General features: G+C 39.4%; 47 protein-coding genes, 1 tRNA gene and 1 pseudogene (1 of these 49 running past the window's edge). 21 read left to right on the top strand and 28 right to left on the bottom strand.

Going from position 1 to position 57,671, the window contains the following annotated elements:
• Positions 1-534, bottom strand: the 5' end (the start) of a protein-coding gene (gene bchB, locus H6G59_RS23540) for a ferredoxin:protochlorophyllide reductase (ATP-dependent) subunit B (protein ID WP_190719240.1). The gene continues 993 nt to the left of window position 1, outside the view; the window shows 534 of its 1,527 coding nt (coding positions 1-534); its start codon is at positions 532-534; the stop codon falls past the left edge of the window.
• A gap of 338 nt (positions 535-872) precedes the next feature.
• Between bchB and H6G59_RS23535 the strand changes: the two genes are divergently transcribed.
• The gene (locus H6G59_RS23535; protein WP_190719237.1) at positions 873-1,562 is read left to right on the top strand and encodes a Uma2 family endonuclease; all 690 of its coding nucleotides are present in this window, start codon (positions 873-875) and stop codon (positions 1,560-1,562) included.
• Between the two features lie 187 nt (positions 1,563-1,749).
• On the opposite strand, the gene H6G59_RS23530 is transcribed toward H6G59_RS23535, so the two are convergent.
• The 9 genes from H6G59_RS23530 to H6G59_RS23490 form a co-directional block, all read right to left on the bottom strand.
• Complete coding sequence (locus tag H6G59_RS23530) at positions 1,750-3,729, bottom strand: primary-amine oxidase (RefSeq protein WP_190719234.1); 1,980 nt, start codon at positions 3,727-3,729, stop codon at positions 1,750-1,752.
• A gap of 102 nt (positions 3,730-3,831) precedes the next feature.
• The gene (locus tag H6G59_RS23525; protein ID WP_190719230.1) at positions 3,832-4,356 is read right to left on the bottom strand and encodes a tetratricopeptide repeat protein; all 525 of its coding nucleotides are present in this window, start codon (positions 4,354-4,356) and stop codon (positions 3,832-3,834) included.
• A gap of 169 nt (positions 4,357-4,525) precedes the next feature.
• Positions 4,526-5,332 carry a transporter substrate-binding domain-containing protein gene (locus tag H6G59_RS23520; RefSeq protein ID WP_190719226.1) on the bottom strand — a complete coding sequence of 269 codons (807 nt, stop codon included), beginning with the start codon at positions 5,330-5,332 and terminating at the stop codon, positions 4,526-4,528.
• 12 nt (positions 5,333-5,344) lie between these two features.
• Entirely contained in the window at positions 5,345-5,701 is a 357-nt protein-coding gene (gene rplT / locus H6G59_RS23515; RefSeq protein WP_071188073.1) for a 50S ribosomal protein L20, read from the bottom strand.
• 21 nt (positions 5,702-5,722) lie between these two features.
• The gene (rpmI, locus tag H6G59_RS23510) at positions 5,723-5,920 is read right to left on the bottom strand and encodes a 50S ribosomal protein L35 (RefSeq protein ID WP_016951337.1); all 198 of its coding nucleotides are present in this window, start codon (positions 5,918-5,920) and stop codon (positions 5,723-5,725) included.
• A 188-nt stretch (positions 5,921-6,108) separates the two neighbouring features.
• Entirely contained in the window at positions 6,109-6,810 is a 702-nt protein-coding gene (locus H6G59_RS23505) for a hypothetical protein (RefSeq protein ID WP_190719224.1), read from the bottom strand.
• A gap of 350 nt (positions 6,811-7,160) precedes the next feature.
• On the bottom strand, positions 7,161-8,552 hold the full coding sequence (locus tag H6G59_RS23500) for an ATP-binding protein (RefSeq protein WP_190719221.1): 1,392 nt from the start codon (positions 8,550-8,552) through the stop codon (positions 7,161-7,163).
• A 94-nt stretch (positions 8,553-8,646) separates the two neighbouring features.
• Positions 8,647-9,180: a methanogen output domain 1-containing protein gene (locus H6G59_RS23495; RefSeq protein WP_190719218.1), complete on the bottom strand. Its 534-nt coding sequence runs from the start codon at positions 9,178-9,180 to the stop codon at positions 8,647-8,649.
• Positions 9,181-9,542: 362 nt separating this feature from the next.
• Entirely contained in the window at positions 9,543-10,124 is a 582-nt protein-coding gene (locus tag H6G59_RS23490; protein ID WP_190719215.1) for a response regulator, read from the bottom strand.
• A gap of 428 nt (positions 10,125-10,552) precedes the next feature.
• Here H6G59_RS23490 and lipA point away from each other — a divergent pair, with 428 nt between their 5' ends.
• Both lipA and psaX read left to right on the top strand, forming a co-directional pair.
• Positions 10,553-11,455 carry a lipoyl synthase gene (gene lipA / locus H6G59_RS23485; protein ID WP_190719212.1) on the top strand — a complete coding sequence of 301 codons (903 nt, stop codon included), beginning with the start codon at positions 10,553-10,555 and terminating at the stop codon, positions 11,453-11,455.
• A 192-nt stretch (positions 11,456-11,647) separates the two neighbouring features.
• Positions 11,648-11,767, top strand: coding sequence for a photosystem I protein PsaX (gene psaX, locus H6G59_RS23480; RefSeq protein WP_127054883.1), 120 nt, complete (start codon positions 11,648-11,650; stop codon positions 11,765-11,767).
• A gap of 102 nt (positions 11,768-11,869) precedes the next feature.
• On the opposite strand, the gene H6G59_RS23475 is transcribed toward psaX, so the two are convergent.
• Positions 11,870-12,736 (bottom strand): branched-chain amino acid ABC transporter permease, encoded by an 867-nt coding sequence (locus H6G59_RS23475; protein ID WP_190719208.1) that lies wholly within the window; start codon positions 12,734-12,736, stop codon positions 11,870-11,872.
• Positions 12,737-12,919: 183 nt separating this feature from the next.
• On the opposite strand from H6G59_RS23475, the gene hrmK reads away from it, so the two are divergent.
• Positions 12,920-14,752 (top strand): hybrid histidine kinase/response regulator HrmK, encoded by a 1,833-nt coding sequence (gene hrmK / locus H6G59_RS23470; protein ID WP_190719205.1) that lies wholly within the window; start codon positions 12,920-12,922, stop codon positions 14,750-14,752.
• A 439-nt stretch (positions 14,753-15,191) separates the two neighbouring features.
• Positions 15,192-16,034 carry an ATP-dependent sacrificial sulfur transferase LarE gene (gene larE, locus H6G59_RS23465; RefSeq protein ID WP_190719202.1) on the top strand — a complete coding sequence of 281 codons (843 nt, stop codon included), beginning with the start codon at positions 15,192-15,194 and terminating at the stop codon, positions 16,032-16,034.
• A gap of 117 nt (positions 16,035-16,151) precedes the next feature.
• Here the strand turns inward: larE and H6G59_RS23460 are convergent, their stop codons facing one another.
• On the bottom strand, positions 16,152-17,216 hold the full coding sequence (locus H6G59_RS23460; protein WP_190719199.1) for an SGNH/GDSL hydrolase family protein: 1,065 nt from the start codon (positions 17,214-17,216) through the stop codon (positions 16,152-16,154).
• 221 nt (positions 17,217-17,437) lie between these two features.
• On the opposite strand from H6G59_RS23460, the gene H6G59_RS23455 reads away from it, so the two are divergent.
• Positions 17,438-17,650 carry a hypothetical protein gene (locus H6G59_RS23455; RefSeq protein ID WP_071188057.1) on the top strand — a complete coding sequence of 71 codons (213 nt, stop codon included), beginning with the start codon at positions 17,438-17,440 and terminating at the stop codon, positions 17,648-17,650.
• A gap of 953 nt (positions 17,651-18,603) precedes the next feature.
• Here the strand turns inward: H6G59_RS23455 and H6G59_RS23450 are convergent.
• The gene (locus H6G59_RS23450) at positions 18,604-18,858 is read right to left on the bottom strand and encodes a hypothetical protein (RefSeq protein ID WP_190719196.1); all 255 of its coding nucleotides are present in this window, start codon (positions 18,856-18,858) and stop codon (positions 18,604-18,606) included.
• Positions 18,859-19,434: 576 nt separating this feature from the next.
• On the opposite strand from H6G59_RS23450, the gene H6G59_RS23445 reads away from it, so the two are divergent.
• Together H6G59_RS23445 and H6G59_RS23440 are read left to right on the top strand one after the other, a co-directional pair.
• Positions 19,435-21,414, top strand: a complete 1,980-nt coding sequence (locus H6G59_RS23445; protein WP_190719194.1) for an AMP-dependent synthetase/ligase — start codon at positions 19,435-19,437, stop codon at positions 21,412-21,414.
• A 39-nt stretch (positions 21,415-21,453) separates the two neighbouring features.
• Positions 21,454-21,903, top strand: coding sequence for a YlqD family protein (locus H6G59_RS23440; RefSeq protein WP_127054890.1), 450 nt, complete (start codon positions 21,454-21,456; stop codon positions 21,901-21,903).
• Positions 21,904-22,033: 130 nt separating this feature from the next.
• Here H6G59_RS23440 and H6G59_RS23435 read toward each other — a convergent pair whose 3' ends face one another.
• A complete protein-coding gene (locus tag H6G59_RS23435; protein WP_190719192.1) occupies positions 22,034-22,558 on the bottom strand; it encodes a hypothetical protein in 525 nt (174 codons plus the stop codon).
• A gap of 530 nt (positions 22,559-23,088) precedes the next feature.
• On the opposite strand from H6G59_RS23435, the gene H6G59_RS23430 reads away from it, so the two are divergent.
• Positions 23,089-24,372 (top strand): dihydrolipoamide acetyltransferase family protein, encoded by a 1,284-nt coding sequence (locus H6G59_RS23430; RefSeq protein ID WP_190719189.1) that lies wholly within the window; start codon positions 23,089-23,091, stop codon positions 24,370-24,372.
• Positions 24,373-24,642: 270 nt separating this feature from the next.
• A complete protein-coding gene (locus tag H6G59_RS23425) occupies positions 24,643-26,367 on the top strand; it encodes a cation:proton antiporter (protein WP_190719186.1) in 1,725 nt (574 codons plus the stop codon).
• 127 nt (positions 26,368-26,494) lie between these two features.
• Here the strand turns inward: H6G59_RS23425 and H6G59_RS23420 are convergent, their stop codons facing one another.
• The gene (locus H6G59_RS23420; RefSeq protein WP_190719183.1) at positions 26,495-28,642 is read right to left on the bottom strand and encodes an intein-containing RctB family protein; all 2,148 of its coding nucleotides are present in this window, start codon (positions 28,640-28,642) and stop codon (positions 26,495-26,497) included.
• 248 nt (positions 28,643-28,890) lie between these two features.
• On the opposite strand from H6G59_RS23420, the gene H6G59_RS23415 reads away from it, so the two are divergent.
• Positions 28,891-29,619 (top strand): HAD family hydrolase, encoded by a 729-nt coding sequence (locus tag H6G59_RS23415; RefSeq protein WP_190719181.1) that lies wholly within the window; start codon positions 28,891-28,893, stop codon positions 29,617-29,619.
• A gap of 42 nt (positions 29,620-29,661) precedes the next feature.
• A tRNA-Ala gene (locus H6G59_RS23410) sits at positions 29,662-29,734 on the top strand.
• A 219-nt stretch (positions 29,735-29,953) separates the two neighbouring features.
• Here H6G59_RS23410 and H6G59_RS23405 read toward each other — a convergent pair.
• Positions 29,954-31,032, bottom strand: a protein-coding gene (locus H6G59_RS23405) for an IS630 family transposase (protein WP_190719178.1) whose coding sequence is annotated in 2 segments (ribosomal slippage) — positions 29,954-30,564 and positions 30,564-31,032 — 1,080 coding nt in all. Because the reading frame shifts where the segments join, the coding sequence is not laid out codon by codon here.
• 15 nt (positions 31,033-31,047) lie between these two features.
• On the opposite strand from H6G59_RS23405, the gene H6G59_RS23400 reads away from it, so the two are divergent.
• From H6G59_RS23400 to folP, 3 genes are all read left to right on the top strand, one after another.
• The gene (locus H6G59_RS23400) at positions 31,048-31,557 is read left to right on the top strand and encodes a hypothetical protein (protein ID WP_190719175.1); all 510 of its coding nucleotides are present in this window, start codon (positions 31,048-31,050) and stop codon (positions 31,555-31,557) included.
• A 626-nt stretch (positions 31,558-32,183) separates the two neighbouring features.
• Complete coding sequence (gene tpiA / locus H6G59_RS23395) at positions 32,184-32,909, top strand: triose-phosphate isomerase (RefSeq protein WP_190719263.1); 726 nt, start codon at positions 32,184-32,186, stop codon at positions 32,907-32,909.
• A 96-nt stretch (positions 32,910-33,005) separates the two neighbouring features.
• Positions 33,006-33,845 carry a dihydropteroate synthase gene (gene folP, locus H6G59_RS23390; RefSeq protein WP_190719172.1) on the top strand — a complete coding sequence of 280 codons (840 nt, stop codon included), beginning with the start codon at positions 33,006-33,008 and terminating at the stop codon, positions 33,843-33,845.
• A 135-nt stretch (positions 33,846-33,980) separates the two neighbouring features.
• Here the strand turns inward: folP and H6G59_RS23385 are convergent, their stop codons facing one another.
• From H6G59_RS23385 to fabI, 5 genes are all read right to left on the bottom strand, one after another.
• A complete protein-coding gene (locus H6G59_RS23385; RefSeq protein WP_127054907.1) occupies positions 33,981-34,829 on the bottom strand; it encodes an SPFH domain-containing protein in 849 nt (282 codons plus the stop codon).
• Positions 34,830-35,440: 611 nt separating this feature from the next.
• Positions 35,441-36,856, bottom strand: coding sequence for an SLBB domain-containing protein (locus H6G59_RS23380; RefSeq protein ID WP_190719170.1), 1,416 nt, complete (start codon positions 36,854-36,856; stop codon positions 35,441-35,443).
• A gap of 504 nt (positions 36,857-37,360) precedes the next feature.
• Positions 37,361-38,344, bottom strand: coding sequence for an ABC transporter ATP-binding protein (locus tag H6G59_RS23375; RefSeq protein WP_127053379.1), 984 nt, complete (start codon positions 38,342-38,344; stop codon positions 37,361-37,363).
• Positions 38,345-38,475: 131 nt separating this feature from the next.
• Complete coding sequence (hisB, locus tag H6G59_RS23370; protein WP_190719167.1) at positions 38,476-39,072, bottom strand: imidazoleglycerol-phosphate dehydratase HisB; 597 nt, start codon at positions 39,070-39,072, stop codon at positions 38,476-38,478.
• 95 nt (positions 39,073-39,167) lie between these two features.
• Positions 39,168-39,944, bottom strand: coding sequence for an enoyl-ACP reductase FabI (gene fabI / locus H6G59_RS23365; protein ID WP_127053381.1), 777 nt, complete (start codon positions 39,942-39,944; stop codon positions 39,168-39,170).
• Between the two features lie 803 nt (positions 39,945-40,747).
• Here fabI and ntcA point away from each other — a divergent pair.
• The 4 genes from ntcA (at position 40,748) to H6G59_RS23345 (ending at position 43,903) form a co-directional block, all read left to right on the top strand.
• Complete coding sequence (gene ntcA / locus H6G59_RS23360) at positions 40,748-41,419, top strand: global nitrogen regulator NtcA (RefSeq protein WP_016950792.1); 672 nt, start codon at positions 40,748-40,750, stop codon at positions 41,417-41,419.
• A 189-nt stretch (positions 41,420-41,608) separates the two neighbouring features.
• Positions 41,609-43,057: a DUF3084 domain-containing protein gene (locus H6G59_RS23355; protein WP_190719164.1), complete on the top strand. Its 1,449-nt coding sequence runs from the start codon at positions 41,609-41,611 to the stop codon at positions 43,055-43,057.
• Positions 43,058-43,062: 5 nt separating this feature from the next.
• Positions 43,063-43,434: a hypothetical protein gene (locus tag H6G59_RS27490; RefSeq protein ID WP_190719163.1), complete on the top strand. Its 372-nt coding sequence runs from the start codon at positions 43,063-43,065 to the stop codon at positions 43,432-43,434.
• A 31-nt stretch (positions 43,435-43,465) separates the two neighbouring features.
• Positions 43,466-43,903 carry a pre-16S rRNA-processing nuclease YqgF gene (locus H6G59_RS23345; protein ID WP_190719160.1) on the top strand — a complete coding sequence of 146 codons (438 nt, stop codon included), beginning with the start codon at positions 43,466-43,468 and terminating at the stop codon, positions 43,901-43,903.
• A gap of 18 nt (positions 43,904-43,921) precedes the next feature.
• Here the strand turns inward: H6G59_RS23345 and H6G59_RS23340 are convergent, their stop codons facing one another.
• The 3 genes from H6G59_RS23340 to H6G59_RS23330 all read right to left on the bottom strand — a co-directional run bounded on the left by H6G59_RS23340 (position 43,922) and on the right by H6G59_RS23330 (position 49,152).
• Positions 43,922-44,185, bottom strand: coding sequence for a DUF3146 family protein (locus H6G59_RS23340; protein WP_127053384.1), 264 nt, complete (start codon positions 44,183-44,185; stop codon positions 43,922-43,924).
• A 141-nt stretch (positions 44,186-44,326) separates the two neighbouring features.
• Positions 44,327-46,774 (bottom strand): hypothetical protein, encoded by a 2,448-nt coding sequence (locus tag H6G59_RS23335; protein ID WP_190719157.1) that lies wholly within the window; start codon positions 46,772-46,774, stop codon positions 44,327-44,329.
• A 221-nt stretch (positions 46,775-46,995) separates the two neighbouring features.
• Complete coding sequence (locus H6G59_RS23330) at positions 46,996-49,152, bottom strand: polyribonucleotide nucleotidyltransferase (RefSeq protein ID WP_190719154.1); 2,157 nt, start codon at positions 49,150-49,152, stop codon at positions 46,996-46,998.
• Positions 49,153-49,735: 583 nt separating this feature from the next.
• On the opposite strand from H6G59_RS23330, the gene H6G59_RS23325 reads away from it, so the two are divergent.
• Both H6G59_RS23325 and H6G59_RS23320 read left to right on the top strand, forming a co-directional pair.
• Entirely contained in the window at positions 49,736-54,361 is a 4,626-nt protein-coding gene (locus H6G59_RS23325) for an SNF2-related protein (protein WP_190719151.1), read from the top strand.
• A gap of 125 nt (positions 54,362-54,486) precedes the next feature.
• Entirely contained in the window at positions 54,487-55,320 is an 834-nt protein-coding gene (locus tag H6G59_RS23320) for an SWIM zinc finger family protein (RefSeq protein WP_190719148.1), read from the top strand.
• Between the two features lie 13 nt (positions 55,321-55,333).
• Here H6G59_RS23320 and H6G59_RS27760 read toward each other — a convergent pair whose 3' ends face one another.
• From H6G59_RS27760 to H6G59_RS23305, 4 genes and pseudogenes are all read right to left on the bottom strand, one after another.
• The gene (locus tag H6G59_RS27760) at positions 55,334-55,702 is read right to left on the bottom strand and encodes a Uma2 family endonuclease (protein WP_339328000.1); all 369 of its coding nucleotides are present in this window, start codon (positions 55,700-55,702) and stop codon (positions 55,334-55,336) included.
• Between the two features lie 82 nt (positions 55,703-55,784).
• The gene (locus tag H6G59_RS27755) at positions 55,785-55,964 is read right to left on the bottom strand and encodes a hypothetical protein (RefSeq protein WP_339327999.1); all 180 of its coding nucleotides are present in this window, start codon (positions 55,962-55,964) and stop codon (positions 55,785-55,787) included.
• Positions 55,965-56,152: 188 nt separating this feature from the next.
• Positions 56,153-57,541: a photosystem II reaction center protein CP43 gene (gene psbC / locus H6G59_RS23310; RefSeq protein WP_190719144.1), complete on the bottom strand. Its 1,389-nt coding sequence runs from the start codon at positions 57,539-57,541 to the stop codon at positions 56,153-56,155.
• Positions 57,525-57,671, bottom strand: a pseudogene (locus H6G59_RS23305) (photosystem II D2 protein (photosystem q(a) protein)); the annotation flags it as partial. The pseudogene H6G59_RS23305 and the gene psbC, both read right to left, overlap by 17 nt.

The raw sequence follows: 57,671 nt of genomic DNA, 5'->3' as shown, positions 1-57,671 counted from the left end.
ATTGTGGAAACCAAGAGTAGAAACCCCGATAATGTTAACTGAGGGTTTCGCCGTTTTCCCTGCTGGTAATTCACCTTTTTTGCGGGCTTTCTCGATGTAATATTGAACGATTTGTTGTAGAGTCCGGTCTGCTGCTTGTAGTTCGTTATAGCGGTAATGGTTCACGTCCGCCAGCATTACGTCCCCTTTCGCTTCCAACTGCGCCCTTTCCACAAAGTTGTGTAAGTCTTCTTGCAAAATGCTGGAGGTGCAGGTGGGGGTTAAAACAATTAAATCCGGGTGTTCTTCAGCATCTTTACGGGTGATGTTATCTACCACCTTTTCTTGAGAACCACGGGCTAAAACGTTTCTGTCCACCACGCTGGTTGTGACTGGGGTGAAGTTCCTTTCCCGCGATAGCATGGAACGCATGACGTTAAAGTAGTCATCACCTAGTGGGGCGTGCATGATTGCATGAACATTTTTAAAAGAACTAGCAATCCGCAAAGTACCAATGTGAGCGGGACCAGAATACATCCAGTAAGCCAATTTCATCCTGTGTTCTCCCTTGACAAGTTCAATAACTATAAGTGCTTGATTATTAAATCGTTTCTGATTTTCTCAAACCTAACCGCTATGAACAAATAAGGTTTGTTGCGAGGTTATTTGATGAAGGAGGCGATAAGACCTAGTTACTGACTGGGTTATGGCTGTTGATTTAAACAATATTCATGTTGTTTAAGTAAATAAATCTTAATGATTTGACCAATACTTTTATCAATCAATTTTTAGCGCTCACCTAAATAGCGCTTTACATGACTTCCTTGATCAGTTATTCGCTAAAATATACACCATAGGGTTAATTATCGGCTTCATTACCCATTACAAAAATCATGGTAAAAATACCCTTTCTGGCTTCGACAATTCCTCCTTTGACAAACGGCGACAAACTCACTCGTTATGAATTTGAGCGTCGATATAATGCCATCCCTAAACCTAAAAAAGCTGAATTAATCGAAGGAATTGTTTATATTATGCCTGCTGCTCTGCGTTTTAGAAGTCATGGACAACCTCACGCTCGAATCTTAACATGGCTTGGTAATTATGAAGTTTTAACTCCCGGTGTGGCATTAGGAGTTGAACCCACAGTGCGTTTAGACTTAGATAACGAACCTCAACCTGATGCAATTCTGATTATTATACCAGAAGCAGGAGGCCAAACTAGACTTAGTGAGGACGATTATATTGAAGGTGCGCCAGAGTTAGTTGTGGAAATTGCTGCTAGTAGTGCAGCTATAGACCTACATGGCAAAAAACAAGCTTATCGCCGTAATGGTGTCAAAGAATATATTGTTTGGCAAGTTTTAGACCAAAAATTGACTTGGTTTTCTCTAGAACAAGGTGAATATTTAGAACTAGCACCTGATCAAGATGGAATTTTAAAAAGTCGGGTATTTCCAGGTTTATGGTTAGCAGTAAATGAATTATTAACAGGTAATATGCAAGGCGTGTTGAATGTTTTACAAGCTGGTTTACAGTCTGTTGAACACAGGGATTTTATACATAAATTAGGTAGTGATTAACTCTATTATGCAGTGATTTACAATTTAATTTATTAGTCCTAATGCCGTAAATGTCAGTTTTTTTATAGATAATCAAAATAGTGTTTAATAAGGCTCTGCTTGATCAGCGTAGCACAGGAGGCGGAGCCTCGTATATTTCATTACCTGCCAGAGACAGGTAACGAGAAAAAGTCTCTAAAAAACTAATTTACTCACCCAAATTAATCGCCGGATTCCTACTAAAAAACCCCCTGGGCATCAACTTAAACCCAACTTGGTGTCGTGGCATTACAGGCCAATCTTCTGGACGGGGAACATGAGTCATTCCCATTGTGTACCACACAACAATATCTTCATTTTGCAAAGATTCATTATCAGCAATATATTTTGGTAAACCTTCTCCCATTTTTGTTTGATTCGGATAATCTCCACCTGCATACATTTCACCGGGTTTATATTTTGTCACCCAAAGATGATGAGTTGCAAAAGCAGCTTTTTCTCGGATCTTCGCACCTTCTCCAGCATACATAATTGTATTTCCTCCCGCCATCAACATATATGCAGGAGCAACACCTAAACTATTATGTTTATCTGCACTAGTAATCATCCATTCTCGACTGTGTTTGATATCTAAATCACGGACAGCATCTTTTTCTGTCTTTAAGGATGTATCTTCTACGGTAATAGCATTTCCTAAAGGATTTTTATCACCCATTGGCAAAGATTGAACATTCATTTCCATTACGGAATTAGACTGTCCGTCAACATCTAAATCTAGACGATAATTAAAGAAATGCTGATGATTGACTCCAAATATATTCTTAGAAATCAATCGTCCAAAGTGATTATTTTCCTGTTTTGTTGCTGCTGTTCCCTGTGCCAATACAATCCCAGTTAACTCATTTTGTACTTCTAAAGTACCGTCTTGGTGAAATATCCAATTGATGCTGTAGTCATAATTATCAACTGCCGTCGTCATCTTCATTACTAATTCACGACTGCGACGCAGATAATTTTTCTGGGTACTGTAATCAAAATGTTTCCACAATACTCCGTTATCTTGTTCGTAAATACCAATTACTCCTGGCATGGTGTAAGCCTCTCCTTCACCATTAGCAAACACCGCATCAAGTAAAATCCCATTTTCAGGAATTTCTTGACCTAATTCCATTTGGTTCGCTAATAAACCAATGTTGTATTCACCAACATCAAAGGCATTACGAAATGACCAATTAGGATTTGTATCACCATAAGGTACTGCCATTTCTGATAAACTGGCACGATACAATACAGGACGATTTTTTTCACCATCGTTATAACTGGCCTGGTACAAAACCAAGCCTTCACGGGGATGCATTAAATAACGAAATTTCCAACCTTGCCAAGTAATTTCGTTGCCTTGAATTTGGAAAGTATGACCATCAGACTGGATAATTTTTAATGGTTTAGGTGGTGGACTTACTTTGCTAAATGACTTAATGTCATAATCCCAGTTCTCTTGGGAAATAGGAACTATACCGTTATCCACAAAACTAGCAATTTCTGCTTTATTTAAATTGACGGTAACTAAAAGCCCTTCAATGGGACGGGCGTAATAATTCCATGATTTACCTCGATAATAAGATAATACTCGACAAATACGATTACCTGCGGTTGTTTCTTCTTTGGTTAGTATTCCTGATGACCAACAACTGATTTGCACTTGGTCAAAATCTTTAATTCCTCTTTTCTTTATGGCTTTTTGCCAGCGAATATCAGAGGTAACTATTTCTCTAACTAGTTCATAATCTGGAGGGAGAATTGCAGGCTGAACACCCGTTTTTTCTTGCCAGGATGTTACGCTGTTTGTAGCGAGGTTAATTATGCCTTCAAAGGTTTTATTGAGTTCGCGCTCATAAACTACCAAAAAAACCTGGCGCTGAAACGGTTTACCAGGTGTAAAATTCAAGACTTCTTTTTTATCAGGTTCTTGCAAAGCTATTATTGGGAAAAATGCTGTTTCACTCAATTGTTTTTTATGTTTGAGTATATCTACAGCTGCGTTGATTTCTACTTCAGTTAATGGATTTAGAGGATGAGAAATTACTGATTCCTGAGCAGATAATATTTCTGGAAATCCCAGGGAGATTGTAAAAAAAAGAAAAATGGTAATAACTACCTTAAAAAAATGATTCAGCCTCTTAATCATTATGGTTGATTTTCTTTGATAAAAACATAGTTATTAATTCCTACGTTCTGAGCAAAAAACCGCCAAATTAAGAGGCATATATCAATTTGAGATTGAGCAATTTTAAGCTGAAACTAAGCGACGCAAAGATTCTGCACGGCGTTTTGCAGTAGCATTGTTGGGTGAAACTTTTAGTGTGGTTTCATACATTTCTAATGCCTGGGCGGGTAATTTTTTCTTCTCGTAGGCGTGTCCAAGATTATTTAGGGCTGATACATAATCTGGTTTCAATTTAATGGCTTCTTTATATTGACGAATTGCTAAGTCATATTGCTCTTGGGCAAAGTAAACATAACCCAAGCCATTATAAACTGGGGCAATACTCTCTTCCCCCTCTTCCTCAGCAGCTTTTAAAGCTTTTTGAAAAAGCGGTATTGCTTGGGTAAAAACTTTTTTTTCAGAATAAATACTGGCTAATTCGTAATATTCTTGTGCTGTTCCCTTTTCTTTACTTAACTTGGTTTTCAACTTAGAAAGAGAACTTTCTAGTTTGCGAGTTTTGAAAAGCTGGCGAAAAACACTCACACCGGCAAATGCCAGCAACGTGACGAAAATTGAGAGATAAACAAGGACTAGATTGTTATCCATTACCTACAATTACAAATATTAAAAGTGCTTTCTCTATCTATTATTCAGCTTTCTGGGACAATGGAGAAATAAAAAAATAATTCGTAATTCGTAATTGTTAATAATGCCTACGGCAGGCTACCGCCAACGTAATTATGCCTTCTGCCTACTGTTAAATATTCATGTCTACCTATGATAATCCCCAAAATTGTGCGCGTTCTTTGAGCCAACCTGTTACTGTATAACGAGCGATCGCTTCATTCACCTTTCTTCTTAACTCATCGTACTGCAATCCCTTGGGTGTAACCACCGACAAAGGCTCGGCTGATAGCTTGGTTGGTAGTAGCCGATATTGGGAATCTTCTTGTACCCAACCACTCAGAACGCTGGTATCAGCAGCAAAAGCATCAGCAGTGTTGCTTTCTATTTGCTCTCGTCCTTGAATATAGGAGTTCACGCCTATTAATTCGGCACTTGGTATAAAATATTTTACATAACTAATCGTGCTGGAGTTGTTGAGTACAGCTATTTTGCGTTTTTCCAAATCTTTTAGCTGATTAATTGCCGTATCTTTTGTGACTATTGCTGCACCATCAAAATAGTAAGGAACACTGAAGCTGACTATGCGGGAGCGCGATTCAGTTGCTGTGACTCTGGCAATGGTGAGGTCAACTTTATTTTCTAAGACCACGGACAAGCGATCGCTATTAGCCACTGGTTGCAACTTCACAGCATCGATTTTACCTAACAAATCACCTGCCAAACGCTTGGCTAAATCAATTTCTAAACCTTGTAAATCGCCTTTACTATCCCTAAATCCCAACGGACGCAAGTTATCTTTAACAGCAATATTTACATAGCCTCTTTGCTGAATTTCCGGCAACGTAGCGGCTGATGCAGTTCCTCCAAAGGAGAGACAAAAAATCAGAAACAAGGTAGCGGATAATACCAGATGTAACTGATTAATTTTTGACCATTTGTTACATCCGTTATTCATCCGTTGCCACCTTTATCCTTTAACTGAGCTTGCCAATTCAGCAACTTTGGCGAAACTTGTAGGGTCAAGAACTGCCAATTGTGCCAACATTTTGCGATTTAGTTCCACGTTGGCTTTTTTCAGATTACCGATTAACTGGCTGTAGCTTAAGCCATGTTGTCTGGAAGCCGCGTTAATACGAGTGATCCACAGACGACGAAAATCGCGCTTTTTATTTTTGCGATCGCGGTAAGCACTGCGAAGTGCCTTCATTACCTGTTGGTTAGCGGTTCTAAACAGAGTTGAGTGAGAACCACGAAAACCTTTAGCTAGTTTGAGAATTTTATTGCGGCGTTTACGAGCTACATTACCGCGTTTTACCCGGGTCATATCTTAACTACCTGTGATGTTTTACAAATAAGGAAGCATCAAGCGCACATTGTCTTCGTCGCGCTCATGTACAAGTGCAGACTGGCGCAAACCGCGCTTTTTGTTAGAAGACTTGTGTTCAAGAAGGTGGCTTTTGAAAGCTTTGCGACGGACGATTTTACCGGTGCCAGTAGCACGAAATCGCTTGGCGGCTGCTTTACGAGTCTTGAGTTTAGGCATGGGATGGCTTTGATTCGACACAATCTAATAGTATACACTAAAAAAATTGAAATGAACTAACCGCAGCAGCCTAGAGACCGCAGAGGAAAGAAATTTAAATTTTCAAAGTGGCGTTGATATTTAGACATCTCCAACAAAGTAGAGACATTCCATGGAACGTCTCTACAAGGGTTCCAGATAACGCATCTTTAATTTTTGGGTCTATTGGGATCTAAGACAACGCTTGAGCCAGATTTGTCAACATGGTAAGTCCAAGATTGGTTTTTCACTTTCACGCTGACTGCCCAGCCTTCTACAGGATCATACTGTTGAGTACAGATTTCCCCAAAGTTGAACACACAGGCATTACTAAAGGTTTTCTGGGTGCTTTGAGTGATTTTTATCGCATTAATCGGTAAGCCAGAACGTTGAGCAGCATCTCTCAAAACTTTATCAGCAATACTTTTCGGTAGTTGATTAGTGCTGACTTTGGGATCTAAGATAATTTGTGAGCCAGATTTATTGACATGATAAGTCCATGATTGATTTTTTACCTTAACAACCACTTCCCAACCTTGAATAGGTCTATATTCCCTAGTGCAAATTTCTCCAAATTGAAAAGCGCAAGGATTACTAAAGGTTTTGGTTGTAACTTGAGTAATTTTCAAATCACGTGTTTTTACTCCAGAACGTTTGGATGCATCCAGTAGTAATTTTCTAGAAATACTTTTAGGTAAATTGTTTTGAGACGTTTGTCTCTGTTCTGTATTAGGAACAGCTAACGATGGATTATTGTTAGTAATTCCCATCCCACAAGCTAGTAAACTTGTTAAGACCAGGGTGAGAATAATCCCTTGAGGTAATTTGCGGGTGCTGTTGATTTGAGTTAACAGTTTGATGATAGATTTCATGGCGATGTCAATAGACAATTAAATTAAACTTTAGGCTGTATGAACTAAGACGTTAGTTCACAATAAAGGTTTCTTCCTATGAAATAAATCTAATACCTATCAGAAGATGAAGTTGCATAGAATTCAAAAATAACAATAATTAATCCTATGTAAACACATATAAGCAAAGATAACCAATGGATTTCATTATTCTGTGACACCTCACATAAAATTGGTATAAAAAGATGTTTGTATGGTATTGTTATTAACATTAAAAGCCCTCCAACCTAAACCCTCTTGCCCCTTCTCAGATAATGTTTATAACCTTTCTCTATAAATTGAAAAACATTCACTAACCGACAACTATTGAATTAACTCTTATTGATTGGAATCTTAATCACAAATTTAGTTTCTTTCATAGGTATGGAATCATAGCTAAGATATCCCCCATGTTCTTCAACTATAATTTGATAACTAATCGATAAACCCAGACCTGCACCTTTGCCTACAGGTTTTGTTGTAAAAAAGGGATTAAATATCTTGCTGTGTAATGCGGCTTCGATTCCCGAACCGTTATCTGCAACAGTTATTGTTATCCATTTAGCATCTAGTATTTCGGTAGTGATACAAATTGTGGGTTTCTTTATTTTTCCTATTTCTTCTTCAGCTATTTTTGAGTTTAACATTGAGCAATTATCACTAAAAAAAGAATCTTCTATGGCATCGATGGCATTAGTTAGAAGATTCAGAAACACTTGATTAAGTTTACAAGGATAGCAAGTGATATTTGGCAATTTACCGTATTGTTTGATAACTTTAATTTCTGGATATCTATAGTCTTTTCCTTCCAATCTGTGCGCCAAAACCATTAAAGTGCTGTCAATTCCCTCGTGTATATCGACTGCCTTGAGTTCAGCTTCGTCCAGCCTAGAAAAGTTACGTAACGATTTAACAATTGCCTCAATCCGTTTTGTTCCCAATCTCATAGAATTGATAACTTGAATTATATCTTCTACTATAAAATCCACATCTATGGCTGCTCTAATATCTTGTATCTCTTGAGGAGGATTTGGATAATATGCTTGATATTTTTCTAATAATTTTAACAAATTTTCAATATACTGTTCGGTATGGGTAAGATTACCCTGAATAAAGTTTATCGGGTTATTAATTTCGTGAGCCACACCAGCAACCATCTGACCTAAACTAGACATTTTCTCAGATTGAATCAGGTGGGTTTGGGTAAGTTGTAACTCTTTCAATGTTTGCTTTAAGGTAGTTGTCCGTTCCTCAACTCTAAGTTCTAGTTCTTGATTTGCTTTTAAAAGAGCTTCTTCTGCTTGTTTACGTCCTTGGATTTCTTTTGCTAATTCATCTATTTTTTTAGTCAGCAAAACAAAGTTAATATTGGCTGCTTTTCTCTCTTCCAACCTGAGAAGAATTAGAGCTAAAGATTCTTCAGACCAAGGTTGAATAACGGCTCCTTGACAACGACACACTAATGTTTTTCCATGACTATTGTATAAAGTCAATGAACCCAAAACCATTGCACGGCTACGAGAACAAGCTTTGAGGTAAGCAGAAATTTTATGGTGAGGCTCAATTGCCAGATCAAAAATCTTTTTTTCTTGCAATTCCTGACGGCGTAATCCCAGCATATCTGTTACTGGTCGATTAGTAGCTAGTATCTGACCATCACTATTCACTAAAAGTAAAGGTTCTGGCAAAACTCTGGCAAATTCAAGAAAATGTTCAGGAGTCATGCAGTTTCTATTTTTAATCTTTAAGCATTCCGACAAAAATGCAATAATAATCTAAGAATCAAGCATGGGCTGAATAAAAATAAATTGATACAGCTTATAACCCTTTAAAATACTCTCGACCTGGTGCATCTTCTGACTCTAGTGTAGTTTTTAGGTAGACTACGATTTTACATCTATCTGCACCCTCTGCTATTGTCTCTTGCAACTCTACTTTGGCGTATCCCAAATTATCAGATGTAATAGCTCCAAAGACGTTTGATGTCATCATACACATAGCAGGACGATCAATTACTTTTTCTGCAAATGGACAGATGTGGTTTCCAAAGACGATTTTTTCATCATTCTCCTCAATGACATAAAAACCGCCCTGGATTCTTTTTTTCAAATCAATCAAGACTTCAACAACTTGCTGACGATCAAGATTTGATACTTTCAGGGCAGACTTATAATCCTGGTTAATCTGCCTACCCATGCTTTCACCCACTACGCTAATAAATCCAGCGGCTTCTTCCAACCCTACTACGTCCTGTAATGTCCCTGATAATTCTCTAATTAATGTACGCAAAAAAACATCCCGTTCTAAAGGGACATTGATATTATCTAATGATTGCTGAGGGTATTGGTTCATAAATTTTGAAACCATTTTTTTTGAACTATACTTCTATTCCAAAAATGGGTTGTAAGCGAATATTTCATTGATCATTAACGCAACCTTAATCTCCACAACACCGAACCCGCACTAGGGAGGTTGTGTCTGTGTCGCTGCGATTTTCTCCCCAACCAAAAAAACCTGCCATTCTGTTATTTTATATATAAACAGGCAGGTTTAGTCAGTCCATAACTGCTGTTATCGACCGAAGTATTTTGTGAGGCAAGGATAATAGAAAGAGCCAATCAGCCAATGTGCCTTTAATTTGCTTCAATCAGTAGCGTTGGCAAGATGTTTTGACGTTCTGACGCTCTGATACAGTTGAAATGATAATCAGCTTACTACTTAATTTTCTGTTTAATAAATGTTACTACCTGAGTTAGCTGCTTTTTCAAGTTATCAATTTCTGCTTGCATCTTGACAATTTTGGCATTTAGTGCCTCAATATCGGCAGAAGAACTACTGCCCTCCACAGTAGGTTTCACCGCTACTAGTTCTTTTTTAGGCACTGTTACCACTGGGGAAACAGTGTCTGTAGTACCTTTTTTCGCAGCTATAGCCATAGCTGATTTAATAGCATTAATCAGCTGTCTCTGGTCAAAAGGCTTGTTGAGAAATTCAAAATATTCAAACGGTTCAGGAATTTTTTCCGTTACCTCTTCCTTGCGACCAGACATGATCACCAAAGGAATTTTCTTTAATTCTGAGTTGGCTTGAATTTTCTGGAAAACTTCCCAGCCACTCATTTTTGGTAGTATGAAATCTAACATGATCAAGCTGACTTTTTCCTGAAGGATGAGATTATATCCTTCGAGACCGTCTTTTGCTTCCAAGACTTCAAAATTGCCCTGCTGAGGCAACATTTGTCGTACTTTTACCCTAACAACTGTGGTGTCATCAATAACTAGAATTTTGTTTGCCACGACTGATTACTCTACCAGAAAGTTTAAGTGTAGATGGCTGGTTGCCGATTGAAATGAAGAATTCTCCCACTATATACAAAATTTATGTAAATTGGGGGAGAGTATATTTCTGTATAAGTGTCAAAAACGCAAGTAGTTTATTAAACAGCCGTCTGTGCTGTGATCAATTTGTATCATAGTAATTTAATCAAGTGGAAAACTCGTACTAATGTTCAGTGATCAATTATCAGTAGCTTTAAAAGTCTGATGCGACCGAAGAGGACGCTCCAGATGGGGAAACGCGGTGACGCGGAGAGATTATCCCCGTGTCTCCGTGTCCCCGTATCTTCTTCAAAGGTTTTCTATCTGATTTAAGCTAATCCATTATTTCTGCCAACCTGCATTAGTATATCTTTTATCTTTATTTTTGGCTCTCATTCCTGATATCTATGATTTATTCACGACAAGCCGAACTCAAATCAGAAATTACAGCAATGCCTAGCTGGTTACGTCGTCCTCTGGGCAAAGCCAGTGATATCTCTACTGTACAACGTATCATTAAGCAGCGGCAAATTCACACAATTTGTGAAGAAGGACGCTGCCCCAATCGAGGGGAATGCTACGCCCAAAAAACCGCTACTTTTTTACTGATGGGACCAACTTGCACGCGCTCTTGTGCTTTTTGTCAAGTAGATAAAGGTCATGCACCAATGCCTCTAGATATGGAAGAACCGCAAAAAGTAGCAGAGGCAGTACAAATTTTGGGGTTGCAATATGTGGTGCTGACTTCTGTAGCCCGTGATGATTTGTCAGATGGGGGCGCGGGTCATTTTGTGACGACGATGGAGGCTATCCGCCAAATCAACCCAGCAACTGAAATTGAAGTTCTGACACCTGATTTTTGGAGTGGTGCGGGTGTAGCAGGACAACGCCAGCGGATAGGGATGATTGTTGCCGCTCAACCAGCTTGTTTTAACCATAATGTGGAAACAGTACGCTCTCTAACTGGGCCTGTGCGCCGGGGGGCTAAGTACGATCGCTCTTTAGAAGTGCTGGCGACAGTCAAAGAAATCGATGCCTCTATTCCCACTAAATCAGGTTTGATGCTGGGACATGGAGAAACGATTGAGGAAGTAATCGAAACAATGGCGGATCTGAGGGCTGTAAAGTGCGATCGCTTAACTATAGGTCAATATATGCGCCCTTCTTTAGAACATCTACCAGTGCAAAAATACTGGACACCAGAGGAATTCGAGGAACTTGGCAGCATCGCCAGAGATATGGGATTTAGCCACGTCCGTTCTGCCCCTTTAGTTCGTAGTTCCTACCATGCGGGATCAGCTAACAGTTAAAGCAGGTGACAGAGCTAAAAGTCTTTTTGTGTCTAAGTTTTAGCATTGCTTGATGTCCTAACAGCCTTGTCTGTTGCTATAACCGTAAACGGACGATTCCCTGTTCTTACAAAAATATTTTTAAAGAATTTGGGCAATTGGCGCTGCTGTTTGGTATTTCTTAAAAAGTCACCAAATTTAGGAGAACTGCTAATGACAGCTAAAGGCAAAACTGCTGCTAAACCTACCTACGTCTTTCGTACAGGTTGGGCTTTGCTACTGTTGGCTATCAATTTTTTGGTAGCAGCTTATTATTTCCACATCATTGAGTAGTTAGAAGTGGACTGGTGCTGCTCAAATCAGTGAACAGTTATCAGGGACATGGCGTAGTGTTTCACACCCGCTATGTCACTGGTAACGGAAAACTGCTCACTGTTAAATCGTGCCTTTAAATAAACCTTTGGGACGAATGAGCAGCACCAAAATCATCATAAACAAAGCTACACCTTGTTTATATTGAGAACCCAGCCAAAGAGTACTCACTTCTTGTACGATGCCAATGATGAAAGCCGCTGCGATCGCACCATAAGGATTGCCAATTCCCCCTAAAATCACAGAAGCAAATAAAGGCAAAATCAAAAACCAGCCCATATTCGGTCGTACAGCAGTAATCAAACCATACATACTGCCGCCTAAAGAAGTGAAAGTTCCCGCAATTACCCAAGTCCAAAGAATTACTCTATCAACGTTGATGCCAGATACTCTCGCTAAGTCTAAATCGTCAGCAACAGCCCGCATTGCTTTGCCAATTTTGGTGTTTTGCAGGAGGTAGTGTAGGAACACAATCGCCAGCACGGCTAACCCCAGTACCCATAATTGATTTTGCGGTACTTTTAATTGCCCAAATTCTAAAGCCGGAATTACAGGCAGATTATAGTCGAGGTTTTTACCGCCCCAAATGAAAATAATGCCATTGCGGAGAAATAAAGCCAGTCCAATGGAAATAATTATTAGTGTTGTCGAAGTAGCACGGATAGACCGCATTCTTGACCAGAGCAATTTTTCTGCCACTAACATCGCTGCTACTGTTCCCCCAGCCGCTAAAATCATTGATAGCCAAATATTTAGACCGAGGTTATTTACCAGTAGAGTGAGATAAGCTCCCAAGGTGAGAAAGTCACCGTGAGCAAAGTTAGATAATCGTAAAATTCCATAAGTAAGCGTGAGTCCAACTGCTGCTAGAGCAATAATGCTGCCCACAGCAATACCGTTGATCATTAATTGAGCTAGTTGTGTATCCATAGTTTTAAGTCTCTATTAAGAAAATTTTCGGTGTGTAATTTCCTTCAATAATGGTGCGATTAGCAGTTAAAATTGACACTATCAGTTATATTTGACAAATAGAAAAATTTTGTACGTTAATATACATAAAATCAGGTTCATATTTTCTTGCAAAGATCACTTTTTTCAGTGGTCTAGTTGACCATGCAGCAGTCTTCAAGCTTACCAGAACAGAACTCACAGATAGATAAAACTCCAGCACTTTTGACAACAATCCAGCACCTGCGGGAGCAATTGTGGTTAGAAAGCAGCTTGAACCAATTGCAGTGTCGTCTCAACGATTGTCTGCTTTCTGCTTCTACCCAAATGTCACAGACAAGACCTCCAGAAGCAGAAATTTTCCAAATCGTGGTCAACTTACTTCACAAGGCTTTAAGTGGCAGTCGAGTGCAGTGTGCCGTTGGTATTGCTCTGTTTCAACCACAAGAAACAGTTGGTCAGGTCTGTTATGTTTCGGCTTCTCCCAGTTCACAAACTTTGACCTTGGAAGTAAGATCCACAAAAGGAACAAAGCTGCGATTGCGATTACACGCTGCCATTAGATTTGAAGATGTGCAGCAGATGGAGAGACAAAAACCTGCCAGCGCTTGGCCTTTGGTTGAGGATTCTAGCGGTGTCAAGGGATGGCTGATTATTGCCACAGCTAACTCCAACTCTAATTGCGAACCACTCAACCCATCCCTAAATGAACTGCGATCGCAACTAATCAACAAAACAGTCGAGTATTGCGATCGCACCTTAGCACAACTTAAGCAAATACAATCTTGGCAACAACATAGTGAACAGTTAGCAAGCTTCAATCAGGAACTAGAACGCACCAATCAACTCAAAAACCAGTTTCTGGCTAATACCAGTCACGAAATTCGTACCCCGCTTAGTTCGATTATTGGATTCACCCATCTGCTGCTGGCACAAGGCTACGAACCAGAAAAACAGCGTCACCAAGAGTATCTACACATCATCCAATCTAGTGGTAAGCATTTGCTAGGTCTGATTAATGATATTTTGGATCTCTCCAAAATTGAAGCTAATCAAATGGAAGTGCAATGGGATGTAGTTGATGTACCGATACTATGCCGCAATGTTTTAGCTTTGGTCAAAGAAAAAGCCGCTAATAAAGGTTTGAAACTACGACTAGAAATAGACCCTGATATCAAAAATTTAGTAGCTGACCCTTTGCGACTTAAACAAATGCTATTAAATTTACTTTTCAATGCCGTCAAATTTACAAATTTAGGCAGCGTCGGTTTACGAGTAACTACGCAAGATTTATATTTACGTTTTACCATTTGGGATACTGGGATTGGCATCTCTCCTGAAAATCAAGCTTTACTATTTCGTCCTTATAGCCAAATTGCTAACTCTGCATCTAGTAGCAATGAAGGTACTGGTTTGGGGTTAGTAGTGACTAAGCAACTGGCAGAAATTCATGGTGGTTCTTTAGAATTGGAATCGGAAGTAAATCGCGGTTCCTGTTTTACCATCCTCCTTCCCCTAAAGCCAACGGGAAAGGTATTAGAAGCTATAGAAGTAAAGGCCGCAAAGGATTTAGAAATTAGTCAAGATTTAAATAATTATTCTGCATCCCTAGCTGAATCTGGTGATGTTATTAGTTCTTCAAAACAAGTTTTATTGGTAGAAGATGATTTAGCCAATGCTGAATTAATGCGAATTTATCTGGGTAGATTGGGTTATCAGGTAACTTGTGTGAAGAATGCTTTTGAAATGTGGACGATACTTTCACAGATGCAACCAGCAATCATTTTAATCGATGTCAGCCTCCCAGATGCCAATGGTTTGAACTTGGTACAACAACTGCGAGAAAATTCTCAATACCAAAATATACCCATAATTGCTCAAACAGCGATGGCTATGAAAGGGGATAGAGAAACTTGTCTAGCCGCCGGTGTCAATGACTATATTTCTAAACCACTAGATTTACAACTTTTAGGTAGTATGGTAGCCAAGTATAGCTAATTATCAGAATCAGGATTTAAGGAGGTATAGGATGATGATATTTGATTATTTGTCAGAATCAGGATTTATAGGATTTAAGGATTTACAGAATCATGATTTTTGATTATTTGTCAGAATCAGGATTTACAGGATTTAAGGATTTACAGAATCATGATTTTTGATGATGTGTTGTGATATATCCATAATTAGGGATTAATTATCAAGTACAAATCCTAAAAATCCTCTAATCCTGATAGCGCAGCTTGGCGTATGACTTATACGTCGTCACGCCAGCTAAAGCCATGCATCCTGATTCTGACAAAAAATTAGGCTAAAACCCTATTCCCTCCAGCAAGATCGCTTTACACCAACCTACTTACCAGTTTTTTAGAGAAGATAACGGTCTGCTCTTCTAAAATAGAAGTTGTCGGGTGCTATAAAGTTTTGGCAGGATTGGGAAATGAAACTAACAGAAAAACTAGAACAATTAAAAGCATTATTTGCAGAAATGGAGCAGGCTTTGATTGCCTACTCAGGAGGAGTTGACAGTACATTAGTGGCTAAAATTGCCTATGATGTGTTGGGCGATCGCGCTTTGGCTGTAACTGCTGTCTCTCCTTCCCTATTACCAGAAGAGTTGGAAGACGCGAAAATTCAAGCCGCAACTATCGGGATTCACCATCAAATCGTCCAGACTCACGAGATGGAAAATCCCAATTACACCTCTAACCCTGTTAACCGCTGCTATTTTTGCAAAAGTGAACTGCATGATACACTCAGGCCTTTAGCTTTAGAGTTAGGCTATCCCTATGTGGTAGATGGCGTAAACGCCGATGATCTGCACGATTATCGCCCCGGAATTAAGGCTGCAAAAGAAAGAGGTGCGCGATCGCCCTTAGCCGAAATTAGTGTCACCAAAGCCGAAGTCCGTCAACTTTCTCAACAACTCGGTTTACCTTGGTGGGATAAACCCGCTCAACCTTGTCTGAGTTCTCGCTTTCCCTATGGTGAAGAAATTACTATCGCCAAGTTACAGCGAGTTGGTAGAGCAGAAATTTATCTACGAAAATTAGGTTGGGAGAATTTACGAGTGCGTTCAGCAGATGATACAGCACGCATTGAACTACCACCAGAAAAAATTAAAGATTTTGTCTTGACTACAGATTTACCCACTTTAGTTAGTGCATTTCAGAATTTGGGCTTTATCTACGTCACCCTAGATTTAGAAGGTTATCGCAGTGGCAAGTTAAATCAGGTTTTAAACTACCAGATACCCAGCATCTTGGCAAAGTCGGGTATCTGAACCTTTCCATGAGAGCAAATCAAATAAGAATGCTACCTATAACCTGATCATCATTTAAACTGCATCAAAACCTTTCCTTCCGCGTCTTGATCATACTAAAAACACATTAGCTGAAACTCAATTCGCCCGTTGAGCAACTCTGTATTCTATTTGCTGGAGGGCTGATCGCCATACATCATATCCCTCTGGTGACAAATGCACCCCATCTGTTGTCAACTCTGAAAGTAAGTTGCCCTGAACATCTGTAAACCAATTGTGGATATTTAAATAATTAGCACCTTCTTGTTTAGCAATCACACCAATTTGGGCATTGAGGTGACGAATACGGCTGTTAGGAATTTTCGTCCGGCGAATCGGCAAAATTGATTGGACAATGATCCGACTTTTGGGGTGAGTCTGGCGTAAGCGGCGAATAATCAGGCGTTGATTATGCAAAATTGACAAGTCACTAGCACCCTTGAGTAAATCATTGATACCCACCATCAGATAAATCACTTCCGGCTTTGTGGCTGAAAATGCCGCTAATCTTTTGAAAACTCCTATGGAACTATCTCCAGATATGCCTTGATTTAACCACAATTTACCAGCAGGCAGTTTTTCTTTAGGAAACCACAGACTCAAAGAATCACCCACCAAGATACTCAAACGATTTGTACCTTGTCCTTGGGAAATAGCTCTGGCTTCCATAGCTAATAAGTCTTTCCAATCCTCATAGCTGAGTTTCTGTTTTTTAGTGGACTTCCAAGAAGACTGTAAATCCTCATCATCCACACGAGTGTAAATTTGACCAGTTCTTAGAGACGCTAATCTCAGATAGTAAAGTTGATTCCCAGATACGGGAATTTGGTTAGTTGGTTGGGAACTGAAGTTCAGTGATGATTTTATGGGTGTTGGCAAAACGTAGTTCTTGACTTGTGCTAACAAGATGTCAACACTAGGTATTATTTGTTTACCTGAGGTGGGCTGTAAATTCCTAGCGGAAACAGATTGACTACTGAATTCTGGTAAAGAAATATCAACACTGGGGATAAATTTTTTACCTACTTGTAACTGTGAATCCTGTGGGAAATTCCACAGGAATTCAGTATTTTCTGGCGGGATACTCGACATCTTTGGGAGAGCCGATGCTGGTACTGCCAATCCTGTTAACAAGCTCGCTGCCAACAGATAAGGTTCCGTCATCGTTTTTTCTTTCCTCGTAAGTACTCACTGCTTTTCCTTATGACAGCCTTATCGGACTGAATTCAGGAAAATTTTACTTTCCTTACGCTTGTATCAAGATCCCCCGTCAGAATAGTTTTTTCGCAAAATTAGTATAAATTGTAACTATAAGCATTTTTATGAAAATTTTCGCTATATACAATAACTGCCTTTAACGTGCTAGGATTTATCCGCAGTCGTTAATGTTTCCCTGTTCTTCCGTGGCTAGAGCTAGTACAGCAATCGGTGTAAGTCCAATTATCAAAGAGATTGTGCAAAAACAGGCACATTCTACGCGTTTAACCCTGAAAGAAGTGATTCTTATGGGGATGTTAGCAATTGATAAACTTGATGACCAAGGTCGTCAAGAGTTAGCGGATCAAGTCCATCAAATGCAGGTCAATGGTGACATCTGAATTTGCCGCACCCAAGTTATTCCCAACGCTAGTTCGGGAATAGCGGCACACTCCTTTGTGCCTGTGATGGTTGATTCGTCATCAATATCAATGCATTTTTTTACAAATGCCCTGTTTTAGGTAAATGTTGGTAGGTTGGTGTCAGAAAGTCTGGTAGTGTTCCTTGTCGGCTTTATCTCCGTCAAACTCTAAGCATAAATTAAATGTCTATGCTTTTTGGAACTATCTACCTTGACTAAATCGATAGCCACTTCCTATTAAATAAACCTCGTTCCATTCAAAAGACATCCATCGGCGTTGTTGCATCTTGGCAACAAATTCCTTTGTCTAATGAACCTGTAAAGGGATCTGAAACCAGATCCCCTTCACGACTCAGAAACTGAGTAAAAAACTCAGTTAGCCCCTAAGGATAACGTGCTGAATAAAATTTAATTCCCGCTAATTTATAGCGGTGTAAATAAAGAAAGAAAATCAGTGTGGGCAATTTTTAGCAAATTCGGCGGAATTGCTCTCTTGTTATCCTTTGGAAATTTATCCTAGATATCATGTCCTCTAGGACATATTTTGGCTTTATAGTCATTGTTCTGTACTTTTTGTATACTCTGGCTATAAAGCTGTAAAATTTTTTGTTATCTGCCTTGGGATATGATGTTTTAAATTATCACCAAATTATATTTTTTATAATTATTTAGGTTGAGAGTTAGAGAGGTACAAATCTCTATCTTTTTTGATTAAAAATTGTTATTTTAACGCAGAGGAATACAGAGAAAACCACAGAGGCACGCGGAGATTTTATTTTTATCTTTAGTATTACCCATTTCTACCAAAGCAGGTAGATGTCAACATAATTCGTAATTGATAATAATGCTAGCCTGCCGTAGGCATTATTACGAATTACGAATTAGTAATTATTTAGTCAAATTTATGTTTCCAGCTAAAATCCCCAAATGTCACTATTCCCTTCCATGAGGAGAACACTGGGAACAGAAATGAGGGCTGAATTTACAGAACTGTCTACGAGTCAACGCATAAGTTGTACAATAGGGGAAACTTGCTACTTCTATGTAAGTGGCTTGTAAATTAGAAGCCATTGATGATGGCTCAGATAATTTAGTTTTAGGAGCTAAAAACATAGATAGAAGCTTAGGGAAAGCTAAACAAGCTGCCACATTGATGGCTGTAATTAATAATGCATCAATAAAACCCATAGGTAATCACCCCTCGATAATTAAGTGGTAACAATTCATAACTCATAACTCGTAATTAATGGCGGTAAAGAAAGTTACAGCACATTTCAGGTATTTAGTAGAGAATATAGGACAAAAGCCAATATCAAACCTGTGTTACTGCTGACTCAGAAGAAATTCGGCTGGAATTGATTTCTAGAAGTCATGAACGCCAAGCAATGTGATTTTCTCTCTTCTGCATTCATGAATAGGAGAATTGCGAATTAGCAATTATTGGGACATTGATTGGCTCTGACAGTAAAATGCATGGAACTGCCTAGAAATGAAACTATTACATTTAATCTATATAAATCCAGTTTAGCATAAATTTTTGTAAATATAATCGTTGAAATTGCAGCACTATCATCCACACAAGATGTGCAACTTTCTAAAATAGAACAAGGTTTTCAGCCTCTTTTGTATAAAATCCTGATCCTCAAAGCTTCTATGATGGTGAGCTTGAAAAAAGTTGCACATGAGGTTATACAGGGTAGACACTGTAAATATTAAATACTGTTAATACAAAGAACAACCAAATTACTTTTCAAACAACCTATTATGACAAACACCCAACCTGCGTATTCTTCGTTATCTAATCTACCTGAGCGTGAACGTCAGGCATTAAAAAGTTTGGTAGATTATACAAATGTGGAGTCGGTGGCAGAAATTTGGCCTTTAGCTGGCAAGCAATTTGGTAGCACTGTTGCCCTTCATAACCCCCACAGTAAACCAGAAATTAAGATTACCTATAGCCAGTTAGCAAGCCAAATTCAACGATTTGCAGCGGGGTTGCAGTCCTTAGGAGTAAATGTAGGTGAATGCATTTCCCTAATTGCGGACAATAGTCACCGCTGGTTTATTGCCGATCAAGGTATCATGACAGCAGGGGCAGTGAACGCGGTGCGTAGCGCCCAAGCAGAACAAGAAGAATTACTTTTTATCATTGCTAATAGTGGTAGCACTGCGGTTGTACTCGAGGATATCAAGACATTCCAGAAACTAGAGGCACGTCTGAAAGACTTACCCATTAAACTGGTAATCTTACTTTCCGACGAAGCCGCACCTGCGGCAGAAAATTTTCCAGTGCTGAACTTTTCCCAATTGCTGGAAATTGGTAGCAACCACACTTTAGTCGTCATCAAACAAAGCAGCGACACATTAGCAACGCTAATTTATACTTCTGGTACTACAGGAAAACCCAAGGGTGTAATGCTGTCTCAGAAAAACTTACTACACCAAGTAAAAAACTTGGGAGTGTTGGTGCAACCACAAGCAGGAGATATAGTCCTCAGCATTCTCCCCACATGGCACAGCTACGAACGGAGTGGTGAATATTTTTTACTTTCTCAAGGTTGCACACAAATTTACACCAATTTACGTGCTGTTAAAGATGATTTAAAAAAATTTAAACCCAATTACATGATTGGTGTACCCCGGCTATGGGAATCAATTTATGAAGGCGTGCAGAAGCAATTCCGCTCACAACCAGCCAAAAAACAGCAATTAATTAAATTCTTACTGGAAATGAGCCAGAAATACATCCAAGCGCGGCGAACTGCTCAGGGATTGAGTTTAGATCACATCAATGCCTCAGTCATTGAGCGTTCAGAAGCGAAGATAGCAGAATTGGCTTTGTTACCTTTTCATGCCCTGGGAGAAAAATTAGTTTATGCTAAGGTGCGAGAAGCGACAGGCGATCGCATTAAGCAGGTAATTAGCGGTGGAGGTGCGCTTCCCAGACATATAGATAACTTTTTTGAAATTATTGGGGTAGAGATTTTACAAGGCTATGGCTTGACAGAAACTTCACCAGTAACTCATGCGCGTCGTCCTTGGCGAAATTTGCGGGGTTCATGTGGACAACCAATTCCGGCTACAGAAGTAAAAATTGTGAATCCTGAAACTCGTCAGCCTCTAGCAGTAGGAGAACGGGGTTTAGTGTTGCTCAAAGGGCCACAAGTTATGCAGGGCTATTACCAAAATCCCGAAGCGACAAAGAAAGTAATAGATGCTGAAGGTTGGTTTGATAGCGGTGACTTGGGTTGGGTGACTCCCGAAAATGACTTAGTGCTGACTGGTAGAGCCAAGGATACGATTGTATTAACCAATGGCGAAAATATCGAACCACAGCCAATTGAAAATGCTTGCTTGCGATCGCCCTACATTGATCAAATCATGCTGGTGGGACAAGACCAGCGCAGTATTGGTGCTTTGATTGTTCCCAATATCGAAGCCTTGGAAAAATGGGCAGAAAGTCAAAATCTGAATTTCAGTACCAAGGATGATAATCTTACTACCTCAGACAGTCAAAAAGTTAACATAGAGAGTAAAATAATCCAGGATTTATTTAGGCAAGAGTTGAATCGGGAAGTGCAGAATCGTCCAGGCTATCGAGCCGATGATCGGATTGGCCCCTTCAAACTAATTCTAGAACCGTTTTCGATGGAAAATGGTCTGATGACACAAACCCTCAAAATTCGACGACACGTTGTCACCGAACGGTATCACGATATTATTGACGGAATGTTTGCCAAATAATTCCACTTGCAAACTAGTAATAGTGAACGTGAAATTTTTATGGATGTCTCCAACCCGCAATTGCTTTTAAAACGTGGCGTTAATGTGAAAGTTATCGTCACTCCCCTCTGGAAAGAGGAAGTGCAACAGCAGCTACAGGCTCAGATCAATCAACTAGATCAACAACTGCAACAACTAGACGTTGAAGGACAAAGAGCAGTTGCCGCAATTCAAAAGCAGAGTTTACAACCACCAGGCCCCCAAACCCTCCAACAAATTGACAATATCCAACTCCAAGTCAATCAAAAGAAAAGTGAACTGCTAGAACAGAAAAATCAGTTACTACAAAATCTTCAGCAAGTACAGTTTTTGGAGTTAGATCAGGAAGTCAACCAATTTCAAATGGAAGGCTTTTTCCGGGTAGAACCAGGTGATAACTTAATTAGCAAAATGCAGGTTGAAGTTGTGCTGCGTGATGGCATTGTTGAAGAAATTCGCGGTGATATCTAAGATTTAGTCATTAGACATAGGAGTGAAAAAGATTGTAGAGACGAGAATTCCTACCCAGTCACGTCTCTACAAGGGTTCTGGATAACGCATATTTAAAGAAAGGCCGATGTCTATTAGTCATGAACAATGACTAACGACAGGAGTTACTCAATTTATTATGGGCTGGACTTCTAGAAAAACATTGTACCTGGGAGCCAGCCCAGATAATTTCCCAGATGGGGGGTGAACTCACTAAAAGCGATCGCCCAAAGCGGCTCATTTCTATGCGATATCTAATGGAACTTCCAGAATTATCTTTAGCCTGCTTGACTTGTGTAATCGTCACTAAGGCTTGATTAGGTTGAGGATAAGCCACCTCTACTTGATGTATCCTCACCCCTGATGCCACCTCATCAAGAGCATTCAGAGCTAGAGTTGCAGGATCACTGCCTTGAAGTGCAGAATTGATACTTTCTAAAGGTATGGTTTGATAATGAGAACGCTCAGGGTAAGCGAGGAATTCGGAAGATTGCTTTTCTACAGACAATTTTTGCTGTTGCCCATTGGCAGTTCCAGTAATTAATGCTGGTGGCTGATGCTGGATTAAATACACTCCGGCAGCAGTGGCAAAGACGCTGAGTATCAAAATTAAAAACAATTTGAACTTTGCCGACATAATACTATTAAAGGGGAATTTCAAACAGGTTAACGACCAATTTTGAATTCTAGATTTCGCTCCCACCCCTAGCCACTGCTAATAAGCAGCTTTTATATCTTCCAAGTGGTGAATAACATAGCTATTACCGCTTTGCGGAATTCGTAATAATGCCTCCGGTCCCGCTAGGGATACGTAATAGTACCTCTGGTTCCGCTAGGGATATGTAATTCGTAATTACCATTCCGTCAGGGTTTTAGACTTTTCTAATGGGTGGGTTATTTCCACCGTACTGTACTATATAGCAATAATTTTAGTTGCTATTGACTAACTATCAATAATTGCTATGTATATAGACATCACCCGACGCTTTAGGTTCCAATTGGAGTCGGTGAAGCTGGAATCCCTGGGGTTCTGGCCGTGGGTAGTGTCAATTGATTTGTCACCAATCCCCAGACCCGTTTATAACCTAAAATTCTCGTGCCAAGATACAATTCGATCTGGCAACAGCTGTTAAAGTCCATAAAATTATTGATTCTGAAACCACCATTATGAGCATTCATGAAGTATTTATGCCGGCGCTGAGTTCCACCATGACAGAGGGGAAGATTGTCTCTTGGGTAAAATCGCCAGGGGATAAAGTGGAAAAAGGCGAAACAGTGGTGGTTGTGGAGTCCGATAAGGCAGATATGGATGTGGAATCCTTCTATGAGGGATTTCTAGCCCATATTATAGTCCCCGCTGGTGAAAGCGCCCCAGTTGGAGCAGCGATCGCTTACGTAGTAGAAACAGAAGCTGAAATTGAAACAGCAATATCTCAAGCTAATCCAGGAAGCACTGCTGCTGCTCCTGCTACACCCGCTCCCGTACCCGTCGCCGCTGCAACCGTCGCCACACCCGCCGCAGTCTCTCAAAATGGTTCTAACCACCGGGAAGGAAGGCTAGTAGCTTCACCCCGCGCCCGCAAATTGGCAAAAGAACTGAAAGTAGATTTAAATACCCTTAAAGGTAGTGGTCCCTACGGTCGGATTGTCGCTGAAGATGTGGAAACATCCGTTGGTAAAGTTAAGCAAATTCCTACTCCGGCTCCTGCTATTACCCCAGCGACACCTGTAGCAGATACAAAACCATCTCCTGCACCTGTGGTCAACAGTGCTGTTCCTGGTCAGACAGTACCATTAACTACTCTGCAAAATGCAGTGGTACGGAACATGATGACCAGCCTATCTGTACCTACATTCCATGTCGGTTACACAATTACCACTGATGGATTAGACAAACTTTACAAGCAAATTAAATCTAAAGGGGTGACGATGACAGCGCTATTAGCGAAAGCTGTAGCAGTGACATTACAAAAACACCCTTTATTGAATGCCAGTTATTCAGACCAAGGAATTGTGTATCATTCTAGTATCAATATTGCCGTTGCAGTGGCGATGGATGATGGCGGTTTGATTACACCAGTATTACAAAAAGCAGATGCAGTAGATATCTATTCTCTATCTCGCAATTGGAAAACTTTGGTTGACAAGGCTAGAGCTAAACAACTACAACCAGAAGAATACAACAGTGGAACTTTTACCCTGTCTAACCTGGGAATGTTTGGTGTAGATACATTTGACGCAATTTTACCACCTGGACAAGGTTCAATTTTAGCGATCGCTGCCTCTCGTCCACAAGTAGTAGCCACTGCTGATGGTTTATTTGGTGTGCGTCAACAAATGAAAGTTAATATTACCTGTGATCACCGGATTATTTACGGTGCTAATGCAGCAGCATTCCTGAAAGATTTGGCTAATTTGATTGAAACCAATCCTCAATCTTTGACACTTTAAGGAAAAACTTTAGAAACCAATAAATCTTACTTAATTTCAGACTTGGAGTTTTTAAATTCCAAGTTTTTTTTATAGCAACGGACAGGGCGGTTAGGACACCAACTGATTATAAAACCTAGACACCAAAATACTCTTCAGACTGTCAAGAGTCACCTGTCCTCTGTCACCTGCTATATCAGCTATCGCACTGTAGATGTTGACTATTGTCAACTCAAGTTACTCTGAAAAGTAAGTGACAAAAGTTGACAACAAAATAAAACCAAAGACAACATGGTGACAGAGCATAGTTTAATTCTAGATTTAACAATTGTTTTAGTAAGTACAGCACTCGGAGGATTTGTAGCACATCGGCTGCATCAACCTGTAATACTTGGTTATTTAGTCAGTGGATTTGCTATAGGCCCTTTTGGCTTCAAGTTATTAGGCAATGTTTCTGACATTAAATCTTTAGCAGAAATTGGTGTCGCTTTCCTGCTGTTTGCACTGGGTGTAGAATTCTCTCTAGCAGAATTAAAACGAGTTAAAGAAATTGCTCTTAAAGGTAGTTTACTGCAAATTGGATTGACAATTGCTTTAGTAACACTAGTAACATCAATTACGGGTTGGGCCGCGGGAATCACACAAGGAATCTTCTTAGGAGCAGTTTTATCTCTTTCTTCCACAGCAATTGTTTTAAAAACACTCACAGAAAGGGGTGAAACTAATACAGTGCATGGGCAAATTATGCTGGCAATTTTAATTACCCAAGATTTAGCATTGGGTGTAATGTTAGCAATACTTCCTGCTTTTAAACAACCAGAAAATATTGCTGTAGCGCTAGGATTTGCTCTTCTTAAAATTGCACTTTTTGTAATAGTCGCAATTATATTTAGTCGGTGGATAGTACCTCATGTTTTAAGTAATATTGCCGCTACCGAAAGTAATGAGTTATTTCTGTTAGTTGTAATTGCCTTATGTTTAGGAGTTGCTTTAACAACTGCATATTTAGGTCTTTCAATTGCAATGGGGGCATTTGTAGCTGGTTTAATGATTTCCGAAATTGATTATGCAGATCAGGCATTAGCAAAAATTTTACCTTTGCGAGATACATTTGCGAGTCTGTTTTTTGCATCAATTGGAATGCTGATTGATCCTGCTATCCTTATCAACAATTTTGGACTAATATTAGAACTTGTAACTTTAGTCATGCTGGGTAAAGCAGCAATTATTTTAGTCATTGTTCTCAAGTTTGGCTACTCTCTAAAAAATGCCATTATAGTCAGTTTTGGTATCAACCAAATTGGAGAATTTTCTTTTGTATTATCCTTAGTAGGTTTAAAATTAGGACTGATATCTCAACAAACCTATTCTTTATTATTAGGAACAACAGCAATTACACTCCTACTCACTCCTTTATCGCTCAATGTTGCACCTTTTATTGCAGATACTTTGAATAAAAACCCCTTTCTAGCAAAGTTATTACAACGCTTTTCTACACCAAAAACAATATCTATGCCAGAAATAATTACTGGTCACGTAGTAGTAGCAGGTTACGGTAGAGTTGGGCAAGTAATTGTCAACATATTACAAAGCGAAGGATATCCAGTTTTAGTAATTGAAAATAGCGAAGCATCTGTACAAAGACTGCGAATGCACCAAATCCCTTACATTTTCGGAGATGCCGATTCTGAATTAGTATTAGAAAAAGCACATTTAGAAACTGCCAAAGCTTTAGCAATTGCCCTTCCAGATCCTGCCAGCACTCGCTTACTTTTGAAAATTGCTTTGACTATTGCACCTCATTTAGATGTAATTGCTCGCTCACACAGTAACAAAGAAATTGACATCTTAACCCAAATGGGCGCTAAAGAAGTAGTACAACCTGAATTTGAAGCAGCATTAGAGTTAGGAAATCATTTACTAAAAACCTTGGGTGCAGCAGAAAGTTATATCCAAACTGTTATCAAAACTATTCGTAAAGATAGATATTTAAGTGTTAGACCTGAGCAAGAATAGACCTCTTTTCACAATTACCAGCTATAAACTCCCAATTTTATCCCTACTCTCAGCGTACCTCCGCGCTAACCTCAGCGTACCTCTGCGTTTAAAAATAAAAAAGGTGGGCATTGCCCACCCTACAAATTTAACCTTTTACACAAAGAACTTGTTTAAGAGTTGCCACTATTTCCACCAAATCAGCTTGATTTTCCATCACCTGCTCAATTGGTTTATAAGCACCAGGAATTTCATCTAAAACTCCAGTATCCTTACGGCATTCTACACCCTGAGTTTGCTCAATTAAATCATCAAGTGTGTAGACATTTTTTGCCTTATTTCTGGACATCAAACGCCCTGCACCATGAGAACAAGAACAGAAACTATGAGCATTTCCTTTACCTTTGACAATGAAAGATTTTGCTCCCATTGAACCAGGAATAATCCCATAATCTTCTGTTTGAGCGCGAACTGCACCTTTACGAGTTACATACACATCTTCGCCAAAATGTACTTCTTTTTCGGCATAGTTGTGATGACAATTTACCTCTAATAAAGGTTTGGTTACTTTCCCCCCTGTAAGATGTTTTTCGACAATTTTTTTAAATCGGGACATCATTACATCACGGTTAAAAAGTGCGTAATTTTGCGCCCATTGTAAGTCTTTCCAGTATGCTTGGAATTCTGGTGTACCAGCCACAAAGTAAGCTAAATCAGGATCAGGTAATTTCTCACTTGCCATTTTCGCTAATTCTTTGGCGGTATTAATATGGCATTGGGCTAGTTTATTACCAATGTTGCGAGAACCGGAATGCAACATCAGCCAAACTTGGTTTTCTGTATCGAGACATATTTCGATAAAGTGATTCCCTCCACCAAGAGAACCCATTTGTTTCATGGCTTTGCTTTCTAAATCTTGCACACCACGATGCAAGTTAGAAAAATCGCGCCAACGTTGCCAGTTAGTTACTGCTTTTTCTACATCTTTGTTTTCATTAAATCCTGTGGGAATTGCAGCTTCAATATCTAGGCGAATTTTCTTGAGTTTACCTTCGAGTTGTTCACCTGTAAATGGTGTTTTTATGGCACACATTCCGCAGTTGTGAACAAATACCCCTGCTTTTAGAGCAAAGTTATGATACTCTGGTACTGTCAGACAATACACATTTTCTGTGTAATTTAGGGGAATTACTGCGACAACTTTGTGATTGCATTTGTGTTCCTTGCGACGGTGGTTATGCAGTCCAATTGGTGTCTTAACTTCTGCACCACAGATTTCACAGGTGTAGTAACGATTGGCAATTTCTTGAGACTTTGCTCTCCCTTTTTCACTTGTGTTATATGTGATTAGATATTGCTTACCCCGAATTCCATTATCTGCAACTGCATTTTTAAAATGTTCTGGTTGCTGTTGCATATACTGAAGAATATTTTTAGTACCTCGCTCGGCATAATATTGATATCCTTCTGGAGTTTGTGCTTTTCGCGCAATAGCAGCTTTTCTATTTTCTTCAAATTCTGGAGATTGCCAATGTTGATTACTTTCTAGTAAAGAACGGTGATAGGCAGAATGCTCATTAGCTCCCATAAATTCCAGATTTTCTGGACGATTATCTGATTCATGGAAATTGCGATGATGAATAACTGTTCTTTGTCCCTCAAATTTGGGAATTTTACCTAGTAAACCAGAACGAGCAATCATCCAATGTGCTTTTTGCCATCTCCCAGAGTATGGTTGAGATATGAGTGTATAACCATCTTTATCAACTTGGGAATAAAAAGGCATTAAGGAAGTACCTGTTTCCAGAAATTGTGCTTCTTGGTAGCTGCCATCTCGAAGCATAAATTGATGATCTGGAGTACAGATAATCTCTTCACTGTTATCTAAAATTACTTTCACCAAAGGAGCATTTTTTCTTGTTAATCGAGCAGTGGCTTTGGCAGCTACAATTTTTCCTGTTGGTGTACAAGCATAAACAATAAATTCTCCGTTATTATCTGCTAATTCTTTGATTGGATAGGATTTTCCATCTATTAAAGGAATTAAAGTTTCTCCCACAAAGCAACCAATATCTACTCCGACAGCAGCAGGAATAATCGCTTCTTTGGTGGCAATAACTGAACCAACTAATGCTCCTTTTCCAAAGTGAACATCGGGCATTAAAGCAACGTGTTTAAACACAAATGGCAAGGAGGCAACATTCTTGGCCATCTTGGTTTCATCTGAGGCTAAGGGATGATTTGCCCAAGATAAAACGGGGGATGGTGTGTTAATTCCTAATTGTTCGTAGGGCATAATTTGATTTTGGGATTTGAGATTTGGGATTGGGAAAATTCATAGATAGACTATTTGCGGAATTGCAAACACAATAGTGTATATTGCTAGTATAAATTTAGACGGTACATAGAATATTTTCAGATTGCTGTAACTTAGTTGTAATACAAAAGTAATATGTTTGTCAAGCGATCGCTCACATTAACAGACACCAGAATGGATAATAATAATTTTCAGGATATTGCTTTCCTAGTGTTTGGCATAGTGGCATGAGTTTAAAGGCAGTTCTGTTCGATTTTAATGGTGTGATTATTAAAGATGAGCCGATTCATCTGAAACTGATAGATGAGATTCTGGTGCAGGAAAATCTCCAACCCCAAAGGGTGCAAGAGCGTCAAGCTTCACTGGGAAGGAGCTATCGCGCTTGTTTTCAAGACTTGCTGAAAAATCGTGGTAGAGTTGCAACCGAGGAGTATTTAATTCAGTTGCTCAAACGCAAGGCTCAGGCTTATGTGCTGGAACTGGAGAAGTTAGAAAAACTGCCTTTGTATCCGGGAATAGATGACTTAATTTTTCAAGTGCGATCGCAAAATCTTAAACTAGGCTTAGTTAGTGACGCTCTTTGTCAAGAAATAGAATTTGTGCTAGAACGTAGCAAACTGGCTGAATACTTTCAGATTATTGTTACTGGGGATGACACTAACACTAGTAAACCTCAACCAGAAGGTTATTTGCTGGCAGTAGAACGCTTCAACCAAAAATTTGTAGAATTGAATTTGCAACCCCAAGATTGTTTAGCGATTGAAGATACTCCAGCGGGTATTCAAGCCGCAAAACGCGCTCAGATACAAGTAGTTGGGGTAGCGAATACTTACCCTTTTCATATGCTTCAGCGTCAAGCCAACTGGACTGTAGATTATTTGACAGATTTGGAATTGGAAAGGGTACAGGAGGTTTATTTGCAAAAAGATGTAAAATCTGCCGTGCCTGAGTGTTAAGATAGAGTACGTCTGTCAGAGTTTGCTACTCTGCACTCATAAGGGGAATTAGCTCAGTTGGTAGAGTGCTGCGATCGCACCGCAGAGGTCAGGGGTTCGAGTCTCCTATTCTCCATTGTTGTACATTCGCAAATTAAATGTCGCAATTCGCAGATTAGTGTCGCTGTTAACTAATTAGTGTCGTCAAATCCTTCTAGATGATTGTTAACAAATTAATGTCGTCTATTTTTATGCTGTAGATTTGACTTCACTATACTTCTAGTATAGGAAAAAACTGGAGAATAGTCCCGAACGAAGTGCGCCTTCTAACCCTCCCATTGAATAATATATAGGACTAATATTTGATTTTTGAAAAAGCTCCGTACATCTGAAGCGTAGGAAAATCAAAAGTAGTGTGTCGGATAAACCATTCAAACATCCATTTTAAATGAGAAAATGTTGGTATCAACGCACAAAAACGTCGAACCCATGTTTTAGCTTGTAACCAAATATCCTCAATGGGATTTTGTATCGGACAATTAGGAGCAAAACGAACGCATTGTATTTTCCATTGATCGCTTGAAAGTCCCTGATTAATTTCGTCCAAAAAATCTCTAATTTCTTGAGAACGATGGTAACTAGCACCATCCCAAAGGATGAGTAATCGTTGATCAGGAGACTGTTTGAGTAAATAAAGTAAATAATCAATAGTATTTTTTGAATTACCTTTATCGTAACTTTTAAGTATTAATTCTCCTTCGAGATAGTCAATTGCTCCATAATATGTCTGTTTTTTTCGCTCATTGACCACTGGAACTGCGATTTCTTGGTCTGTTTTACCCCATACATAGCCACTTAAGTCTCCCCACATTAAATGACACTCATCAATTAGTAAAGCTCTCAATTTACCTGTTTCAAGTTCCCTACTGTTGTTTTCCAACAGTGTTTCAATCTCTTTTTTTTTACCGCTACAGCATCTGGGTCAGTTTTAGGGTTTGACTTAGTGGTTTTTTTCCAACTTATTCCGGCTGCTTTAAACAAATCGTAATAACTTTTTTTGGTCTCGTAAACTACATCATATTCAAATGCTAGTTTATACTCTAACTCTCCTATTTCCCAATAATCCTTTGTTTGAAGCCAACACAATACCTCCTGTTTCTGTTCGGTATTCAAATAGCTTTTTCTTCCTTTGTATTTTAGTTTTAACCCATCAATTCCATTTTCCTCGTAGACTTGTTTCCAACCTGTTATTGAACCTAGTGACACGCCTAGAATTGTTTGAATTTCTTCATATAAGTAACCTTGATAAACCAGTTTGATTGCTAATCCTTTCCTCACCTCACGAGCATTTGCATTTTGAGCTATAAACTCCTGTAGTTCGGCGATGACTTCACCCACCACTGGCATCCCCTGTTCTAAATCCTGCTTTCTCATTGTTTTCCTTTAGACTTGCACACCCTCTCCGTATTATCTCTTAGTTTTTTTTCAAAAATCAAATATTATTCCTATAGAATTGAAAAAAATAAGTCTAAGAAATATGGGTTTGAAAAACTATTTGCTACTAAGATAACAGAGTTATCTGATAAAGATACTCTTGTTGAAAAAAGTATAATTCTATTTGAACGCTATTTTAATCTTGTGTTCTCAGTTTTCAAAAAAGATAAACCAACTAGTAGAAATGAACCAAAAACTTCTTTCTTATTATCAAAATTTTGGGGTGGTTGGGTTAATTTATTAAATGTCTTCTTAGAAGAAGATTTAGACTGGAAATCAGTTGAAAATGAGCTTAATAAAATCAAAAGTAATATTATGGAATTACGTCAGATGGAAAATTATAATGATATTATTTTCAAACCAGATGAACTTGTAATACCAGATTCGAGTCATTCACCGACAAAAGTTGGTAAATTCTTAAATCAAAATCGTCAACAACCAGTTTCTATTCAAGATATTAGTTAATATAAAAATATTATCATAGCAATCATAAATCATTCGTGATACAGAAAATAGGTAAAACCGTAGTCATTAGTATTTGACTGGAGAAAAATAGACTCAAATCATAAAACCCACCCTGTGTTAGGGTTTAGAGTATATATCACTACATTTGTACTAATATAGCTATACCTACCTCGATGAACTCCAAACCAAAATAGACACAATCAAACAATTCAGAGAAGAAGCAATAAAATAACTTGATGCTCTTTTACCTTCCATACTCGATAAAGCATTTAATATCATGTTCGCTTAATTACTTATCCAAAAAAACTCTCCGCGTCGGCCTTAATTATCAGTCTTTAACCGAACACGATATAAAGGGGAATTGTGAACCAAATCAGTAGGGCGTAAAATATCGGTTTAGTAAAAAGCGATATCTACGATGAGCTACGCTAACGCTTTCCATCTCCTCAGTTTTTTCTGACATTCTACCATCTCCCCAAACCCCACAACATCGGAACTGTAAACCTAGCCCGACAGTTAAGACACTCAGATAGCAGCCTTTACCCTCTCGGTAGACAAGGAGTGTCCTAAAAAGTAGTAGAGTGAAAAATGCATCTAGTAGCGTTAGCATCTTGACAAAATCACCTGTGCGAAAAATAGTTATAGCCGGCAACTGGAAAATGTTCAAAACCCGGTCAGAGTCCGAAGACTTTTTACGCGGATTTCTGCCCCACTTGGAGGAAACACCCTCAGAACGAGAAGTGGTACTGTGTCCTCCCTTCACTGACTTAAGCGTCATGTCCAAATATTTGCACGGTAGCCTGATCCAACTGGGCGCACAAAACGTCCATTGGGAAGAAAATGGAGCCTACACGGGTGAAATCGCCGCTCCCATGCTCACAGAAATTGGTGTGCGCTATGTCATCGTTGGTCATAGCGAAAGACGGCAATATTTTGGCGAAACAGACGCAACTGTTAACCTACGCCTTAAAGCCGCTCAAAAGCATGGACTTATCCCCATTCTCTGTGTTGGTGAAACTAAACAACAACGGGACGCAGGGGAAACCGAAAAACTGATTACCACTCAGTTAGAAAAAGACTTAGTAGATATTGATCAAAATAATTTGGTCATTGCTTATGAACCAATTTGGGCGATAGGAACAGGTGACACTTGTGAAAGCAAAGAAGCGAATCGGGTAATTGGCTTAATTCGCTCTCAGTTGACTAATCCTAATGTCTCCATTCAATACGGCGGTTCAGTCAAGCCGAATAATATTGATGAAATCATGGCTCAACCAGAAATTGACGGCGCTCTCGTGGGAGGTGCAAGTCTAGAAGCTGATAGTTTTGCCAGAATTGTCAATTATCAGTAGAACGCCATTTACAACTTTTTAACAAATCAATTTAGTTCGTTAAAACGGACTTTGGCTATTAGCCTCGGAATTCATTCCGAGGCGGGATTGTAACTTATGTCAAACCAATTAATGATTCGAGAACGCTGTTTTATCTGGGGACAGCGAACTTATCTCATGGGCATCTTAAATGTCACCCCTGACAGCTTTAGTGATGGTGGTAAATTTAACACAGTTTCCGCCGCTTTAAACCAAGCGCAAGCAATGGTAGCCGCTGGTGCTGATATTATTGATATCGGTGGTCAATCAACTCGACCAGGTGCAGAACAAATCACCCTCACAGAAGAACTTGACCGGGTACTGTCGGTTTTACAAGTAATCCGTCCAGAGATTGCAATTCCTATTTCTGTAGATACAACTAGAGCCAATGTTGCTAAGGCTGCTGTATTATCTGGAGCCGATATCGTCAATGATATTTCTGGCGGTACATTTGACTCAGAAATGTTGTCAACGGTAGCTAATTTAGATGTACCAATTATGTTGATGCACATCCGGGGAACTCCCCAGACGATGCAACAACAAACTGATTATCAGGATTTGATAGGGGATATTTATAGCTTTTTATCTCAGCAAATAAATGCCGCAATTGCGGCGGGGATTAAACATGACAACATCATTATTGATCCGGGGATTGGCTTTGCTAAAAACTATGAGCAAAATTTAGAAATTTTTCGCCGCTTGCAAACATTAAAAGCACTTAACTGTCCAATACTGGTAGGAGCTTCTCGTAAAAGTTTTATCGGTAAAATTTTAAACCAACCAGATCCCCAAGCCAGAGTTTGGGGAACAGCAGCTGCTTGTAGTGCAGCCATTTTTTATGGTGCTGATATCCTCCGAGTTCACGATGTCTCAGAAATGCGTGAAGTTGCCCTGGTTGCTGATGCCATTTATCGATAAGTTACAGGTGACAGGTGACCAATGGAGAGACGCAAAGACGCGGAGATAGGGAGACGCGGAGATGGGGAGAGAATAATTATTACCAATGACCAATGACCAATCACCAATGACTAATGACTAATGACTAATGAACTATTAATTAGCACCATTACCGTTCCCAGAAGTTTTGCCATTTTCTTCGTGAGTTACTGACTCAGCAATCAACTCCTGAAACATATCTGTGGAGTTAGCTGGATCTACAAAAACAATTTTGGCGTTATTACTTGCACTAAGCTTTTGGCTGGCTTGTACGTAATCTTGAGCGACAAGATACCGGAGAATTTCCTTAGTTTCAGGATGAGAACGTAAGACTTCACCAATAATCTCCATAGAAGTCCTAGTTCCTTCAGCTTTTTTAATCGCTGCTTGTCGTTCCCCTTCAGCTTCGGAAATCAAGGCCATTTTTTTAATTTCTGCCGCTTGTTGCTCTTGCATTGAGTTTCTTACACTTTCCGGCGGTGTAATTCTCTGAATATCTAACCGGATAATTTGGACTCCCCAATCGTTTGTAATTGGATTTAACTGGTCTAATATGGTTCTGTCCATGTCGGCTCTGGACATATTGGTAGCGTCTAAGGTATTTTGGGCAATAACTTCCCGTAGGGTAGTTGTAGTTAAGTTTGATAATGCTTGTTGAAGATCATCAATTGCATAAAAGCTTTTTTCAATATTTGTGATGCGCCAATACACAACAGCATCTACTTCTAGGTAAATACCATCTTTAGTAATCACATTTTGAGGCTTGATGTCTAAAACTTGCTCCCGTGTTGTATCTTCCATGACAATCTGATCAAGGAAGGGAACAATAAAGTTGAGTCCAGGTTTAAGTTTGCGATGATACCGCCCTAAGCGTTCCACAAGGGCTTCATTCCCTTGATTAATCATTTTTGCAGATCCCAAGGCATAACCGATAAGCGCTAAAACTATAGCAATAATTGGCTCCATATATGCTCCTATTCAGCGTTGGGCAAAATTAATTGTTGAGGTTATGCTAACAGCGTATATTAACTGTAAGTAAAATGGTTTGAAAGCGTAATTTTTTAACAAGCAGGATCAGCAAAAGGTCATACTATAAGCGATCGCTATTAAAGCACTTTACTCACCAGCTGGCAATATACCAGTTCTCGATTGCATCCCATACATCCGTGACCTAACCCCCTTCCTTCATTGAGTATCATGTCTGGTTGAATACTTATCATTTAGACTGACGCGGAGAATTTTTTTGATAAATGATTAGGCGGACATGATATTACAGTGCAAATATCAGGACATCAAATTTCTGAATTTGTAAATTAGATGTGTAATAGTTTACTAAAAATGGCTTAATCGTTTGATTCTATAAGTAATAGGGGTAAAGCACATTGCTAAACCCTTACAAATCTGGGTTTTTTCGCAATCTTAAATCTTATATATAAAAGTTCAAATCTCAGCCATTTTGAGCATATCTCACGCCCACTTACTTAAATATCCGTTACAAAACTTAATTACAAATTACACCATTTTACTTGATCAAAAGGGGGAATTAATCAGCCCCCTCTTTACGAACTTAAATGAACTTAAAGTCCAAAAAACCTGAGGAAATTAAAGATAATACCTAAGGGACCAGCTACAACACCTAATGTATCACCAGACTTAGCAAGACCAGAACGGCCAACTACTACAACATCATTATTGCGAAGTATAGGATTGGTGTCATCATTAATGCCTTTTGAGAAATCTATCTTCACTACACGCTTAGTGACAGTACCATTGGCATTAAGACGAATTAAATCTACAGCAGCACTACTAGCTCTAGCATCATTAAAGCCACCAGCCGCAAGCAACGCCTGATTTAAAGAACTATTCGGCTGTAAATCTGTTAATCCAGGTTTTTTAACTTCACCTACCACACCAACTTGAATTTTGGTTGGTGACAAAGTAGTAGTAGCTAATTGAGTTGCTTCTGCTGTGTTAATGTCGGTTGCAGTGGGGACAACAATTGTATCTCCATCTTGCACAACCGCGTCTTGATTAAGATCACCAGTCTGCAATAATTCCCAAAGATTGATATCTATAGTTTGTTCTGTGCCAGTTCGCGTCGGTCGGCGTAACTTGATAGTTCTAACATCGGCTTGTGACGTAATTCCTCCCGCTAGTTGCAGCGCCCGCATTACCGTTGGTAAACCGGTTCCCGCTCCCTCTGTACCGCCTGCGGTGACAAGATAAGAACCAGGACGGTAAACTTCACCAGTGATTGCGACTGTGCGGGGTGCAGTTTGACTTGCAGCAAAGTTAGCAGAAAATAAATTGCGTGCTTCTGCAATGTTGAATTCTGTAGCAGTGGGTACAACTAAGGTGTCTCCATCCCGTAAGGTAATATCCTGGGGTATTGTACCTGTTTGGGTAAGTTCCTTTAAGTTGAAACTGACAATCTGCTCGCCTGAAAGTCCTATCTTCCGCCGTAATTGAACTTTAGTCACATCTGCTGCTAGTGTTACCCCTTGGGCTGTAGTTAATGCAGCTAATATAGTTGGGTATTGTACTCCTGGAGTATTTCCGCTGCCTCCTTGTAAGTTGAGAGTGTAAGCTCCTGGTCTTGTCACCTCTCCAGCTACAAAAACATTGATGGGACGAGGTGACAACAAATTGACGGAAATCAAAGGACGTTTAAGAAAGCGACTATATCTTCTAGCTATTTCGTCCGCTGCCTGTTCCGTTGTTAATCTGAGAACGGATACACTGCCTATCAAAGGTAGGTTAATCGCCCCACCAGGAGGAACTTGGTATTCTCCCGTATATTCGGGTACTTCAAATACATTGACGCGGATAACATCGCCGCCGCCTAATAAGTAATCTGTAGAGATGCGGGAGCTTGATGAGATTGGTGATTTTTGAGCTAGACTAACAGATGGCAAAGCGATACTGAAAGTCGTTAACAAAACTACAGATGTAGTTGAATGAGTAAAAAATTTCCACAAATTTATATTAAGCATCTTTACCTGAGATTATGAAACTACTATCTGTGAAGTACTGTCTAGACATTTTACCGTTGACTATACTTAAATATTCAAGTTCCCCGACACTGTTCTTTTCTGAAAAATCCTGGATTTTCCGGATATAACTTAGGGATTTATTTTGAAATTTTAGTAAAGTTAATTTAAAGCCAAATGAGTTTGAAGCCATGGATTGTCCATGATTAGACCAAGGATTGTCAAAATAGTCAATGCTCAAGAATCAAAATTTCCCAGAAGTTGATTTTTAATTTTATGAAGATGTTTTAAAAGTCTAATTTCATAGGTTAATAAAGCGATTATAAGTCGCGGTTACATCGTAATATTCTCATACCAATTTGGACAAGGATAGAGACTAATAAAATACTCAAAAGCTTATATAGTAAGTTTTTGATAATCCAAAATCTCAAATCCCAAATGGTATCGGCAGTTGTGATGATCGTAATGGGAAAAATTTTGACTCTTTAATTGTTGATCCCATCCTTCTTAGTTAAGCGAATGATTTTGTTTTTGGATCTGTTGGATAAAAAACTCTTCTAGGGATTGATGGGATAAATTCATGGCGATGATTTCTCCTCCCATTAACCGGAGACTGGCCAGAAAATCATAGTAGTCGTCTTGTAGTATGCCTTGCCAAGAACCATCAGGCTCAAATTTTAGATCGGATATCCTGGTTTTGAGAATTTCTCCGTCACCCCCTTGACCTTTGACATGATATGTGTATTCTGTGCCTAAGAGTTCATTAAGGGAACCAGAGCAAATTAATTGTCCTCGATCAAGGATGGCTACGCGATCGCAAATTTGTTCTACTTCACTCAAAACATGACTATTGAAAAATATGGTTTTCCCAGCAGATTTGAGAGAAAGGATAATCTCACGCATTTGGTAGCGTCCCAGGGGATCAAGTCCAGACATTGGTTCGTCTAGAAATACCAAATCTGGGTCATTTATTAATGCTTGAGCCATACCAACACGCTGAAGCATACCTTTAGAATAGCGGCGCATCAGCTTTTTGCGAGCATCAGCTGGGGATAAACCAACTAATTCTAGTAATTCGGGAATACGTTGACGTTGTATCCGTTGGGGAATTTGGAATAACCCAGCAGCTAATTCTAAAAATTCCCAACCAGTCAGATAGTCATACAAATAGGGATTCTCTGGTAAATAGCCAATACGTTGCTTCACAGAGCGATCGCCTAATGGCTTACCTAATAATAAGCCCCTACCAGAGGAAGGACGGATAATTCCTAGTAAAAGTTTTAACAGCGTTGTTTTACCAGCACCATTAGGACCCAGTAACCCAAAGGTTTGCCCTGGGTAAACTTGTAAAGAACAGCTTTTGAGAGATACAACTTTTTGATTCAGCCAAAACCCAGTGCGATAGACTTTTCGCAACTCAGAAGTTAGGACGACTGGTGGTTGTTCTACAGGATTGAGTTGAGGTTCAGGGGTATCTGCAACAGCATTCATTGCGGTTAAATGACCAATTCCCGGCTATGTGTGATTAATTACAAGTTGCTCGGTAGGACGATAAAAACTGTCTCTATTTAATGTGTTAATTATCGTCAACCGAGTAGCTGCGTGAAACTTTCAGTAGTAACTTATAGCACACCTTTAGAACTAGGAATAGTCTCCTCACGGCGTGGATCAATTGCTACTGCCATTCGCATGGCTCTAGCAAAGGCTTTAAAAGTTGCTTCAATAAGATGATGGGAATTAATGCCATCTAGTTGGCGAATGTGCAGCGTCATTTGGCTATGATTGACTACAGCTACAAAGAATTCACGCACCAATTGAGTATCATAGGTTCCCACCCGTTGAGTAGGAAGTTGCAAGCCATAACTGAGGTGAGGTCGTCCAGAAAAGTCTAATGCTACTTGAATTAGAGCTTCATCTAAAGGTGCGAGAAAATTACCAAAGCGGACAATACCTTTTTTATTCCCCAGTGCTTGATGTAAGGCTTGTCCCAAGGTAATACCGACATCTTCATTAGTGTGGTGATCATCAATTTCCCAGTCACCTTTGGCTTGAATATCTAAATCAAACAGCCCATGAGAGGAAATTTGATGCAACATATGATCCAAAAAGGGAATACCTGTTGAGGCTTTACAGATACCTGTACCATCGAGGTTGATGGTGACATGGACATCAGTTTCACCCGTGGTGCGGTGAACTGTGGCAATGCGGTGATTGGTCATTGGTCATTGGTGATTGGTCATTGGTGATTAGTCATTAGTCATTAGTCATTAGGTTTCTAATTTTGACTTTTGACTTTTGGCTTGATTTGTCCCGATTACATTCCCATGATTTCATATCCTGCATCTACATACAGAATTTGCCCAGTAATACCGCTTGCTAAATCACTACATAGGAATGCTGCTGTATTGCCGACTTCTAACTGAGTGACAGTACGACGCAGGGGAGCTACTTGTTCAACATGATGAATCATATCCAAAATCCCACCCACTGCTGAAGATGCCAAAGTGCGGATAGGTCCTGCTGATATCCCATTCACCCGAATATTTTGTTGACCTAGTTCAGCAGCTAAGTAACGTACACTTGCTTCTAATCCAGCTTTAGCAACTCCCATAATGTTATAGTTGGGAATGGCTCGGACTGCGCCCAAATATGTGAGAGTAACAATACTACCTCCTTCTGTCATCAAAGGTTTAGCAGCACCACTTAACTGTACTAGTGAATAAGTGCTAACTTCCAAAGCTTTATTGAAACCAGAACGGGAAGTTTGACTAAAATCTCCACTTAAATCATCTTTGTTTGCAAACGCTAGGCAATGAATGAGGATGTCTATTTTTCCCCATTCCTGTTTGATTGTCTCAAAGGTCGATTTAATCTGCTCGTCATTTTCTACATTGCAGGGGAGGAATAAGCTGGGTTGCAGGGGTTCTACCAACTCCGCTACTTTTCTCTCCATCTTACCTTTTTCATCTGGCAAGTAGGTAATACCCAAGTTAGCCCCTGCTTTGTGGAGTTGTTGAGCAATACCCCAGGCGATTGAGCGGTTATTGGCAATACCTGTTACTAAGGCGTTTTTTCCAGACAGATTCAGCATAGAAATTGTTAATTTGATCAACCAATAGGAGCATACTAGAATCTGAGCCTATTTTGACAAAGAAGTAGTTTAGGTGTAAGGAGTTATAGATGGTGAGGAGAGATTTATGCTGCGATTAGCTGATAGTGATTTTTATCTGCCGCCCCATTGCACAAAATGTGTCAAAAATTATTTTTTGGCTGAAATCTTATCTCGAAGGGGGTCACGTAATTGATGGTATTGGCAATTAGGAATCGCCAAGAAGTACTACTATATTCTCAATTCCTTTAATTTTGTTGGCTACGGGATTGGTGAAAATTCTCATTAAGTCTTACAGGTTAGGAGAAATGAACCAACTATTTAGAAGCGCTGAAAAGCTTGTTGAATAAGCTTTATAAATTTTTTAATTTTTTTTGATTTTTAATTTTCAATTTCACTAAGGGTTGGTAGCCATCTGGAACTACGTCACCGAAATACATCAAAAAACTTAGTTCCTTCAACCTGTTGCTTGTGTGCAGGGGCTGGTTGGCTTGTTTTCAGTCAGGGTGTTGAGGGCAACAAAATTGCTGCAGATTGTTTAAGAAGTTATAAAGATATGGAAAATTTTTAGAGAAAAAACCTCGTTATTTGAGTTTATGAAACCACTTATCAACAACTCCTGGCTAAAAATAACAATAATTATGTATCATAATAAACAAATAACTATGAAGAATTAAATTTGAGTATAGGAAAAAACAAAAAGGTTGACGGTGCTTTCTTGATTTTTCAGGTGTATTCTTAGGTAATCAGTTTTTGTTTTTCCGGCATTGGGTAGGGGAAGGTAGATGATCGTGACACAAGATAAAGCCCTAGCAAATGTTTTTCGTCAGATGGCGACCGGAGCGTTTCCGCCGGTTGTGGAAACGTTTGAACGCAACAAAACTATCTTTTTTCCCGGCGATCCTGCCGAACGAGTTTATTTTCTTCTCAAGGGTGCTGTGAAACTTTCCAGGGTGTACGAGGCAGGAGAAGAAATAACGGTAGCGCTGCTGCGGGAAAATAGTGTGTTTGGTGTGTTGTCACTGCTAACGGGTAACAAGTCTGATAGGTTTTACCATGCAGTCGCTTTTACGGCTGTAGAATTGCTTTCAGCACCAATTGAACAAGTGGAGCAAGCTCTTAAGGAAAATCCCGAATTATCCATGTTGATGTTGCGAGGTCTGTCTTCACGGATTCTCCAGACAGAGATGATGATTGAAACCCTCGCTCACCGAGATATGGGTTCTAGGTTGATAAGTTTTCTGTTAATTCTTTGTCGAGATTTTGGTGTTCCTTGTGCCGATGGTATCACTATTGATCTGAAGTTATCTCATCAAGCGATCGCTGAAGCAATTGGTTCTACTCGTGTCACCGTCACCAGGTTACTCGGAGATTTACGTGAGAAAAAAATGATTTCGATTCACAAGAAAAAAATTACTGTGCATAAACCTGTCACCTTAAGTAGACAATTTACTTAAAAACTACTGGGGAAATGAGTTGGTACAGGTTTTGTTTTCAGAAAGGACACCCACAATCGGAGGTAAATCTAAAAATTGAGTAATTTCTGGCCTTGCCAATCTCTATCCCCCACCAGAACAGGGTTGAAAGTAGTAGGCTGTATCTGGAAGCATTATGCCGACAGCACAATACGTGAACGGTAGCTGAAGATGACCACTGGGTACATCCTCATCGCAGCAATTTTAATTTTGGGAGGCGTAATTGCCACCGTGGGCGATCGCATCGGCACACGAGTTGGCAAAGCACGTCTCTCACTGTTCAACCTTCGTCCCAAAAAAACGGCAGTACTAGTCACTATTTTTACAGGTGGTTTAATTTCCGCCTCAACTCTAGCGATTTTATTTGCCGCTGACGAAGGATTGAGGAAAGGGGTTTTTGAGTTAGAGGATATTCAAAGAGACCTCAGAAACAAGCGAGAACAACTAAAAACGGCTGAAACCCAAAAAAGCCAAGTAGAAAATCAGCTAAACCAAGCTAGAAAAGACCAAGCTCAAGCACAGCAAGATTTACAGGAAATCAATAAGTCATTGCAAGCGGTCAATGTCAAACAAAGAATCACGCAAGCACAACTCAACCGCACCATTAGCCAACAAGCTAAAACTCAAGCTCAACTCCAAGGAACTCAAAGCCGACTGGGTGAAGTAGTTGTTCAGTACCAAAAATCCATAGCTGAACTACAGAGTCTTTATAATCAAAGAAAGGTATTGCAAGCTGCTGTTGAACAATTAAAGACAGAACGTCAGCGACTATATACAGAAGCAAAAAAAGCTATTGATGAAGCGAAGACAGCTATTGAAAAACGCGATCAGAAAATTGCCCAGTTAGACCAACTTATTCAAAATCGTAATCTAGAAATTCAAAAGCGAGAGCAAGTAATTGCTACAAGGGAGTCTCGCCTCAAAGAATTAGAAAAACAGCAAGAATATTTAGAGCAGGAAGTTGCAAGGTTAGAAAAATATTATCAGTCCTACCGTGACCTACGTTTAGGTAAGCTGGCTTTAGTTCGCGGACAAGTCATAGCATCTGGTGTAGTTCGCGTCACTCAACCGCCTGCGGCTCGTCAGGTAGTTATACAAATTCTACAGGAAGCTAACCGCACTGCTAATATTCAATTAACTGAACCTGGAACAACTCCTGGAAATACGGAACTATTGCGTTTAACCCAAGACAAAGTTGAGCAACTGATCAAGCAGATTGATGATGGTCGAGAATATGTGGTGCGGATTTTCTCGGCAGGGAATTATGTTAGAGGAGAAAAGCAGATAGAATTTTTTGCTGATGCATCGCGGAATCTGTTGGTATTTTCCACAGACCAGGTATTGGCAACAACTTCTGCTGATATGAAAACTATGACATCTTATCAACTGCGGCAACGAATTGATTTACTAATTTCCGCTTCTCAATTTCGCGCCCGAAATGCTGGCATAGTCGAAACTGTGCAAATAGATGGGACTTTTTTACGCTTTTTTAACCAATTGCAGCAGTTTGAGCAACCTGTGGAAATTAAAGCAATAGCGGCGGCTGATACTTATACAGCGGGTCCGCTGAGAGTCAAACTAGTAGCAATATTTAATGGGCAAGTTATTTTTAGCACGTAAATTAGGTGACAGGTGACCGATGGAGAGACGCGGGGACGCGGAGATGGGGAGATGGAGAGATGGAGAGATGGAGAGATGGAGAGATGGGGAGACGCGGGGACGCGGAGAGATGGAGAGATGGGGAGATGGGGAGATGGGGAGATGGGGAGACGCGGGGACGCGGAGATGGGGAGATGGAGAGATGGAGAGATGGAGAGATGGGGAGATGGGGAGATGGGGAGATGGGGAGATGGGGAGATGGGGAGATGGGGAGATGGGGAGACGCGGGGACGCGGAGATGGGGAGACGCGGGGACGCGGAGATGGGGAGATGGGGAGATGGGGAGATGGGGAGATGGAGAGATGGGGAGATGGGCAGAGAATAATTATTACCAATGACCAATGACTAATGACTAATGACTAATGACCAATGACTAATACACAACCAGCAATTTTAGGCTTTGATCCCGGTCGAGATAAATGTGGTGTGGCAGTGATGGGACTGGATCGGCAACTGTACTATCATCAAGTTGTTCCTGCTGCCGATGCGATCGCTCACATTGAATCACTGCGTCAAAAATTCCCAGTTTCCTTAGTAGTCATGGGCGACCAAACTACCGCCAAAAAGTGGAAACAGCAATTAAATCAGGAATTAACAGACAAGCTGAATATTATTTTAGTCGATGAGCGCTATAGCACTTTAGAAGCACGCGATCGCTATTGGCAGATGTTCCCACCCACAGGAATCACCAAACTATTACCCAAGGGAATGCGTCAACCACCACGACCAATAGACGATATTGTGGCTATTCTCTTAATTGAACGCTACCTCAATCGCTTAACTGCCAATAGTTCTAATGACCAATGACCAATGACTAATAACTAATTACAATTCAGCCCGAATAGTAAAAGCATAATCGCCCCCTGGTTCTAGCTGGTAATCTTGTTTTTCCAAAAAGCGGCCGAGAGGTTCTTTGATTAAAGCGCGACCTTGGGAAGGCTTCACAGATAGTTCTCCCCGGCGGAAATGCCATTGAAAATGCCATTCAAAATCGCCTGCGCTTACTTCACCTTCAAGAAAGCCATGTTGCCAAGATTGGCGGGTGATTCTGACATTGGCGGTTGTTTCTGGTAGACGTTTAGCACTCACTATGCTTTATGTCGAGTATGGGATAACAGTCAACCATGTAGGTTACTTAATCTTTATGTACCAAAAATCCCTGAAATTGACAAATTGGCAAAGGGGAGCCGGATGAGTCAAATTGTAGCGGCTACACGAACAGATAAACCTTTAAAACTCTTGCTTCCAGCATTCCAGCAAGTCTCTATTTACCAGTTGATCTCCCTCGTTCCAACTAAATACTCTGACAGGTTCTCCTACAGATACATCTGGATTCTGTGGCAAGTCCTTTTCTGGAACTAGAAGATCCATCACATTTAGTTGCCATTGTTCTGTTACTGCGTTCTCTTGTTGACCCCACAGATAAAACGTATCATTGAGCAGGAGATGTACTCCAATTCCTTTTTCGGTTGCATTTTGTGCCACATCGCTCACTAGGGAATGTAAGTCACAGGTAATTGATGTAGTCACAACACCTAAAACTACTACTTTGGCGCTTACAAGGACTGCTGTTTCAATTACTTTTTCAAGATGCTTGATTATATCGTTTGCCTTTGATTCATCTATTACACGCCAAGACTTACATTCAGCAAGTATTAAAACATCTTTAACAAGGATAAATAAATCAATTTCTGCGAAGGACTGCTTTTCACCTAAGTGTGAAATGTCTCCTCCTAGTTGAATATATCCAGAAGAAGCAAGCCAGGATAAAAAAACTGCTGTTGAGAGTACAGCCTGTCCACCAGTCTTGAGAAACCGGGTTGCTAATTCATTAGGTTTATATGCAAATTCTAAACTAGTCAAGCTTTCTAACTGGAAATTTTCTGCACAACCATTACATTCAACAAATTCGTTAACTTTTTCAAGCTTGTACCAGTCTTCTAATCCACAGGTTGGGCATTTTAGAGGGTGTCCTCGGTATAATAACCCTGCTTCCAATAATGCCGGAAGATTTTGCTTGACTATCTTCCTTGCATCTCCCTGACTTAGATTTAATTTTTGTTTTAAAAAACCCTCTATTTGTGAACACTTTAATCCACTTTGTTCAGATTTATGTGAATGCTTTAATTTATTTCCATCTAATTTATTGATTTCCGAGGATTCACTAGTACCAAAAGCCAAAAATATTTTGGCTCCACCTGACATAATTAAATCTCTAGTTTTATCAAAACCTCCAAAACGTTTAATAAATCCTTTAGCATAGCGAGTATGATCATTTAATTCAAAAAATAAACCTTTACTTTTTAACCATCTTGCAATAATTTCTTCGCTTTCAGGTAAATATATACGGCATTCTGCGTTAGAGTAAACTAACCCTGTCACACCCTTTTCAGCAGGTCGCACAGGTTGTGTTTTCTGCTGTTGCCAATCTTTTGAAGAGTATTGAGAATTTTCTGAATATTTAATTTCTTGTATGTGATTCGATAGGAGTACAGCAGAAGTTTGTGTAAAAGGTGCAGAAAATGATTTACCAGAGGAAAATTCAATTTCTGCATCATACCCAAAAAGATAATTAGAATTTTCGTGTCCAGAAGGTACGACGGGACTAAAGCGTATGGAGTTATCTAATGATGAAATTTCTCGTGTTGTAATAACTGCTTCGCTAGAGTAAACGTTACCTGGTTTAAAATCAAAACCGGAATTATTATAAAAAACTCTTACAAAAACTTCTTTGTTAAATTCCTGAAAAATAGTATTAATTTGGTTAGCTAATTTTCTTGATTCATCCTCTAATAAATTCACATAAATTCTCAAATGGCACATTGAAGGAAGGAAATTAGACAAAATTGAAATACTACTTTCCAAGTTCTCAAGGAAGTCTTTTTTAGGTAAAATTAACTTATTACTATACCATATATCTAAACGGCGGTAGTTCCAAAAACTAGCTGCAATATTAATTGCCTTATCTTCGTCAAGAAATAAATTACAAACTTTTTCATGATCACAAATTGACCAACCACCTGAAGATTGTGTATGTACAATCTCCTTTTTCGTCATAGAGAGTGAGTTAGTTAATATTTTTGTTGCTGTTAGTAAGCTTGCTTTTAGTAAAGCTTCAATAGAATTGATGGAAATTAATCGAGCATTTAGATGATTTCGCAGGTATTCTTGATATTGATTTGATGGTCTACCAAATTGCACAAATATCTCATGTTCAAATGTAGAATCATTTGATATTAAGCAAATATTACTGTCCGATAAGGGATTTTTGTATATAGAATTTAAGACACGAATAATATGTGGAAATTCTCTAATTTGAGAACCATTCACTGTCAGCAATGGAAGACCAAAAAGATGATCATTAAGATTAGCTATGTCTTCAATTCGCTCTGATGAAAGTTTTAAGCAAAAACTTGGAAACTCATCTAAGATTTCAGTGACATTTTCTGGAAGGTTTTGCTCTGGCAAGAAAATATAATCAGGATTAATTGACTGTAAGGCGTACTGCAAGAGGATAAGTTTATCAGTATCATCAGGTACTGGAAAGATAGCATTTGAGAAGCCCCCCCATAAATGCGTGTAAAGGGTGACGGCATTTTTCAGGTCTGTTGTGGTATTCGCTAAGTAAACTAAGCGGAGAGGACGCGGCTTTAGTTTCAGTATTGCTTCATGCTGCATATCTTATAAATTCTCACTGAAAGGTTTTGGGTACTTGATGGCACTCGTAATAATACTAACTTATGTATTAGTGTAGCCGCGACTTCAGTTGTTCGGCTTCTGATGATTCGACTATTCAAAAATAATTAAAAAAATCATACAGCGATGCCTGCTGTAAAAGGCATCGCGGATTTTAGATTTGCGATTCATCCCTAATCCAAAATCTAAAATCCTTAATCGATTTAACGATTCACCGCCGCAGCTTCCCGCGCCGCAGCTGCTTGATCTGGGTGGATACCCAAGCGTGTCAGGTTAATTCTACCTTTATTGTCAATTTCGCGCACTTTGACAATCACTTCATCACCAACTGCTACTTCATCTTCAACTTTACCAACACGATAGTCAGCGAGTTGAGAAATGTGAATCATGCCTTCTTTTCCTGGCAAAAATTCCACAAACGCACCAATAGGTATAATCCGTGTCACACGACCTACATAAACATCACCTTCATGTAGCTTGCGAGTCATGCCTTGGACAATGTTACGCGCTCTCTTCGCCCTGCTTTCATCAACTGCGGAAATGGTAACTGTGCCATCGTCTTCGATGTCAATTTTTGCACCAGTTTCTTCAGTGATGCCTTTAATCGTTTTCCCACCAGGTCCAATGACTAGACCAATCATGTCGGGATCAATCTTAATAGTCAACAGGCGTGGGGCATAAGCTGAAGTTTCAGCACGTGGGGTGTCGATAGTCTGGAGCATTTTGTCCAGAATATGCAATCGAGCAGCTTTGGCTTGATGAACAGCTTGAGCAATAACTTCCAAAGACAAACCAGATATTTTCATATCCATTTGCAAAGCGGTGATACCAGTATCTGTACCAGCAACTTTAAAGTCCATGTCACCCAAAAAGTCTTCAATACCCTGAATATCGGTGAGGATTCGCACTTCGTCCCCTTCCTTAATCAGACCCATTGCAGCACCGCTAACAGGTTTCAGGATGGGTACACCAGCATCCATAAGAGAAAGGGTGGAACCGCAGACTGAACCCATTGAGGTGGAACCGTTAGAAGAAAGCACTTCCGAAACTACGCGGATCACGTAGGGGAATTGTTCTTTTGTGGGTAAAACAGGTAAAATTGCTCTTTCTGCCAGCGCCCCATGTCCGATTTCCCGTCTTCCTGGCGCACGCATGGGTTTGGTTTCACCAACGGAGAAAGGAGGGAAGTTGTAATGATGCAGATAACGTTTATGTTGGTCTGCTTGCAAGTCGTCGTTGAGATTTTGAGCATCTCCTGGTGTGCCGAGAGTGCAAGTGGATAATACCTGGGTTAGACCCCGGTTAAATAAACCGCTACCATGAACCCGCTTGGGTAAAACGTCAACTTGACAAGATATAGGTCGAACTTCATCTAGTTTGCGACCATCAACACGAACGTTGTCTTCAACGATTTGACGGCGCATAAAGTATTTAGTAATGTCCTTAAAGGTATTACCAAGGGCTTTACTATTTGCAGTTGCGGCAGTGCGAATGGGATCTTCTTCTGGAAGAGCTTGAATTTCGTCTTTTATCTGATCCTTGACAACATCTAAAGCGGCATCGCGTTCTGGTTTAGTTAACTCAAATTGCGACAAGATTTTTTTAATTTCAGCACTAGCGCGATCGCGGATATAGTTTTCTAGTGTTTGGTCTACTTCCGGTGGTGCTTCATGCACTATCTTTAGACCCAGTTCTTCGACTAAATCTAATTGCGCTTGGATTAAATCCCGCACCGCTTCGTAACCAAAATCAATCGCCTCAATAATATCTCGTTCCGGCAACTGATTTGCCCCCGCCTCTACCATGATTACACCATCTGGTGAACCGGCGACAATGAGATCCAAATCTCCGGCTTCAATTTCTGCATAGGTGGGGTTAATAATGAAATCATCACCCACTAAACCTACCCGTACTGCTGCCATTGGTCCGTTAAAGGGAATTTGGGCAATCAGGGTAGCAATGGAAGCGCCTGTTACAGCTAGTACATCAGGTGGTACTTGCTCATCCATGGACATGGTGAAGGCAATTACTTGCAAATCATCCCGCAACCATGAAGGGAAGAGAGGACGTAGAGGACGGTCGATTAGACGGCTGGTAAGAATCGTTCTTTCTGGTGGACGACCCTCTCGGCGCATGATACCACCGGGGATTCTGCCCGCTGCATACAATCTTTCTTCATAGTCTACAGTCAGGGGAAGAAAATCAATGCCTTCTCTGGCTTGCGATCGCGTAGCTGTCACTAAAACAGCTGTATCTCCCGATTGTATCAACACAGACCCACCCGCTTGGGGTGCTAATAGTCCAACTTTGAGTCGAATATCCCGTCCATCAAAGGATATTGACTTATCAACTTCTGCCATTCAGTTTTTTTTCCTTCTATGCACGCTATTCTCTCTCTGTGGCAATCCTAACATTTATGCACTATGGACGGCTTCTGTTGAATACAAAGATAAACAAGGTTAACCACTCAGTCAACACCAAGCCCGATACATAATCAGCGCATCTACCCCATCTTCACCTACTGATATTGTGTCCGGTTAAAGACTTATAATTAGATCTGAACGCTCCAAATGGGGGAACACGGGGACTGGTCGAGTTTTTTTGATAAGTAATTAGTCGGTCTTGATATAATACCCTTTCACTTTCAGGTTGATACAGATGGACGGACGCTTTTACACGGAGATTCATTTATATAGCAGGTGACTCTTGACAGCGTGAAAAGTCTTTTGGTGTCTAGATTTTATAAATAGCTTACTTACGCCAACCTGCGCTAACAGTTTGTGTCCTAAGCACCTTGGCGGTTGCTATAGATTAGTTACAAACACCAAATTCAACATTACAGCCTCGTACCCAGCAGGTTAGTCGCATTCAAGGACGCGAGGAGTGAGAAATGCAAAAACCAAATTCAATCTTGATTTAGTCAATCATTTTTAAACTTAAAATATGGCAATTTTACACGGCAGTTGGTTACTAAAAAATCAAAATAATTGTTTATTTATTTGGGGAGAAACTTGGCGAAGTTTACAGGTGAATCTTGAATATATTACATCAGGAGAAATTCCATCACATCCCTTGGCAATGACACCAACGGAGTTAAGTGATTGGTTGGAATCGCGTAATTTAAAAATTTCCAATTATATCCAAACAATATCATCTACTGTTAGCACCATCAAAGGACGTAAAGCTACAACAAGTAAGGCAGAAAAAACTTTACCTCTACAGTCCCATGTCATTGATTTAACAACAATTTTTCTAGAAAAAGATGCTTTAATTTATCCAATACATTCAGCTAGTTTAGATATTGATATCAACTCGCCGCAATACCTACAACCTTGGAAAGTAGAAGGTTTTTGTCTCAAACCCAGCGCAGCAATTAAATTACTCACTTCCTTACCTTTGAGTTCAACTGATGGCAAAGATGCCTTTTTAGGAGGAGATTTACGTTTTTGGGTACAAGTAGCGCGTTGGAGTTTAGATTTAATCTCCCGCTGTAAATTTTTACCAACTATTCAAAAGGACTTAGCTGGTTCTATAGTTGCTCAATGGCAAGTACTTTTAGATAGTGCTGTAGACGTTACTCGTCTAGAAAATTTTGCCGCTAAAATGCCCTTAGCTTGTCGTACATATCAGCAAAATCACGAAGATATTAAAAGTAACTTAGCAGTTGATTTACCTATAGAACCACAAGAATTAATTTTGGGTTTTCTCAACAGTGTAATAGATGCCCAACTGCGCGATATGGTTAGTTATCAATCTTCAATTGAAACTAGAGAAATGATGTCTTTACCATCTGCGGTACAGCATTGGTTACAAGCTTTAACTAGTGTATCTAACACAATTAATGCAGATGCAATGGGAGTGGAAAGACTTGAAGCCGCGCTAAAAGCTTGGACAGTGCCATTGCAATATCAATTAACAGGAAAAGCTTCATTTCATACTTCTTTTCAACTGCTTCCTCCAGAAACTGGAGAAACAAATTGGGTATTGGCTTATTTTCTACAAGCAGCAGATGATTCTGAATTTTTAGTAAATGCAGCAACTATTTGGGCTAACCCTACAGAACAATTAATTTATCAAAATCGCACCATTGAACAACCTCAGGAAATATTTTTGCGAGGTTTGGGTTTAGCTTCTCGATTGTATCCAGTTATAGCCCCCAGTTTAGAAACTGAATCTCCTCAATTTTGTCATCTTACACCCATGCAGGCTTATGAATTTATCAGGTCTGTAGCTTGGAGGTTAGAAGATAGCGGTTTAGGAGTTATTTTACCACCAAGTTTAGCCAACCGTGAAGGATGGGCTAACCGCTTAGGTTTAAAAATTAACGTAGAAACACCTCAGAAAAAACAAGGACGTTTGGATTTACAAAGTCTGCTAAACTTCCAGTGGCAATTAGCAATTGGTGGACAGACAATTTCTAAAAATGAATTTGATAAATTGGTAGCTTTAAATAGTCCACTAGTAAAAATTAATGACGAGTGGGTTGAATTGCGTTCCCAAGATATTAAAACAGCGCAAAACTTTTTTGCATCTCGCAAAGAACAAATGTCTTTATCATTAGAAGATGCTTTACGTATTAGTACAGGGGATACTCAAGTAATTGAAAAATTACCAGTTGTTAGTTTTGAAGCTTCAGGTGCATTACAAGAATTGATTGGGGCATTAACTAATAATCAAGTAATAGAACCTTTACCCAAACCTGCAAGTTTTCGGGGACAATTGCGTCCTTATCAAGAAAGAGGTGCTGCTTGGTTAGCTTTCCTAGAACGTTGGGGTTTAGGTGCTTGTTTAGCAGACGATATGGGATTGGGCAAATGCGTAGCCCCAGATACATTAATAAACGTCAATGGTAAATTGCTGACAGCAGAACAAATTTGGGATTATTATGCTGCAAACATAGTTTTTGATGGTGATGGTTTTTGGTCAGAACCGAATCAAAAATTATTAGTAAATTCCATTAATGAAAAAACGGGTAAGATTATCCAAGCGCCAATTAATAAATTATATCGGCAACAGGTGAAGGAACAATTAAGAAAAGTTACACTGGAAGATGGCAGTAGTATTACTATCACTTGTCAGCATAAGTTATTGACTAATAAAGGTTGGAATAATCATTTAAATGTAGGTGATTATGTATGTGTACCTAGTAAAATCATTGGGAATGCCAAAGAACAAAAACATCAACATCATAATTTAGTCAAGTTTTTAGCTTGGCAAATTGCTGAGGGTTATGAAAATAAAGATTTGGGTAGGGTGACAATTACCCAAAAAGACCCAATGTTATTAGAAGATTTACTAAAAACTTTCCAAAAAATTAGTGGACAATATAATTTTAAAATTAATAACCCAACAATTTCTAAAAATCGGCAAGTTTATTGTCTAAGAATTGATAGTCAAGCATACCGAAGGTTTTTAGAGTCTTACGGATATAATTGGGGGAAATTATCCGCAGAAAAATCTATTCCAGATTTTATCATGCAAGCGGATTTAAAGACGGCGATAATATTTTTGCAAAACTATTTTGACGCTGAGTCTGCTGTTGTTTATAGTATGCGGAGTATTGAAATTGCTACAGCTTCATATTTATTAATTCAGCAAATTTCTACTCTGCTGCGACGATTTGGAATTTGGTTAAGAATATCATCTAAACAGAAATGTGCTACTAATGGTACTCGGACTTTACGAACCTATTATACTGGTGTTATTGGTGGTAATTCTGCCCGTAGATTTTGGGAAGAAATAGGTTTTGGTAATTCTCAAAAACAACATAAATTAGATGTAATTTGTCAAAAAATAAACAATACAAATGTAGAAGGTATTCCCGCTTCTGAGATTATAGCGCAAGCGGTGAAAACAACTAGTTTACCGTTACGTCATTTTGGAATGCACAATACTGTTTATATTAATGGTTCACAGCAATTTTCTAGAGAAAGTTTACACCCAGTTTTAATCAGCATAAACCAGATAATTAGCGGTGAAACTCAACAACAGTACCAATTATCAAAACCTTCTAAATGGACAACTAAAACTCTAGATGCTTATAATCATCTAGATATAAAACAACTAAATATAACACAGCAATACCTACAAATATTGCTAGAACAGGAAGTATATTATTGTCAAATTAAAAGTATAGAATATGTAGATTATGAAGGGTGGGTTTATGACTTTGAAGTTAGCGAACATCATAATTTTGTTGCTAACAATATTATCTGTCATAACACTGTTCAATTTATTGCTTTTCTACTCCACCTCAAAGAAGAAAATGCACTAGAAAACCCAACTTTGTTAGTTTGTCCCACTTCTGTGATGGGAAATTGGGAAAAGGAAGTGAAGAAATTTGCACCAACACTCAAAGTTTTAGAATATCATGGTGATAAACGTCCTAAAGGTAAGGCATTTACGGAAGCAATACAAAAGCATGATTTAGTAATTACTAGTTATGCACTAATTCCCCGCGATGTTAAATTATTACAAAGCATTAATTGGCAAATAATTGTTTTAGATGAAGCCCAGAATGTCAAAAATTCAGATGCAAAGCAATCTCAGGCAATTCGGCAGATAAAAACTACTTTTCGCATTGCTTTAACAGGAACACCCATAGAAAATAGATTGCAAGAATTATGGTCTATTTTAGATTTTCTCAATCCTGGTTATTTAGGTAATAAACAATTTTTTCAACGCCGGTTTGCCATGCCCATTGAAAAGTATGGTGATACAGCTTCTTTAAGTCAATTACGTTCTTTAGTTCAGCCTTTTATTCTACGACGCTTAAAAACTGACAAAGACATTATTCAAGACTTGCCAGAAAAGCAAGAAATGACAGTATTTTGTGGACTCAGTGCTGAACAAGGGCAACTATATCAAACATTAGTCGATGAATCTTTAGTTGAAATTGAATCAGCAGAAGGTTTGCAGCGTAGGGGAATGATTTTAGCCTTATTAATGAAGCTAAAACAAATCTGTAATCACCCAGCGCAATATTTAAAATTGGCAACTTTAGAAAAACATAACTCTGCTAAATTGCAACGATTGGAGGAAATGTTAGAAGAAGTTTTAGCAGAAAATGATCGGGCTTTAATTTTTACCCAATTTGCAGAATGGGGCAAATTACTCAAGCCTCATTTAGAAAAAAAGCTAAATCGAGAAATATTGTTTTTATATGGTAGTACCACTAAAAAGCAACGTGAAGAAATGATTGACCGATTTCAACATGATCCCGAAAGTCCACCAATCATGATTTTATCATTGAAAGCTGGTGGTGTTGGTTTGAATTTAACTAGAGCAAATCATGTTTTTCACTTTGATAGATGGTGGAATCCCGCAGTTGAGAATCAAGCTACAGATCGAGTATTTAGAATTGGGCAAACCCGGAATGTTCAAGTGCATAAATTTGTGTGTACTGGAACTTTAGAAGAAAAAATTAATGACATGATTGAAAGTAAAAAACAATTAGCAGAACAAGTTGTTGGCGCGGGTGAAGAATGGTTAACAGAAATGGACACAAACCAACTTCGCAATTTATTACTACTTGACCGAAATGCAATAATTGATGAGGATGAAGAATAGAACTATGGTAAAAATCTCGTCACAAAAAATATATAAACCCAGATACACATCAATAAATTATCTGCGTTTACCTGCGTTTATCTGCGGTTAATTTTTCAATAATTATCTGTTACAAAGTTTGACTTATGACTAACGATACCTTGCAAGCAAGTCGAGAATGGTGGTCACAACAGTGGCTTGATTTACTAGATGCCTATCGATTCAAAAAGCGTTTAGAAAGGGCAAGAACTTATTCTAGACAAGGAAATGTTTTGAGTATTGAATTTAAAGGAGCAAAAGTATTAGCAAGAGTTCAAGGTAGTGAAGCCGAACCTTACAAAGTTTCTCTTTCTCTTGACCATTTTAGTGATGAAGAATGGGGTTATGTAATTGAAACTATGTCCCGAAAGGCAATTTATGCTGCTAAGTTACTAGCAGGAGAAATGCCACAAAATATAGAAGAAGTTTTTACAAGTAACGGACTTTCTTTATTTCCTTTTACCCTAGGTGACGTTCACAGCAAATGTTCTTGTCCTGATAAAGTCAATCCTTGTAAACACGTAGGTGCTGTTTATTATCAATTAGGCGACCGTTTCAGTGAAGACCCATTTGTTTTATTTCAATTACGGGGACGCACAAAAGAGCAAATTATCAGTGATTTGCGGCATTTACGTAATACTAAAAATGTAGAAGTGATTCAGCCAAAATCGGATATTCAACAAGAAGTTTCTCAAACTCAATATGCTATTAAAATAGATAATTTTTGGCAATATAATGAGCCATTAGAATCGTCTTTAGTAGTAATTTCACCTGCTGTTAGTGAGACAGTGTTAGATGTATTAGGGACAATTCCTTTAGCAAAAGATGAGGAAAATTCAACTAATTCACCTGCTGGTGATTTGGTGATGAAATATTTGCAATTAGTTTATAAAGATGTCAGTCAAAAGGCTTTTTTAGCGGCGATGAATGTGGGGGAATGAATTATTCCTTCTTTCACTTTTCATTCCTTACCCATTCCCTCACTGCTTTTCTAATTGCCCTTCTACCATTTAAACGATTTTGCTCAATCAGTTTTGGTAAATATCGAATTTCTAAACTAGGAAATACCAAACTTTTCTCAGATTCCACATATTCTTCATTTTGTAAAAGATAAATCTTTAATTCTCCAAAATCATAACACCAAATCTCAGGAACTGCCAAACGAGAATAAATAGAAAACCGATTTAAAGACTTACTTTTAACATCAATTTCTAAAGCTAAATTAGGAGGTGGATCGCTTTGTAAATCTAAATCGAATCTACCTCTAACTAATGCTTCCTTTTGTTGAAAATAAAAACAATTATCTGCCTCTAAACCTGCCATTTTCCGTTCTCTCTTCCAGGTAGTTGAACCCAAACTTTCATAGTCTCAATCCAACTCTTCAGCGATATCTTTAACTGCATCACTAAATTACTTCTTTATAAGATTCGTGTTCTGGCAAGGGTGTCATAATTTCTAAATTTCCATCATCATAAGCCACTCTAGCAGCGCGACTTTCTCCTAAATCTTGCAGAAGATTTTCAAACTGTTGCCAACTAATGTTGTAAAGCAGGACTCTATCAGCGCGATGTTTGGTTATGATCATTTGTATATCTAAGAATAAAACACAAGTTAATTTAATTATAACAAGTGACAGGCGAGAGGATTAAAAATAGGATTTACAACAAATTGTAATGTGTAAAATCCCAAAACAAACCATAAAAAAGCCCTTGCTGTAAAGCAAGAGCTATAAAAACATTATATTGTCAGTGATGAAATAAATCTGATCAAAACCTAGTCTAGGTCGCCCATAGACATAACTGGTTCATTTTCGCGGTTAATACCTCTCTCAAATCCACCAGAAGCGGCGCGGGCGCGACCAGAATGCCAAAGGTGACCAATGAGGAAGAAGAAACCTAACACGAAGTGAGAACAAGCTAACCACGCACGAGGAGACACGTAGTTGAAGGAGTTGATTTCAGTAGCCACACCACCTACAGAGTTCAAAGAACCCAGAGGAGCATGGGTCATGTATTCAGCAGCACGGCGAGCTTGCCAAGGCTGAATATCATTCTTGATTTTTTCCAAATCAAGACCGTTAGGACCACGTAAAGGCTCTAACCAAGGACCACGGAAATCCCAGAAGCGCATGGTTTCTCCACCGAAGATGATTTCACCAGTAGGAGAGCGCATCAAGTATTTACCTAGACCAGTAGGACCTTGAGCAGAACCGACGTTAGCACCTAAGCGTTGGTCACGAATCAAGAAGGTTAAAGCTTGCGCTTGAGAAGCTTCAGGACCGGTAGGACCAAAGAATTCGCTGGGGTAAGCGGTGTTGTTGTACCAAACCATGACGGAAGCAATAAAGCCCATCAAGGAAAGAGCGCCCAAGCTGTAGGATAGGTAAGCTTCACCAGACCAGATAAAAGCGCGACGCGCCCAGGCAAAAGGCTTGGTGAAGATGTGCCAGATACCACCGGAAATGCAAATTAAAGCAATCCAGATGTGACCGCCGATAATATCTTCCATATTATCAACGCTAATGATCCAGCCTTCGCCACCGAAGGGAGCTTTAATTAGATAACCGAAGATAACAGCAGGGTTAAGTGTGGGATTAGTAATCACACGGACATCACCACCACCTGGAGCCCAGGTATCATAAACTCCACCGAAGAACATAGCCTTCAGTACCAACAGCAACGCACCACTACCCAAGATGATCAGGTGGAAGCCGATGATGTTGGTCATCTTGTTCTTGTCTTTCCAGTCATAACCAAAGAAAGAAGAATATTCTTCTAAGGTTTCTGGACCACGGACGGCATGATAAATACCGCCAAAACCTAGTACGGCAGAGGAAATTAAGTGCAGTACACCAACTACAAAGTAGGGGAAGGTGTCGAATACTTCACCACCTGCACCAACGCCCCAACCTAATGTGGCTAGGTGAGGTAGAAGAATCAAGCCTTGTTCGTACATAGGCTTTTCTGGAATGAAGTGAGCAACTTCAAATAAAGTCATTGCTCCAGCCCAGAAAACAATCAAACCAGCATGGGCTACGTGAGCGCCAAGCAGTTTACCGGATAGGTTAATTAAACGCGCGTTACCAGACCACCAAGCAAAACCGCTTGATTCTTGGTCACGTCCACCGCCTATGACTGATGATCTATTAGAGAGCGTTACCACGTGGTAGAACCTCCTCTGGGAATACGAACTGTTCGTGGGGTTGATCTTGAGGAGCCATCCAAGCGCGGATACCCTCGTTCAGCAAAATGTTTTTGGTATAGAAAGTTTCAAACTCTGGGTCTTCTGCTGC

It is taken from the genome of Anabaena lutea FACHB-196 (assembly GCF_014698305.1).
GTDB classification, from domain to species: domain Bacteria; phylum Cyanobacteriota; class Cyanobacteriia; order Cyanobacteriales; family Nostocaceae; genus Anabaena; species Anabaena lutea.
Note: the sequence above shows the minus strand (reverse complement) of the source record. Positions and strands in the feature narration are given on the sequence as shown.

Bases quoted from the DNA above. Each gene is read 5' to 3' on its own strand.
- H6G59_RS23535 (WP_190719237.1), top strand. From the start codon at position 873: ATGGTAAAAATACCCTTTCTGGCTTCGACAATTCCTCCTTTGACAAAC.
- H6G59_RS23530 (WP_190719234.1), bottom strand. From the start codon at position 3,729: ATGATTAAGAGGCTGAATCATTTTTTTAAGGTAGTTATTACCATTTTT.
- H6G59_RS23525 (WP_190719230.1), bottom strand. From the start codon at position 4,356: ATGGATAACAATCTAGTCCTTGTTTATCTCTCAATTTTCGTCACGTTG.
- H6G59_RS23520 (WP_190719226.1), bottom strand. From the start codon at position 5,332: ATGAATAACGGATGTAACAAATGGTCAAAAATTAATCAGTTACATCTG.
- rplT (WP_071188073.1), bottom strand. From the start codon at position 5,701: ATGACCCGGGTAAAACGCGGTAATGTAGCTCGTAAACGCCGCAATAAA.
- rpmI (WP_016951337.1), bottom strand. From the start codon at position 5,920: ATGCCTAAACTCAAGACTCGTAAAGCAGCCGCCAAGCGATTTCGTGCT.
- H6G59_RS23505 (WP_190719224.1), bottom strand. From the start codon at position 6,810: ATGAAATCTATCATCAAACTGTTAACTCAAATCAACAGCACCCGCAAA.
- H6G59_RS23500 (WP_190719221.1), bottom strand. From the start codon at position 8,552: ATGACTCCTGAACATTTTCTTGAATTTGCCAGAGTTTTGCCAGAACCT.
- H6G59_RS23495 (WP_190719218.1), bottom strand. From the start codon at position 9,180: ATGAACCAATACCCTCAGCAATCATTAGATAATATCAATGTCCCTTTA.
- lipA (WP_190719212.1), top strand. From the start codon at position 10,553: ATGATTTATTCACGACAAGCCGAACTCAAATCAGAAATTACAGCAATG.
- psaX (WP_127054883.1), top strand. From the start codon at position 11,648: ATGACAGCTAAAGGCAAAACTGCTGCTAAACCTACCTACGTCTTTCGT.
- H6G59_RS23475 (WP_190719208.1), bottom strand. From the start codon at position 12,736: ATGGATACACAACTAGCTCAATTAATGATCAACGGTATTGCTGTGGGC.
- hrmK (WP_190719205.1), top strand. From the start codon at position 12,920: ATGCAGCAGTCTTCAAGCTTACCAGAACAGAACTCACAGATAGATAAA.
- larE (WP_190719202.1), top strand. From the start codon at position 15,192: ATGAAACTAACAGAAAAACTAGAACAATTAAAAGCATTATTTGCAGAA.
- H6G59_RS23460 (WP_190719199.1), bottom strand. From the start codon at position 17,216: ATGACGGAACCTTATCTGTTGGCAGCGAGCTTGTTAACAGGATTGGCA.
- H6G59_RS23455 (WP_071188057.1), top strand. From the start codon at position 17,438: ATGTTTCCCTGTTCTTCCGTGGCTAGAGCTAGTACAGCAATCGGTGTA.
- H6G59_RS23450 (WP_190719196.1), bottom strand. From the start codon at position 18,858: ATGGGTTTTATTGATGCATTATTAATTACAGCCATCAATGTGGCAGCT.
- H6G59_RS23445 (WP_190719194.1), top strand. From the start codon at position 19,435: ATGACAAACACCCAACCTGCGTATTCTTCGTTATCTAATCTACCTGAG.
- H6G59_RS23440 (WP_127054890.1), top strand. From the start codon at position 21,454: ATGGATGTCTCCAACCCGCAATTGCTTTTAAAACGTGGCGTTAATGTG.
- H6G59_RS23435 (WP_190719192.1), bottom strand. From the start codon at position 22,558: ATGTCGGCAAAGTTCAAATTGTTTTTAATTTTGATACTCAGCGTCTTT.
- H6G59_RS23430 (WP_190719189.1), top strand. From the start codon at position 23,089: ATGAGCATTCATGAAGTATTTATGCCGGCGCTGAGTTCCACCATGACA.
- H6G59_RS23425 (WP_190719186.1), top strand. From the start codon at position 24,643: ATGGTGACAGAGCATAGTTTAATTCTAGATTTAACAATTGTTTTAGTA.
- H6G59_RS23420 (WP_190719183.1), bottom strand. From the start codon at position 28,642: ATGCCCTACGAACAATTAGGAATTAACACACCATCCCCCGTTTTATCT.
- H6G59_RS23415 (WP_190719181.1), top strand. From the start codon at position 28,891: ATGAGTTTAAAGGCAGTTCTGTTCGATTTTAATGGTGTGATTATTAAA.
- folP (WP_190719172.1), top strand. From the start codon at position 33,006: ATGTCAAACCAATTAATGATTCGAGAACGCTGTTTTATCTGGGGACAG.
- H6G59_RS23385 (WP_127054907.1), bottom strand. From the start codon at position 34,829: ATGGAGCCAATTATTGCTATAGTTTTAGCGCTTATCGGTTATGCCTTG.
- H6G59_RS23380 (WP_190719170.1), bottom strand. From the start codon at position 36,856: ATGCTTAATATAAATTTGTGGAAATTTTTTACTCATTCAACTACATCT.
- H6G59_RS23375 (WP_127053379.1), bottom strand. From the start codon at position 38,344: ATGAATGCTGTTGCAGATACCCCTGAACCTCAACTCAATCCTGTAGAA.
- hisB (WP_190719167.1), bottom strand. From the start codon at position 39,072: ATGACCAATCACCGCATTGCCACAGTTCACCGCACCACGGGTGAAACT.
- fabI (WP_127053381.1), bottom strand. From the start codon at position 39,944: ATGCTGAATCTGTCTGGAAAAAACGCCTTAGTAACAGGTATTGCCAAT.
- ntcA (WP_016950792.1), top strand. From the start codon at position 40,748: ATGATCGTGACACAAGATAAAGCCCTAGCAAATGTTTTTCGTCAGATG.
- H6G59_RS23355 (WP_190719164.1), top strand. From the start codon at position 41,609: ATGACCACTGGGTACATCCTCATCGCAGCAATTTTAATTTTGGGAGGC.
- H6G59_RS23345 (WP_190719160.1), top strand. From the start codon at position 43,466: ATGACTAATACACAACCAGCAATTTTAGGCTTTGATCCCGGTCGAGAT.
- H6G59_RS23335 (WP_190719157.1), bottom strand. From the start codon at position 46,774: ATGCAGCATGAAGCAATACTGAAACTAAAGCCGCGTCCTCTCCGCTTA.
- H6G59_RS23330 (WP_190719154.1), bottom strand. From the start codon at position 49,152: ATGGCAGAAGTTGATAAGTCAATATCCTTTGATGGACGGGATATTCGA.
- H6G59_RS23325 (WP_190719151.1), top strand. From the start codon at position 49,736: ATGGCAATTTTACACGGCAGTTGGTTACTAAAAAATCAAAATAATTGT.
- H6G59_RS23320 (WP_190719148.1), top strand. From the start codon at position 54,487: ATGACTAACGATACCTTGCAAGCAAGTCGAGAATGGTGGTCACAACAG.
- H6G59_RS27760 (WP_339328000.1), bottom strand. From the start codon at position 55,702: ATGGCAGGTTTAGAGGCAGATAATTGTTTTTATTTTCAACAAAAGGAA.
- H6G59_RS27755 (WP_339327999.1), bottom strand. From the start codon at position 55,964: ATGATCATAACCAAACATCGCGCTGATAGAGTCCTGCTTTACAACATT.